44 protein-coding genes, 2 rRNA genes and 1 riboswitch (1 of these 47 running past the window's edge) are annotated in these 57,671 nt (G+C 66.9%); of the genes, 13 read left to right on the forward strand and 33 right to left on the reverse strand.

Translation table 11 applies throughout. From position 1 onward, the window contains the following. Nucleotides 1–277 precede the first annotated feature (277 nt). The 5 genes from AB4089_RS15660 to AB4089_RS15680 all read left to right on the forward strand — a co-directional run bounded on the left by AB4089_RS15660 (nucleotide 278) and on the right by AB4089_RS15680 (nucleotide 5,651). Nucleotides 278–3,412 (forward strand): 23S ribosomal RNA (locus tag AB4089_RS15660). Nucleotides 3,413–3,634: 222 nt separating this feature from the next. Further along, nucleotides 3,635–3,751 (forward strand): 5S ribosomal RNA (gene rrf / locus AB4089_RS15665). Between the two features lie 37 nt (nucleotides 3,752–3,788). Beyond that, the gene (locus AB4089_RS15670) at nucleotides 3,789–4,094 is read left to right on the forward strand and encodes a YciI family protein (protein WP_441410199.1); all 306 of its coding nucleotides are present in this window, start codon (nucleotides 3,789–3,791) and stop codon (nucleotides 4,092–4,094) included. A 265-nt stretch (nucleotides 4,095–4,359) separates the two neighbouring features. Next, complete coding sequence (locus AB4089_RS15675; RefSeq protein ID WP_441410200.1) at nucleotides 4,360–5,208, forward strand: SDR family NAD(P)-dependent oxidoreductase; 849 nt, start codon at nucleotides 4,360–4,362, stop codon at nucleotides 5,206–5,208. A gap of 128 nt (nucleotides 5,209–5,336) precedes the next feature. After that, entirely contained in the window at nucleotides 5,337–5,651 is a 315-nt protein-coding gene (locus tag AB4089_RS15680; RefSeq protein ID WP_441410201.1) for an excalibur calcium-binding domain-containing protein, read from the forward strand. A 150-nt stretch (nucleotides 5,652–5,801) separates the two neighbouring features. Here the strand turns inward: AB4089_RS15680 and AB4089_RS15685 are convergent, their stop codons facing one another. The 6 genes from AB4089_RS15685 to AB4089_RS15710 form a co-directional block, all read right to left on the reverse strand. Beyond that, the gene (locus AB4089_RS15685; protein ID WP_441410202.1) at nucleotides 5,802–7,700 is read right to left on the reverse strand and encodes a putative bifunctional diguanylate cyclase/phosphodiesterase; all 1,899 of its coding nucleotides are present in this window, start codon (nucleotides 7,698–7,700) and stop codon (nucleotides 5,802–5,804) included. Nucleotides 7,701–7,864: 164 nt separating this feature from the next. Then, nucleotides 7,865–9,967, reverse strand: coding sequence for a putative bifunctional diguanylate cyclase/phosphodiesterase (locus AB4089_RS15690; RefSeq protein ID WP_441410203.1), 2,103 nt, complete (start codon nucleotides 9,965–9,967; stop codon nucleotides 7,865–7,867). A gap of 149 nt (nucleotides 9,968–10,116) precedes the next feature. Beyond that, nucleotides 10,117–12,402: an EAL domain-containing protein gene (locus tag AB4089_RS15695; RefSeq protein ID WP_441410204.1), complete on the reverse strand. Its 2,286-nt coding sequence runs from the start codon at nucleotides 12,400–12,402 to the stop codon at nucleotides 10,117–10,119. A gap of 158 nt (nucleotides 12,403–12,560) precedes the next feature. Next, nucleotides 12,561–13,742, reverse strand: coding sequence for a glycosyltransferase family 4 protein (locus tag AB4089_RS15700; protein WP_441410205.1), 1,182 nt, complete (start codon nucleotides 13,740–13,742; stop codon nucleotides 12,561–12,563). Nucleotides 13,743–14,060: 318 nt separating this feature from the next. Then, nucleotides 14,061–14,300, reverse strand: a complete 240-nt coding sequence (locus AB4089_RS15705; RefSeq protein WP_441410206.1) for a hypothetical protein — start codon at nucleotides 14,298–14,300, stop codon at nucleotides 14,061–14,063. 34 nt (nucleotides 14,301–14,334) lie between these two features. Beyond that, a complete protein-coding gene (locus AB4089_RS15710) occupies nucleotides 14,335–15,780 on the reverse strand; it encodes a flotillin family protein (RefSeq protein WP_441410207.1) in 1,446 nt (481 codons plus the stop codon). A 304-nt stretch (nucleotides 15,781–16,084) separates the two neighbouring features. On the opposite strand from AB4089_RS15710, the gene AB4089_RS15715 reads away from it, so the two are divergent. Continuing rightward, entirely contained in the window at nucleotides 16,085–17,527 is a 1,443-nt protein-coding gene (locus tag AB4089_RS15715) for a phenylacetate--CoA ligase family protein (protein ID WP_441410208.1), read from the forward strand. Between the two features lie 60 nt (nucleotides 17,528–17,587). On the opposite strand, the gene AB4089_RS15720 is transcribed toward AB4089_RS15715, so the two are convergent. The 10 genes from AB4089_RS15720 to AB4089_RS15765 form a co-directional block, all read right to left on the reverse strand. Continuing rightward, complete coding sequence (locus AB4089_RS15720) at nucleotides 17,588–18,568, reverse strand: HNH endonuclease (protein WP_441410209.1); 981 nt, start codon at nucleotides 18,566–18,568, stop codon at nucleotides 17,588–17,590. Between the two features lie 111 nt (nucleotides 18,569–18,679). Further along, complete coding sequence (locus AB4089_RS15725) at nucleotides 18,680–19,900, reverse strand: serine hydrolase domain-containing protein (RefSeq protein WP_441410210.1); 1,221 nt, start codon at nucleotides 19,898–19,900, stop codon at nucleotides 18,680–18,682. Between the two features lie 150 nt (nucleotides 19,901–20,050). Beyond that, a complete protein-coding gene (gene fdxA / locus AB4089_RS15730; RefSeq protein ID WP_441410211.1) occupies nucleotides 20,051–20,380 on the reverse strand; it encodes a ferredoxin in 330 nt (109 codons plus the stop codon). Nucleotides 20,381–20,386: 6 nt separating this feature from the next. Continuing rightward, nucleotides 20,387–21,856, reverse strand: a complete 1,470-nt coding sequence (locus tag AB4089_RS15735) for an aldehyde dehydrogenase family protein (RefSeq protein ID WP_441410212.1) — start codon at nucleotides 21,854–21,856, stop codon at nucleotides 20,387–20,389. A 66-nt stretch (nucleotides 21,857–21,922) separates the two neighbouring features. After that, a complete protein-coding gene (locus AB4089_RS15740; protein WP_441410213.1) occupies nucleotides 21,923–22,711 on the reverse strand; it encodes an SDR family oxidoreductase in 789 nt (262 codons plus the stop codon). Continuing rightward, nucleotides 22,711–23,649, reverse strand: coding sequence for a dihydrodipicolinate synthase family protein (locus AB4089_RS15745; RefSeq protein WP_441410214.1), 939 nt, complete (start codon nucleotides 23,647–23,649; stop codon nucleotides 22,711–22,713). Before AB4089_RS15745 ends, AB4089_RS15740 begins: the two co-directional genes overlap by 1 nt. Nucleotides 23,650–23,730: 81 nt before the next feature. Next, nucleotides 23,731–24,555 (reverse strand): enoyl-CoA hydratase-related protein, encoded by an 825-nt coding sequence (locus tag AB4089_RS15750; RefSeq protein WP_441410215.1) that lies wholly within the window; start codon nucleotides 24,553–24,555, stop codon nucleotides 23,731–23,733. Then, entirely contained in the window at nucleotides 24,552–25,817 is a 1,266-nt protein-coding gene (locus AB4089_RS15755; RefSeq protein ID WP_441410216.1) for a CaiB/BaiF CoA transferase family protein, read from the reverse strand. Before AB4089_RS15755 ends, AB4089_RS15750 begins: the two co-directional genes overlap by 4 nt. Further along, the gene (locus AB4089_RS15760) at nucleotides 25,814–27,196 is read right to left on the reverse strand and encodes an FAD-dependent oxidoreductase (protein WP_441410217.1); all 1,383 of its coding nucleotides are present in this window, start codon (nucleotides 27,194–27,196) and stop codon (nucleotides 25,814–25,816) included. The genes AB4089_RS15755 and AB4089_RS15760 overlap by 4 nt, the downstream gene beginning before the upstream one ends. Before the next feature lie 265 nt (nucleotides 27,197–27,461). Continuing rightward, complete coding sequence (locus AB4089_RS15765) at nucleotides 27,462–28,070, reverse strand: helix-turn-helix domain-containing protein (RefSeq protein WP_441410218.1); 609 nt, start codon at nucleotides 28,068–28,070, stop codon at nucleotides 27,462–27,464. Nucleotides 28,071–28,755: 685 nt separating this feature from the next. Here AB4089_RS15765 and AB4089_RS15770 point away from each other — a divergent pair. Both AB4089_RS15770 and AB4089_RS15775 read left to right on the forward strand, forming a co-directional pair. After that, nucleotides 28,756–30,060 carry an MFS transporter gene (locus AB4089_RS15770; protein WP_441410219.1) on the forward strand — a complete coding sequence of 435 codons (1,305 nt, stop codon included), beginning with the start codon at nucleotides 28,756–28,758 and terminating at the stop codon, nucleotides 30,058–30,060. Nucleotides 30,061–30,167: 107 nt separating this feature from the next. Next, the gene (locus AB4089_RS15775) at nucleotides 30,168–30,623 is read left to right on the forward strand and encodes a hypothetical protein (protein ID WP_441410220.1); all 456 of its coding nucleotides are present in this window, start codon (nucleotides 30,168–30,170) and stop codon (nucleotides 30,621–30,623) included. A 308-nt stretch (nucleotides 30,624–30,931) separates the two neighbouring features. Here the strand turns inward: AB4089_RS15775 and AB4089_RS15780 are convergent, their stop codons facing one another. Then, nucleotides 30,932–31,351 carry a DUF4383 domain-containing protein gene (locus tag AB4089_RS15780; protein WP_441410221.1) on the reverse strand — a complete coding sequence of 140 codons (420 nt, stop codon included), beginning with the start codon at nucleotides 31,349–31,351 and terminating at the stop codon, nucleotides 30,932–30,934. A 241-nt stretch (nucleotides 31,352–31,592) separates the two neighbouring features. Here AB4089_RS15780 and AB4089_RS15785 point away from each other — a divergent pair, with 241 nt between their 5' ends. Together AB4089_RS15785 and purN are read left to right on the forward strand one after the other, a co-directional pair. Then, nucleotides 31,593–32,912 carry a cell division protein PerM gene (locus AB4089_RS15785; RefSeq protein ID WP_441410222.1) on the forward strand — a complete coding sequence of 440 codons (1,320 nt, stop codon included), beginning with the start codon at nucleotides 31,593–31,595 and terminating at the stop codon, nucleotides 32,910–32,912. 92 nt (nucleotides 32,913–33,004) lie between these two features. Further along, on the forward strand, nucleotides 33,005–33,589 hold the full coding sequence (purN, locus tag AB4089_RS15790; protein ID WP_441410223.1) for a phosphoribosylglycinamide formyltransferase: 585 nt from the start codon (nucleotides 33,005–33,007) through the stop codon (nucleotides 33,587–33,589). A gap of 156 nt (nucleotides 33,590–33,745) precedes the next feature. Here purN and AB4089_RS15795 read toward each other — a convergent pair whose 3' ends face one another. Then, nucleotides 33,746–35,098, reverse strand: coding sequence for an MFS transporter (locus AB4089_RS15795; RefSeq protein WP_441410224.1), 1,353 nt, complete (start codon nucleotides 35,096–35,098; stop codon nucleotides 33,746–33,748). Nucleotides 35,099–35,247: 149 nt separating this feature from the next. Between AB4089_RS15795 and purH the strand changes: the two genes are divergently transcribed. After that, the gene (gene purH / locus AB4089_RS15800) at nucleotides 35,248–36,933 is read left to right on the forward strand and encodes a bifunctional phosphoribosylaminoimidazolecarboxamide formyltransferase/IMP cyclohydrolase (RefSeq protein ID WP_441410225.1); all 1,686 of its coding nucleotides are present in this window, start codon (nucleotides 35,248–35,250) and stop codon (nucleotides 36,931–36,933) included. A 1,010-nt stretch (nucleotides 36,934–37,943) separates the two neighbouring features. On the opposite strand, the gene AB4089_RS15805 is transcribed toward purH, so the two are convergent. Further along, the gene (locus tag AB4089_RS15805) at nucleotides 37,944–38,963 is read right to left on the reverse strand and encodes a trypsin-like serine peptidase (protein WP_441410226.1); all 1,020 of its coding nucleotides are present in this window, start codon (nucleotides 38,961–38,963) and stop codon (nucleotides 37,944–37,946) included. 246 nt (nucleotides 38,964–39,209) lie between these two features. On the opposite strand from AB4089_RS15805, the gene AB4089_RS15810 reads away from it, so the two are divergent. Beyond that, nucleotides 39,210–41,432 carry an NADP-dependent isocitrate dehydrogenase gene (locus tag AB4089_RS15810; RefSeq protein WP_441410227.1) on the forward strand — a complete coding sequence of 741 codons (2,223 nt, stop codon included), beginning with the start codon at nucleotides 39,210–39,212 and terminating at the stop codon, nucleotides 41,430–41,432. A 154-nt stretch (nucleotides 41,433–41,586) separates the two neighbouring features. Here AB4089_RS15810 and AB4089_RS15815 read toward each other — a convergent pair whose 3' ends face one another. From AB4089_RS15815 to purU, 14 genes are all read right to left on the reverse strand, one after another. Then, complete coding sequence (locus AB4089_RS15815; RefSeq protein WP_441410228.1) at nucleotides 41,587–42,171, reverse strand: SRPBCC family protein; 585 nt, start codon at nucleotides 42,169–42,171, stop codon at nucleotides 41,587–41,589. A 131-nt stretch (nucleotides 42,172–42,302) separates the two neighbouring features. Further along, a complete protein-coding gene (locus tag AB4089_RS15820) occupies nucleotides 42,303–42,815 on the reverse strand; it encodes a mucin-associated surface protein (protein ID WP_441410229.1) in 513 nt (170 codons plus the stop codon). After that, the gene (locus AB4089_RS15825; RefSeq protein ID WP_441410335.1) at nucleotides 42,812–44,041 is read right to left on the reverse strand and encodes a serine/threonine-protein kinase; all 1,230 of its coding nucleotides are present in this window, start codon (nucleotides 44,039–44,041) and stop codon (nucleotides 42,812–42,814) included. The genes AB4089_RS15820 and AB4089_RS15825 overlap by 4 nt, the downstream gene beginning before the upstream one ends. A 552-nt stretch (nucleotides 44,042–44,593) precedes the next feature. Next, on the reverse strand, nucleotides 44,594–45,865 hold the full coding sequence (locus AB4089_RS15830) for a hypothetical protein (protein ID WP_441410230.1): 1,272 nt from the start codon (nucleotides 45,863–45,865) through the stop codon (nucleotides 44,594–44,596). Between the two features lie 140 nt (nucleotides 45,866–46,005). Beyond that, entirely contained in the window at nucleotides 46,006–47,076 is a 1,071-nt protein-coding gene (locus AB4089_RS15835; protein WP_441410231.1) for a Gfo/Idh/MocA family protein, read from the reverse strand. A 244-nt stretch (nucleotides 47,077–47,320) separates the two neighbouring features. Further along, nucleotides 47,321–48,028, reverse strand: coding sequence for an ABC transporter ATP-binding protein (locus AB4089_RS15840; RefSeq protein ID WP_441410232.1), 708 nt, complete (start codon nucleotides 48,026–48,028; stop codon nucleotides 47,321–47,323). Nucleotides 48,029–48,030: 2 nt separating this feature from the next. Continuing rightward, a complete protein-coding gene (locus AB4089_RS15845; RefSeq protein ID WP_441410233.1) occupies nucleotides 48,031–49,479 on the reverse strand; it encodes an ABC transporter permease in 1,449 nt (482 codons plus the stop codon). Between the two features lie 199 nt (nucleotides 49,480–49,678). Beyond that, on the reverse strand, nucleotides 49,679–50,782 hold the full coding sequence (locus AB4089_RS15850; RefSeq protein WP_441410234.1) for a substrate-binding domain-containing protein: 1,104 nt from the start codon (nucleotides 50,780–50,782) through the stop codon (nucleotides 49,679–49,681). A gap of 65 nt (nucleotides 50,783–50,847) precedes the next feature. Beyond that, complete coding sequence (mmsB, locus tag AB4089_RS15855; protein WP_441410235.1) at nucleotides 50,848–52,116, reverse strand: multiple monosaccharide ABC transporter permease; 1,269 nt, start codon at nucleotides 52,114–52,116, stop codon at nucleotides 50,848–50,850. A gap of 30 nt (nucleotides 52,117–52,146) precedes the next feature. After that, the gene (gene mmsA / locus AB4089_RS15860) at nucleotides 52,147–53,727 is read right to left on the reverse strand and encodes a multiple monosaccharide ABC transporter ATP-binding protein (protein WP_441410236.1); all 1,581 of its coding nucleotides are present in this window, start codon (nucleotides 53,725–53,727) and stop codon (nucleotides 52,147–52,149) included. Between the two features lie 130 nt (nucleotides 53,728–53,857). Next, on the reverse strand, nucleotides 53,858–55,048 hold the full coding sequence (locus AB4089_RS15865) for an ROK family transcriptional regulator (protein WP_441410237.1): 1,191 nt from the start codon (nucleotides 55,046–55,048) through the stop codon (nucleotides 53,858–53,860). A 79-nt stretch (nucleotides 55,049–55,127) separates the two neighbouring features. Next, the gene (locus tag AB4089_RS15870) at nucleotides 55,128–55,649 is read right to left on the reverse strand and encodes a gamma carbonic anhydrase family protein (RefSeq protein ID WP_441410238.1); all 522 of its coding nucleotides are present in this window, start codon (nucleotides 55,647–55,649) and stop codon (nucleotides 55,128–55,130) included. 118 nt (nucleotides 55,650–55,767) lie between these two features. Next, nucleotides 55,768–56,193: a class I SAM-dependent methyltransferase gene (locus AB4089_RS15875; protein ID WP_441410239.1), complete on the reverse strand. Its 426-nt coding sequence runs from the start codon at nucleotides 56,191–56,193 to the stop codon at nucleotides 55,768–55,770. 21 nt (nucleotides 56,194–56,214) lie between these two features. Then, on the reverse strand, nucleotides 56,215–57,075 hold the full coding sequence (gene purU, locus AB4089_RS15880) for a formyltetrahydrofolate deformylase (protein WP_441410240.1): 861 nt from the start codon (nucleotides 57,073–57,075) through the stop codon (nucleotides 56,215–56,217). A gap of 53 nt (nucleotides 57,076–57,128) precedes the next feature. Further along, nucleotides 57,129–57,215, forward strand: a riboswitch (ZMP/ZTP riboswitch). 186 nt (nucleotides 57,216–57,401) lie between these two features. Between purU and glyA the strand changes: the two genes are divergently transcribed. Further along, on the forward strand, nucleotides 57,402–57,671 hold the 5' end (the start) of the coding sequence (gene glyA, locus AB4089_RS15885) for a serine hydroxymethyltransferase (protein ID WP_441410241.1). 1,029 nt of this gene lie beyond the right edge of the window; only the first 270 of its 1,299 coding nucleotides appear in the window; the start codon lies at nucleotides 57,402–57,404; its stop codon lies off the right edge, out of view.

Genomic DNA, 57,671 nt, shown 5'->3' on the forward strand with positions numbered 1-57,671 from the left:
TAGTGTTTGGCACACTGTTGGGTCCTGAGGCAACAGGACCGGGGAGGGTGACTTTCCCGGGACTTGTGTTTCTGGTTTCCTGGCTGCACCGAGCRCGCACAGTTGATGTGTGTGGGGTGTGTGGTACGGGGTTGTTGTTTGAGAACTACATAGTGGACGCGAGCATCTTTTATAAGAAGCAATTTCCAAGAATATGAACCTGGATCTGTCGTTCCGTCCTTTGGGGCGGGATGGTGGTTTTCATGGTTCTCTCGAAAATTACTCCTTGATCTTTTGTGGTCAAGTTTTTAAGAGCACACGGTGGATGCCTTGGCATTAGGAGCCGAAGAAGGACGTAGGAATCTGCGATAAGCCTGGGGGAGTCGATAACCGGACTGTGATCCCAGGGTGTCCGAATGGGGAAACCCCGCCAGGGGCGCGAGCTGCCTGGTGACCCGCATCTGAACACATAGGGTGCGTGGAGGGAACGCGGGGAAGTGAAACATCTCAGTACCCGCAGGAAGAGAAAACAATAGTGATTCCGTCAGTAGTGGCGAGCGAACGCGGATCAGGCTAAACCGTTCCATGTGTGATAGCCGGCGGGCGTTGCATGGTCGGGGTTGTGGGACTTTCCGTTCTGTCTCTGCCGGGACAGTGGGGTGAGAGTGCTGGCATAGGTGAACGGTCTTGAAAGGCCGGCCGTAGAGGGTGTGAGCCCCGTAACCGAAATGTTGTGCACCGCCTGGGAAGTATCCCAAGTAGCACGGGGCCCGAGAAATCCCGTGCGAATCTGTCAGGACCACCTGATAAGCCTAAATACTCCCTAATGACCGATAGCGGACCAGTACCGTGAGGGAAAGGTGAAAAGTACCCCGGGAGGGGAGTGAAACAGTACCTGAAACCGTGTGCTTACAATCCGTCGGAGCAACCTTGTAGTTGTGACGGCGTGCCTTTTGAAGAATGAGCCTGCGAGTTAGTGTTACGTCGCGAGGTTAACCCGTGTGGGGAAGCCGTAGCGAAAGCGAGTCTGAATAGGGCGTTGCAGTGGCGTGATCTAGACCCGAAGCGAAGTGATCTACCCATGGCCAGGTTGAAGCGACGGTAAGACGTCGTGGAGGACCGAACCCACTTCAGTTGAAAATGGAGGGGATGAGCTGTGGGTAGGGGTGAAAGGCCAATCAAACTTCGTGATAGCTGGTTCTCCCCGAAATGCATTTAGGTGCAGCGTTGCGTGTTTCTTACCGGAGGTAGAGCTACTGGATGGCTAATGGGCCCTACAAGGTTACTGACGTCAGCCAAACTCCGAATGCCGGTAAGTGAGAGCGCAGCAGTGAGACTGTGGGGGATAAGCTTCATAGTCGAGAGGGAAACAGCCCAGACCACCAACTAAGGCCCCTAAGCGTGTGCTAAGTGGGAAAGGATGTGGAGTTGCGAAGACAACCAGGAGGTTGGCTTAGAAGCAGCCATCCTTAAAAGAGTGCGTAATAGCTCACTGGTCAAGTGATTCCGCGCCGACAATGTAGCGGGGCTCAAGTACACCGCCGAAGTTGTGGATTTCAGATATTAGCYAAGCCGCTCCCTTGTGGGGTTGGTTCAGGCGTCTGGAGTGGTAGGGGAGCGTCGTGTGGGCAGTGAAGTCGCGGTGGAAACCAGCGGTGGAGCCTACACGAGTGAGAATGCAGGCATGAGTAGCGAAAGACGGGTGAGAAACCCGTCCGCCGGATGATCAAGGGTTCCAGGGTCAAGCTAATCTGCCCTGGGTAAGTCGGGACCTAAGGCGAGGCCGACAGGCGTAGTCGATGGACAACGGGTTGATATTCCCGTACCGGCGAAAAACCGCCCATGCTGAACAGGGGATACTAACCGCCCGAAACCTGCCCGACCGCCCTTGTGGTGGRAGGGTTTTGGTGGAGCGCGGGACCTGATCCTGGGAGGCAAGCGTATTAACAGGTGTGACGCAGGAAGGTAGCCGAGCCGGGCGATGGTTGTCCCGGTCTAAGGATGTAGGGCGAACGGTAGGCAAATCCGCCGTTCATGATGCCTGAGATCTGACGGGACCCCCGTATGGGGGGATTCGGTGATCCTATGCTGCCGAGAAAAGCATCGACGCGAGGTTTTAGCCGCCCGTACCCCAAACCGACACAGGTGATCAGGTAGAGAATACTAAGGCGATCGAGAGAATTATGGTTAAGGAACTCGGCAAAATGCCCCCGTAACTTCGGGAGAAGGGGGGCCCCAACCTTGAACACCACTTGCTGGTGGGAGGGGATCGGGGCCGCAGAGACCAGGGGGAAGCGACTGTTTACTAAAAACACAGGTCCGTGCGAAGTCGCAAGACGATGTATACGGACTGACTCCTGCCCGGTGCTGGAAGGTTAAGAGGACCGGTTAGCCGCAAGGCGAAGCTGAGAATTTAAGCCCCAGTAAACGGCGGTGGTAACTATAACCATCCTAAGGTAGCGAAATTCCTTGTCGGGTAAGTTCCGACCTGCACGAATGGAGTAACGACTTCCCCGCTGTCTCAACCATAAACTCGGCGAAATTGCAGTACGAGTAAAGATGCTCGTTACGCGCAGCAGGACGGAAAGACCCCGAGACCTTTACTATAGTTTGGTATTGGTGTTCGGAGTGGCTTGTGTAGGATAGGTGGGAGACGTTGAAGCCCGGACGCCAGTTCGGGTGGAGTCATCGTTGAAATACCACTCTGGTCACTTTGGACATCTAACTTCGGCCCGTAATCCGGGTCAGGGACAGTGCCTGATGGGTAGTTTAACTGGGGCGGTTGCCTCCTAAAAAGTAACGGAGGCGCCCAAAGGTTCCCTCAGCCTGGTTGGCAATCAGGTGTCGAGTGTAAGTGCACAAGGGAGCTTGACTGTGAGAGAGACATCTCGAGCAGGGACGAAAGTCGGGACTAGTGATCCGGCGGTACATTGTGGAATGGCCGTCGCTCAACGGATAAAAGGTACCTCGGGGATAACAGGCTGATCTTGCCCAAGAGTCCATATCGACGGCATGGTTTGGCACCTCGATGTCGGCTCGTCGCATCCTGGGGCTGGAGTAGGTCCCAAGGGTTGGGCTGTTCGCCCATTAAAGCGGTACGCGAGCTGGGTTTAGAACGTCGTGAGACAGTTCGGTCCCTATCCGCTGCGCGCGCAGGAAATTTGAGAAGGGCTGTCCTTAGTACGAGAGGACCGGGACGGACGAACCTCTGGTGTGTCAGTTGTACTGCCAAGTGCACCGCTGATTAGCTACGTTCGGATGGGATAACCGCTGAAAGCATCTAAGCGGGAAGCTCGCTTCGAGATGAGATTTCCATACACCTTGTGTGTGAGAGGCCCCCAGCCAGACCACTGGGTTGATAGGCCGGATGTGGAAGCGAGGACTAACGACTCGTGAAGCTGACCGGTACTAATAGGCCGATAACTTACACCACACACCATCCCGCGAACCCGTTTCAAAAGGGGTTCGCACCACGGGRTGGTACAAAGAAACAAGACTGCTTGCGTCCACTATGTGGTTCCCAACCAACAAACCCGTTGCTTGAGAACCCACAACTGAATAACAACACCACACCTGCGGTGAAAACCGCAGAGCACATGTTGTAACCACCAGATTTCCCCACCCCMGGCAACAGCCACGGTGGCGGAGCAAGGGTTACGGCGGTCATAGCGTGGGGGAAACGCCCGGTCCCATCCCGAACCCGGAAGCTAAGACCCACAGCGCCGATGGTACTGCACCCGGGAGGGTGTGGGAGAGTAGGTCACCGCCGGAACACCATTAACGGTCGAGGACCCCCAACCGGTGAGGCCATGGTGTTCCCCGAGGAGGACTTTCAGGCAGTGGTCGACTCCTCGCATGCTGTCATCGAGGAGGCCAAGGCGGCGGGCGTGTACGTCTTTGGCGGCGGAATCGATGAGGACGTAGACCCGGTGCTCGTGGCCGGTGACGGCACGGTCACCGAGGGCACGTACCCAGGCCACACGGTGCCCAACGGCGGCTACACCGTTCTCGAGCTTCCCTCGCGGGAGGCGGCGATCGAGTGGGCCGCGAAGATCGCCGTCGCCTGCCGCTGCTCGCAAGAGGTCCGGCAGTTCGGGTACGATCCGGCCAGCTGACGAGGGCAACCCTAGCCAGAGCCTGTCGGTGCGGCGATATCCGCGCCCCGCACCGTGCGGAAGGATCGCGTGAGCAACTTATGGATGCAGCAGTGTGAGGCGGCGCTGAGCTGACGGCCGCCTGCGCATCAATCCCACCAGACTTCCAGCAAACTCAGGGGTAAGCACCGGCTCGTCCGGAACATTCTCCCGGCTGTGCTCGTTAGAATTCGACGGGGCTGGATTCCAAAAACCAGCCTATCGCTTTCGTTCTAAGGACACCTCAATGCCCGAACGCACTATCGTCATCACCGGAGCCAGCGACGGGATCGGCGCGTCCGCCGCGCGGACCTTTGCCCGCCAGGGGGAGCGCGTGGTCGTCGTCGGGCGTTCCGTCCAGAAGACCGAGGCAATCGCGAATGAAATCGGTGCCGACTTCTATGTCAGCGACTTCGCCGACCTCGCCCAGGTACGCGCCCTGGCCGCGCAGCTGAAGGAGAAGTACCCGCAGATTGACGTCCTGGCGAACAACGCCGGCGGCATCATGGGACCCCGCGAACTCACCGTGGACGACCACGAGACGACCTTCCAGGTCAACCACCTGGCCCCGTTCCTGCTCACCACCGAGCTGATCGACGTCCTCGCCGCCAGCCGGGCCACCGTCATCAACACCTCGAGCGTCGCGAATTCGCTCTTCGGCAAGCTGGACATCGACGACCTCGACGCGGCACGGAGCTACTCCACCAACCGTGCCTACGGCAACGCGAAGCTCGCCAACATTCTCTTCACCACCGAGCTGCACAACCGCTACAACACCGAGGGCATCTCGACGGCGGCCTTCCACCCCGGCGGCGTCGCCACCAACTTCGCGGCCGACTCCACGAGCCCCATGCGCCTGGCCTACAAGTCCTTTCTCAAGCGCTTCATGCTGACTCCCGACCAGGGCGCCGACACCCTCGTGTGGCTCGCCAACGCCACCCCGGGCCACGACTGGATCTCCGGCGCCTACTACGCCAAGCGGACGCTCTCCAAGGCCAACAAGCAGGCCTACGACGCAGGCCTCGCCAAGGCACTGTGGCGGCGCAGCGAGGCCATGGTGGCCCAGGACCTCGACAAGCTGGACCGCCAGCCGTAAATCACGGTGCGGAGCCGCCCCTGAGGCGCGCCTGTGCAGCCCGTTAGCCTCCCCACCTGCGGCGGAATCGTGGGTTAGCATTTTCCTGCCCCTCTCCGACACGCGGTGGAGGGCTTCTACTTGGGGGAGTGCTCAATACTGTGCGCCTGAAGAAACTGATTATTGCAACCCTGGCGGGTACCGCCGTCGTCCTGAGCGCCACAGCCGTGCCGGCCTCTGCCGCGACCGCGCCGAAAGCGTTCAAGAACTGCACGGAACTCAACAAGGTCTACCCGCACGGCGTCGGCCGCAGCGGCGCCCGGGACCACACCAGCGGAAAGCCCGTCACCACCTTCCGTGTCAGCAACACCCTGTACAGCTACAACGACGGCCTTGTCCCGCGGCACACAGGCGAACACGACCTCGACCGTGACAACGACGGTATCGCCTGCGAAAAGGGCTAGGTCCGGTCCCACGATTAGCCAACAACGGCCGCTAAGTCATGATGCTTAGCGGCCGTTTGCGTCCGATGGCGGGGTGCGGCGTCGATGGCGTACTGCAATCGATGGGGTGTGGCGGCACCGACGCAGGGTGAGGGCAGGGCGACGGCAGGGTCACCGCGCGGCGTCGACCCTGTCCAGGGCGTTCAGGGCGCTTTCCATGGTCCCGGCCAGGTGGCTGGCTGGCGCCGGCTTGGCGAACAGGTAGCCCTGCAGCGAGTCGCAGCCGCGCTCCATCAGGTACTTGGCCTGGGCCGGGGTCTCGATGCCTTCGGCCGTGACCTTCAGGCCGAGGGCCTGCGCGGCGTTGATCATGGTGGCGAAGAACGGGAGCTGCTCCTGGCCGGTCTTGATCATGGCCACGAACGAGCGGTCGATCTTGACGTTGTCCAGCGGCAGTTCCTGGAGCCGGCCGAGCGTGGAATACCCGGTGCCGAAGTCGTCCATGGCAATCCGGACCCCGGCAGCGCGCAGCTGCCGCAGCTGGCCGAGCACGTCCGAGGACGCATCGAAGAACACGCTCTCAGTGAGCTCCAGCGTGAGCTGGTGCGGGTCGACGCCGGTAGACGCGGCGATCGCGAGCACGTCCACGGCGAAGTCCCGATGCTGGAACTGCAGGCCCGAGACGTTGACGGCGACGCTGTACGCGGCGTCTCCGGCGAGCCAGGGGCGGATCTCGGCGCAGGCGCGGCGCAGGACCTCGTCGCCGATCTCGCGGATCAGGCCGCTCTGCTCGGCCACGGGCAGGAACTGGTTGGGCGGCACCAGCCGGCCGTGCCGCTCCCACCGGGCGAACGCTTCGAACTGCACCACCGAGCCGATGCCAGGGGACACCACGGGCTGGTAGTGCACCGAGATCTGGCCCAGCTCGACGGCGCGCCGGAGCCCGGTCTCGCCGTCGGCCTTGTGCGCCGGCGTGCTCAGCATCTCCGGCCGGAACCGCAGCCACGTGTTCTTCCCGGAGGCCTTGGCCGCGGTCATGGCGGCGTCGGCCTGGCGCAGCAGTTCCGCCCCGTCCAGCGTCTGCCGGGACTTGGACGCCAGGCCCATGCTCACGCCGGGCCGGACCATGGAGCCGCCCACGCGCAGGGGCGCGTAGAGGGCCTCGGCGATCCGCTTGGCCACCGCGTCGGCGTTGAGGCATTCGGTGAGCAGGACCGCGAACTCGTCGCCGCCCAGCCGGGCCACGGTGTCGTGCGGCCGCACGCAGTTGCGCAGCCTGCTCGCGACCTCCACCAGCAGCTCATCGGCCGCCGAGCGTCCCAGCACGTCATTGAGGTTCCTGAAGTCATCGAGGTTCAGCAACAGGATGTCCGCCGGATCCGGTCGGCGCAGTGCCGCGGCGAGCCGCTCGTTGAAGAGCGGGCCGTTGGGCAGGGCCGTCAGGGGGTCGCGGAGGGAGCCGGCCTTTAGCTCGTCGTCGTGCTCGGCGAACGCTTTGGGAACGGCGGCAGGAGTTACGGCGGCACCGGCAGCTCCTGCAGAAACAGAACCAGAAGCAGACTCACGACGGCGGACGTCGCCGCCGAGGGCAGGTCCGGCGCCGCCGGCGCTGCCGGCGTTCAGGGAAGGGGCGGCGCTGCCGGCACTCGGCTGGGCCACGCGCACGCTCGGCTGGGCCGCGGCGGCACCGCGGATCGAGAGCGCCACGGAGGTTCCGGCGTCGGCCGCTCCCGCAGGCGCCGGGACCAGCGCACACGTGATTTCGACCGGGAGTTCGGTGCCGTTGGCACGGCGGCCCGCGCCGGCGAAAGGAGTACCAGTGAATGGAGTACCGGTGATCGCGGCGCCTGGGTTTGCGGCCTTGCCGAGCCCGGCCAGGACGCCGTGGAAATCCTCCCGCGAGGCCTCAGCCAGGAGCAGGCTGTGGTCCGCCCCCAGGAGCTGCGCCCGAGAGTAACCGAAGAGCCGTTCCGCGGCCGCGTTGAGGAAGGAAATGGATCCGTCCGGACCGACCAGCAGCAGCGCGTCCGGGCTGTACTCCAGCAGTTGTTGTGCTAATCCAGCTTCCACGATTTTTGACAGCCCCCCAGGCAATGAATACGGATAGCGGGCGCCTTGCGGAGAACAAGGTGCGCTGCGCTGACTGAATCATAGTCGGTGCGGGCACCCCGACCGTGATGGGCATCATGCCGGGACTCTATGTGTCGGCACCAGCCGCCGCGTGGGACGCCCGGCTACCCGGGCACCGGGACGCCTTCGAGCTCGGCGATGGCGGCATCCGAATTCCGGACGGACTGCTCCCTGGCGGCCGCGGGTTCCGCACGGGAGAAGAGGAAGCCCTGCAGGGCATCGCAGCCGTGGTCCATGAGGTAGCGTGCCTGGGCGGGCGTCTCTATGCCCTCCGCCGTGACCTTCAGGCCCAGGCTGTGGGCCATGTGGATCATGGAGGTCAGGATGGGCAGCTTTTCGACGCCGGTCTGCAGCATGGACACGAAGGACTTGTCGATCTTCACCACGTCCACCGGCAGGTCCTGCAAGCGGCCCAACGAGGAATAGCCTGTCCCGAAGTCGTCCAGGGCCACCCGGATGCCGGCCTCGCGCAGGGTCTCCAGCTGGCCGATGACGTGCGAGTGGGCGTCGAAGAACACGCTCTCGGTCACCTCCAGGACCAGCTGGCGCGGGTCCACGCCGCTCCACGCCGCGATGTCCAGGACGCGCTCGGCGAAGTCACGGTGCTGCAGCTGCACACCGGAGACGTTGACGGCCAGGCTCCGGAACGGGTCCTCGGCCAGCCACGGGGCCAGCTCCGTGCAGCTGCGCCGCAGCACCTCGGCCCCGATCTCCCGGATCAGGCCGCTGCGTTCGGCGGTCTGGATGAAATCGTCCGGCGGGACCAGCGCGCCTTCCCATTCCCAGCGGGCCAGGGCCTCGAACTGCACCACCCCGAGCCGATCGCTGGAGATGACGGGCTGGTAGTGGACCTTGATCTGCCCCAGCTCCACCGCCCGCCGCAGCCCGGCCGTGAGCTGGGTGCGCTCCAGCAGCGCGGCCAGCATCTCGGGCTGAAAGTGCACATAGCAGTTCTTGCCGGCCTCCTTGGCCGCGTACATGGCCAGGTCCGCCTGCCGCAGCAGCTCCGAGGACGTCTCCGTACCGGCGTCGCGCGATGCCACGCCCAGGCTCAGGCCGGGCCGCATGAGCGTTCCCTCGATGGAGACCGGGGCGTTCAGGGTGCTGACCACGCGCTGGGCCACGGTGTCGGCGTCCCGGCAGCCGACCAGCAGGACCACGAACTCGTCCCCGCCCAGCCGGGCGACGGTGCCGTGCGGGCCCACGCAGTTCTGGAGCCGGCGGGAGATTTCCACCAGCATCTCGTCACCTGCGTGATGGCCCAGGACGTCGTTGACTTCCTTGAAGTCGTCAAGGTCCAGGAGCAGCACGTGCACCGGGTCCGGGGTGAGCAGCGCCGCGGCGGCCCGTTCGTTGAAGAGCATCCGGTTGGCCAGCCCCGTGAGCGGGTCCTGGAACGCCAGTTCCTTGAGCTTGCCGGCCTGCTCGGCCAGTTCCTCCATGGCGCGGCGGGCCTGATCCTGGGCGCGCCGGCGCGAGGTGATGTCGCGGAAGTTCCAGATCCGTCCCACGATGGTGTCCGCCACCTTCTGCGGGCGCGAGTACAGCTCAACGGTGCGGCCGTCGACGAACTCCAGGACGTCGTGGCTCTGCATCATGCTGTCCGCATAGAGAGCTGAGACCTTTTCCAGGAAGTAGTCGGGGTCCACCAGCTGGTCCGCGATGAACCGCACCAGCGCGTTGGGGTCCTCGGCCGCGACGAGCTCCGGCGGCATGCCCCACAGCTTCAGGTACTGGTCGTTGATCCCGGTGATCAGGCCCTCGCTGGAGACCACCACGATTCCGTCCGACGTCGATTCCAGCGTGGCGTCCAGGAGGGAGACGGCCAGCCGCCGGCCGGAGTCGGCGTCGTTGCGGTGCTCGGCGTCGCGGACGGCTACCGCCATGGCGGTGCCGCCGTCGACGCTCACCAGTGAGCAGGTGATCTCCACGGCGAGTTCGGTGCCGTCCCGGTGCAGTGCGACGGCGGCAAACGGCCGGCTTCCGGCCCGGCTCTTGCGGCCCAGGCGGCCAAAGACCCGGAGGAAGCCGCCGCGGGATTCCTCGGTGAGCAGGATGGTGTGCGGGACGCCGAGGAGATCCTGGCGGGGATAGCCGAAGAGCCGTTCCGCCGCCGAATTCACGAAGGCGATGGTCCCGTCCGCGGTCAGCAGCAGAAACGCATCCGGACCCTGTTCCAGCAGGTCTTCACCAAATCCAGTTCCCACGACGATACCGGCCCCCAAGCAACGGAAGTTCATAGAGCGATGATGGTCCCGGCTCAGACGCCCGGGTCAATGCGTTTCCTGAATCATAGGGTCCATCGGCCCAATGTCCAGTACAAACGTCCAGCACATCGGCAACGGAACTTTGCGGGTCACCGGTTGCCGGGCACCCGATCGCCCCGCAGCGCGGCGATGGCCCGGGCCGCCCGGTCCAGCGCCGGCGGGAGCGCGGTCTCCGGCTGGGGGCCGGAAAACAGGAAGCCCTGCAGGGAGTCGCAGTCCAGGTTCATCAGGTAGCCGGCCTGGGCGGCCGTTTCCACGCCCTCGGCCGTGACAGTCAGCCCCAGCCCGTGGGCCATGGCGATCATGGCGTTCAGGATGGGCAGGTGCTCCGTGCCGGTGTTGATCATGGCCACGAACGACTGATCGATCTTCAGCGTGTCCACGGGCAGCCCCTGCAGGCGCCCCAGGGAGGAGAAACCGGTGCCGAAGTCATCCAGCGCCACGCGGACGCCGGCCGTGCGCAGGCTCGTCAGCTGTTGGATCACGTGGCAGTCGTCGTCGAAGAAGACGCTCTCGGTGACTTCCAGGACCAGCTGGCGCGGGTCCACGCCGCAGGATTCCGTCACCGCCAGGACCAGCTCGGCGAAGTCCCCGTGCTGCAGCTGGACCCCGGAGACGTTCACGGCCAGGGACCGGTAGGCGTCCGCTTCCAGCCAGGGCTTGAGCTCGGTGCAGCCGCGCAGCAGCACCTCGGTGCCGATCTCGACAATGAGGCCGCTGCGTTCCGCCGCCGGAACGAAGTGCTGGGGCGGGACCAGGACGCCGTCGCGGACCCAGCGGGCCAGGGCCTCGACCTCGGTCACGGTCCCGCGGCCGGCGGAGACGATCGGCTGGTAGTGCACGGCGATCTGCCCGTTGTCCACGGCGAGCCGCAGGCCGGCCTCGAGGTCGTTGCGGTCCACGAGGGCCTTCATCATCTCGGGCCGGAAGCGCATGTACCGGTTCTTGCCGGCGGCCTTGGCGGCATACATCGCGACGTCGGCGCGGCGCAGGAGCTCGGAGGCGTCCACGTCTTCGCCGCTGATCGACGCGACGCCCAGGCTGAGGCTGGGCCGCAGCATGGTGCCGTCGATCCACACCGGGACGCGGAGCGAATCGACGATCCGGGCGGCAACCCTCTCGGGCTCCGGCGAGTTGACCAGGAGCACCACGAATTCGTCGCCGCCCAGCCGGGCCACGACGTCGTTCGGCCGGACACAGGCGCGCAGCCGCCGCCCGACCTCGATGAGCATCTGGTCCCCGGCGTGGTGGCCCAGGATGTCGTTGACTTCCTTGAAGTCGTCCAGGTCCAGGAGCAGTACATCCACGGTGGTGCCGCGCGCGCCTGCGAGGGCGCCGGCGAGGCGGTCGTTGAACAGCTGGCGGTTGGAGAGCCCGGTCAAGCCATCCCGGAACGCCAGCGACGTGAGCTGGGCGGACTGTTCGGCAAGATCTGCCATGGCCCGGGTGATCCGGTCCTGCGCAACCTTGGCAGCGGTCACGTCGCGGAAGCTCCACACCCGCCCGACCACCTGCTCCGCGACTTTCTGCGGGCGTGAATAGCGTTCAAAGGTCCGGCCGTCGCGGAATTCGAGGTTGTCGTGGCTCTCCGCGGCGGGATCGGCGTAGAGGGCCTCCACCTTCTCGACGAACTTCGCCGGATCCCGCAGCTGGTCCAGGACGAAGCCCATGACGGCTTCATCGTCCCCGGTGGCGAGCATTTCCCGGGGGATACCCCACATGGTGAGGAACTGGTTGTTCACGCCGGCGATCTCGCCCGCGCTGCTGACCACCAGGATGCCGTCGGCAGTGGATTCGAGAGTCGCGCTCAGCAATGACATGGCCTCGCGGAGGCTGTCATCGTTCTCGGGCCGGTGCGAGGTGTCCCGCACCGCGGCGATCATGCTCACAGTGCCATGACCGGTCCCGTCACTGGTGCCTGCACCGCTGCCCGCACCGCTGACGGCGCCGGTGACGGCGCCGGTGATGAAAATGGATCCGGCCACTTCGGCCTGGAACTCCGTGCCGTCCCGCCGCAGCCCGTAAGCCTCTACAGGGGCGGTGTCAGCTTCACCGGCGTCAGCGTCGGCGTCGGGCGCTTGGTGGACGTGCGCGTCGCGGCGGAGATTGAAGAACAGCCGCTGGAGCCCGTTCCGGTAGCCCTCGGCCAGGAGGATGCGGTGGTCCGAGCCCACGAGCTCCCCACGGGAGTACCCGAACATGCGCTCCGTGGCGGCGTTGACCATCCGGATGGTGCCGTCCTCGGCCACCACCAGCAGGGCGTCGGGGCTGGATTCCACCAGGTCCCCGAAGCCCGGGGCTGTTCCTGAGACCGTTCCTGAGACCGTGCCTGAGACCGTGCCGGAGGCTTCCTCGGGGTACGACGGCGCGCTCACCCGGCTACCGCCGTGCGAACTTGAGACCACCAACAGGACATTTAGGACCCTCCCATCCCGAAATCATAAGCGCCCTGAGGGTATCCGCGGTGCCAAACACGGGGGCGGTTCCGGGTCCGGGGCCGCGGGAAGGACTAAGAGCCCCGTTGCTCTGTCACCTAGGGTGCCCAAAACCCCTGTTTGGCAGCCGTAAGTGACAGGGCAACGAGGGGGGAGGGGCTGACGGTGGGCTCACTGATCACGGCCTGGTAGTGGGCAACGAGTTCGGTGCCGAGGGCGGACCACGTCCTGCCCTGGACCGAGGCGTGCGCGGCCGCGGCGAACGCGCGGCGCTTGGCGTCGTCGCCCATCAGGTCCATCACCCGGGCACGCAGCGCGGCGAGGTCGCCGGGCTCGTACAGCCAGCCGGTCCGGGAATTCTCCACGAGGTCCAGCGGGCCGCCCCGGCCCGTGGCAACCACCGGAACGCCGGATGCCATGGCTTCCTGGATGGTCTGGCAAAAGGTCTCGAACTCGCCGGGATGGACGAAGAGGTCGAAGGAGGCCACCACCCGCGCGAGGTCATCGCCGCCAAGGAACCCGGTAAAGACCGCCTGCGGCAGGGCGGCCTCCAGTGCGGCCCGCTGGGGCCCGTCGCCCACGATCACCAACCGCGTGCCGGGGACATCGGCCAGCACTGCCAGGTCCTCCACCTGCTTCTCGGCCGCCAGCCGGCCCACGTAGCCGATGAGGCGCTCGCCGCCGGGCGCCACGGAAGCGCGCCACCCGGCGTCGCGCTTTGCGGGGTTGAACCGCTGCGAGTCCACGCCGCGCCGCCACATGTCCACGCGCGGAATGCCGCGGCCGCGGAGCTGGTTGAGCGCGAAAGTGGAGGGGACCAGGGTGCGGGAGGCCAGCAGGTGGATCTGGTCCACCCGGTTCCAGGCCCAGTTCTCCAGGAAGGGGACGCCGTAGCGGCCCGCGTAGCCGGGGACCTCGGTCTGGTAGATGGCCACGGTGGGGATTCCGAGCTGGTGGGCGGCCTGTGCTGCCCGCCAGCCGAGCACGAACGGGGACGCGAGGTGGACGACGTCGGGCGCGTAATCGGCAAGGATTCGCTTGACCCGATACACACCGCCCATCGCCACACGCACGTTCGCATAGCCGGCCAGCGGGACGGAGGGGAGCCGGTAGACGTGGGCGCCGTAGACCTCGTCCGGGGCGTCAGTGTCCTGCGTGGACGGCGCGATCACCAGCACCTCGTCCCCGCGCTCCTGCAGATGCTCCAGCACGCGCAGGATGGAGTGGGTGACCCCGTTCATGAGCGGCAGGAATGATTCGGCGACGATTGCGATCCTCACACCTCCACGGTGCGGGCGGCTGCTTGCGGTGCGGGAGAGCAGGCGTGGCCGGCAGGGGAAGAGTGGGTTAACAGGTGGGCGCGGTCAGGCGGGAACTAATGTGAGGGCGTAGAAGACTAAGGCCATGGGTCCACAGTGCGCACCCGACGAAGCAGCGGTGCCGGACGGCATGACGAAAGGAGGACTTACAGCGGGTCGGGCCAGTTGCCGACCGGGAGGCGGGCCATGCCGCGCTCGCGCATATTGCCTTCCATCTGAAAATACCTCCAGAGGCTACGGAACTTCAGAATACGCCCGTCGCCTCCTAGCGTCCAGAGGTCAGCCGGGCTTGAGGACGTCCGGTAGTTCGTCGACATACACGGTCTGCGGCGGCTCAAAATAGATCACCAGGACCTGCTCGCCCACGGCAAAGACGCTGCTCTTGTCGAACGGGTGCGCATGGAAAGCGCTGGTTCCGCCGCGGACGGGCAGCATGACCTCGCCGATGGTGCCCGGGCCGATCCGTCCCGTCACGCGTCCAATCTTTCCGGTCAGGCTCCGGTCAACATCCTTGTGCATCAGATTCCCTGTACCCCCGCACGCATATCCGCCCTTAGGCCCCCGGAGTTTCCTGAGCTTTGGGATCGCGTTTGGCGGTGCTCCGGGTGTTCTTGAGTGCAGTGGAGAGCGCCGGAAGGTAGTCGCCCACCTGTGCCAAAACCCCGCCGATCATCCGGTTGACCCCGTCGCCGCCGTTGAGGACGGTCATCTGGCCGACGTGCGCAAACGGCTCGGCGGCCGCCGCCACGATCGCCGGCATGTTCTCGGCGAGCTGCTGGGCGATGACGGCGTCCTGGTTGGTTCCGAGGGCCTCGGCGCGGGCCCTGATGCCTTCTGCCTCGGCCAGCGCCTTGGCCTTGATGGCCGAGGCGGCGGCATCGCCGCGGGCCTTCGTGGCGGCTGCCTCGGCCTCGCCGGTGACCTTGGTGGCGCCGGCTGCTGCCGCTGCCGCCGTCGCGTTCGCCTGGGCCTGCACCTCAGTGCGCCGGGCGTTGGCCGTGGCCTCGAGCTCGGTGCGCCGGGCCAGCGCCTCGGCGGCGCTGATGTCCGCCGATTTCTGGCCCTCTGCGTCGGTGCGCTTGGCGTAGGCCCTCGCGTCGGCGGGCTTGCGGACGGTGGTCTGCAGCTTCTGCTCTTCACGGTCGGCCTCGAGCTTGGCCACCTCGGTTTCCTGGACCACCACCTGCTGGCGCGCCGTCGCGTCCGCCAAAGGACCGGCCTGGGCCGCGTTCGCCTTGGCGCGCTCGGCATTGGCCAGTGCCACGGACTGCCGGATGGCGGACACGCTCCGGGCGTCGGCAATCAGGGCCTCGGCCTCCGCTTCCTTTTCCGCGGCTTCGCGGTTCCGAGTGGCCTCGGCGATGCGGGCCTCCATCTTGACCATGGCAATGTGGGGCTTGGCGATGTTCTGGATGTAGCCCGTGGGGTCCTGGAGGTCCTTGATCTGCAACGAGTCGACCACCAGGCCCAGCTTCTCCATTTCGACGCCGCTGGCGCTGCGGACCTGGGAGGCCAGCTTGTCGCGCTCGCGGATGATTTCCTCGACCGTCATGCTGCCGATGATCGAGCGCAGGTGGCCTTCGAAGACGTTGTACACCTGGCTTTCCATCTTGGGCTGCTGGCCCAGGAAGCGCCGCGCCGCGTTGGCAATGAACGGCGGGGCATCCCCGATCTTGTAGATGACCACGCCGTCGACAATCACCTGGATGCCCTGGGAGGTCACGCAGGAGACCTTGAGCTCGGTCTCATTCAGCGTCAGGGACAGCGGCCGCACCGTCTGGAGTCCCGGCAGCACCAGGGCCCCCTTGCCCGTGACGATCTTGAAGTCCATCCCCTCCCGGGTTTCCAGGGTGCCGCGCGTCAACCCGGAGATGATGAGGGCCTCGTTCGGTTCCRCCACCTTCCACATCAGTTTTGTTGCCACCCAGATGACGCCGACGACGGCGACCGCCCCCAGAATGATCGAAATGAGCGGATACAAAAATGACAAGTCCGGCATAACCAGGTCCTTTCACGGCGGTGGAAAAAGGTATTAAGCAAAGCCCCAAACGATGCTGCTGGTAGTCCACGGCCGGCCCGGAGGCAGGAATTCCCACGCCGCCCAGCCAGCTGTTGTACACAGTCTGTGGTGCTGCATGCCGGGAAGTCCAGCAATTCGACGGTGTCCGTCGATGCGCCCATGTGCCGCCGGGTGCCTAAAGCCCCTGTTGGGGCGGCCGACGGCGTGCCAGCGTGGGGATCGGGTGCGTCTGGGGTACGCACCCGCGAAAGGGTGATGCGGGATGCGCGGCTCTCCTCTCGGGATGTCACGGACCACCGGAATCGCGTTGGATATCTGGCGGGCCGAGCGGGCCAGCCAGGACGCCATTGCCCGCCGGCAACGGGACCGGCTCGGCGCGCTGATTGACTACGCCCGGTCCGCCTCGCCGTTCTACCGCCGCCTGTACCGGGACGTGCCGGGGACGGTCACGGATCTGGCCACGGACTTAGGGGAGCTGCCGCCGGTGGGCAAGCGCGAGCTCATGGACAACTTCGACGACTGGGTGACCGACCCGCACATCACGCTCGCCGACCTGAAAGCGGACCTCCTTGGCGACGCCTCGCGCGTCGGCGGCTTCTACCGCGGGCAGTACCTCGTCATGACGACGTCCGGGTCCACCGGGGAACCCACGGTCCTGGTCCATGACCGGAATTCGTTGCAGGTGGCGAACTTCCTCGCCCGGATCCGCGAACGGCGGACCCTGCTGAGCGCTGCGGAGGCCCGTGCTTTCCTGCGCCGCGGGTTGCGCGCAGCGGCGATGATTGCGGACGGGGACCACTTTGCCGGCGTGGTCCTGACGGAAACCGCGCGGCGTCGCAGTCAGCGCATCGCCCGCAGGGTCCGGGTGTTCTCCGTGCTCCGGCCGCTTCCGGAACTCGTGGCCGAGCTCAATGACTTCCAGCCGACCATGCTCTACGGGTATCCCAGCGCCATGGTGCAGTTGGCGGCAGAGGAAAGGGCTGGACGGCTCAGAATCCATCCGATCCTGGCAATCGCGTCCGGCGAGGCTCTGCCGGCCGAAGCCGCGGCAGGAATCGAAGCGGCCCTTGGTTGCCGGGTCAGCCTGCGCTACCTAGCCTCTGAGGTGCCGGCCCTGACCAGCCGTTGCCGGCAGGGGCTGTTCCACGTCAACGCCGACTGGCACATCGTGGAGCCGGTGGACGCGGAGTACCAGCCCGTTCCCGATGGGGAACTCTCCCACACGGTGCTGGTCACCAACCTGGCCAACCGGGTCCAGCCGCTGATCCGGTACAACCTCGGCGACCGCGTACAGGTTGTTCAGGGCCAGTGCGCTTGCGGCAGCCCGTTTCCCGCGCTCCGGGTCGAAGGCCGCAGCGGCGACGTGCTGACCTTCGCGGCCGCCGGCGGGGCCGTTTTGGACGGGGCAGTTTTGGACGGGGCAGTTTTGGAAGGGGCCGCCACGGCCGGGGAAGTGGTGACGGTGCTGCCGCTGGCGCTGGGTACGGTGATCGAGGAGACCGCCGGCGTCCGCCGGTTCCAGGCGATCCGCACCGGGCCGAGGTCGCTCACCGTGCGGCTGGAGCTCTGGCCAGCTGCCGGGGCGGCCGACGTGCGGACGGCGGTGGGGGAGCGGCTGGGGGCTTTCTTCGCGGCTCAGGGCGCCGACGGCGTCGACGTCCAGTTTGCCGACGAGCCGCCACGGCCGGACCGCAGCGGCAAGTTCCGCGAGGTGTGGTCCGCCTGAGAGTGACCTGGTGCCGGCGCAGCCGTTGGTGCCGGCGCCGTGTTAGTGCTGGCCCTGCCGTTAATGCTGGTTGAGGATCCGCCGCGCATCCCCCTGGGCGTGGAGCTCCTTGGAGGTCAGCGTTTGACCGGTCAGGTACCCGGCGGCGGCCATGGCCCGGCGCAGCTCCGCGACCGTGCGCGGGGTGGTCACTCCGAAGTGCGCCATGGCGTGGCAGTTGGCGCAGAGCGGCACGAGGTCGGTGACGGGATCCAGTTCGTAGGCGCCGCCAAGTTGTGCGACCGGAACCAGATGATGGACCGGAATGAAGTCCTTGCCGATGTCCCCGTAGGCGATTTCAAAGGAGAACCCGCACGCGGCGCAGCTGGTCCCGTGATGGGCGATGCAGGCCCGGCGCGCGTCCGGGCTGTGCTCGTACCTGTTCACCTCGACGCGGCTGACCGTCGCCGCCGGGAGGGTGCCGGGCACGGGCTGGGTGGGATCGGTACCAGACTGCGGGCCGAATTCGCTCCAAAGGGACCGCAGCTGGGGCTCGGCGGAGGGGTCGACGGCGAGGGCGGGGCCGTGCAGTGCTTCCCAGTCGAGGCCGGGCACGAACTCCTCGAGGATCCCGGGCTGGATCTGGTCCCCGGCAGGCAGCAGGGCGTCAAAGGCCACACGGACGCAGAGCGGGGAACCGGCGGCGCTCGCGGTCTGCGGTGGTTGCGCGGTGTCCGGTTGTTGCAGACGGGGCGCCGGCCGCTCCGAGACGATCACGCCGTGGCCGATCAAGCCCTGCCCGTGGCGGCCCTGGAGCACGAGCCACGCCTCCGCGCCGCAGACGGCGGACTCGGCCCCGCCGCCCGCAGGGGCCCCGGCGGGCGCAATGCCCTCGCCACTCGCGTCGGCCACGCCGTCGCGCAAGTCAGTACCGATTCCGAACCCAGTGCCGACCTCCCAATCGGTCAGGAACCGGCCGGTCTCGGCGACCTCTTCCAGGACCGCCGGGTAGGTCCAATCGTTCCATTCGTCGGGGTTCCAGACGAGGATGATGGCTGTCATCTGCCCATTGTCGCAGTGACTTTTGCCAAAGTGGCACGCTGATTGTCACTGTGACTGTCGCCGAGACCGCCGCGGCGTCAGCCCGGACGTCCCGGTCAGCCCGGAGCGGCGTCAGCCCAAACTGCCCGGACTGCCTGCGGCATGGTTCAGCGGTCCTGTCGGCCCGGTCTGGCAGGTGGCGTTGAGGGTGTCCTCCGCGACGGACTCCATTTGGTGCAGGATGCGGGTGTCCCCGGGCTGGAGCGGATGGGGCGGGTAGGCCACGGCCATGGTGAGCTGCCGGGTTCCGTCCGCGCTGGTCATGGTGATGGTGCCGTAGCCGGGCACGTCACCGGGATGGCCGTAGTAGAAGTTGTTCGTGCACAGATCGTTCCACCGGACCACCCCGAGTCCGTACCGGGCGTACAGCGGGCTCTCCATCTCGGTGATGGTCTCCGGCTTGAGCAGCCGGTTCTGCATCAGGGCGCGGTAGAAAGTATTGACGTCCGCCACTGAGGACACCATGCCCCCGGCGGCGTTGTCTATCTGGGCGGCCGGGTAGGTGACGTCGAGTTGCTTGGAATCCAGTGCGATGTAGCCATGGACCATGGTCGCCGGCGCGGGCCCGTCCGCCGTCATTTTGGTTCCGGCCAACCCGAGCGGCTCAATGATGTCGGTGTTGATGACCTCGCCGATCCGCCGGCCGCTCAGGCGCTCGACGATCAGGGCCAGGGCAATGTAGTTCGAATTGGAGTACTCAAATCCCTGGGCCAGCTTGGCCTGCCAGGAAATCCGGCCTGCCATGGCCAGCAGGTCTGGCAGGCTCACCTTGGTGGTGAGGGCCTCCCGGACCGTGGCGGGATCGAACAAGGGCCCGTCCACGGACGGCATGCCGGAGYGGTGCTGCAGCAGCTGGCGGACGGTGACAGGTCCCGGCGGGTGCATCACCTTGTCGAACTCCGGCAGGTACGTGCTGACAGGTGCCTCGAGCTGCAGCCGGCCTTCTTCGACCAGTTTCAGCACGCAGACCGCCACCATGGATTTGGTGATGCCGCCAACGTGGACGGGATCCGTGATCTCGGCCAGGGGACGGTCCTCGAGGTTTCGCACGCCGTATGCCGCGGACCACTCGTCCGCGCCCACCCGGATCTGGACGAGCACGGCCGGGGCGCCGTCGTCGAGCAATCTCTTGCTGAAGTCTTCGAGCATGCTCCGGTAGCCGGAATCCGGCGAGACCTGCTGCACCGGAGGTTCGGGCCCAGGGCTGCAGCCGCTCAGCGCCATGATGAGCGCGACGACGGCGACCGCGGCCGTGAGCCGGCCGGATGAAGAGCGAATCCAAGCCACCGACATGGCAGTCCTTCTTGCAGGTCGGGTCTGTGATCGGGGGAGGAGGATGCCCCTGGCCGGGCACAATCCTGACCCTTGCGATGCTCCTCAGGCAGGCGGCCGGTGACTAGAGCCATAAGTCACAGGGGCAGTGGATGGGGTCAGCCGACAGGATCAGCCGGCGGCGCCCGCGGCTGCCGGCGCGCCCGCGACCACAGGGTGGTCGCGGTGCAGGTTCCCGAGGGCTGAGGCCCCTTGCGGCGACCCCAGCTCCTCGAAGAACTCCACATTGGCACGCACGTAATCGGCCCACTCATCCGGGACATCGTCCGAGTAATAGATCGCCTCGACCGGGCACACGGGATCGCAGGCGCCGCAGTCCACGCATTCGGACGGGTGGATGTAGAGCGAGCGCTCGCCCTCATAGATGCAGTCCACCGGGCACTCGTCGATGCAGGCCTTGTCCTTCACATCCACACAGGGCTGCGCGATCACGTACGTCATGGCTGGCTACACGCCCGTGTAGACGGTCTTGCCCCACGTGAAGAAGTCCAGCGCGGACTTCCCCTGTTCGCGGAACGTGTTGGTGGAGGAGTCCTTGACGCCGCCGAACGGCACGTTCAGGTCCAGGCCCGCCGTCGGACGGTTGACCTTGATGACCCCGGCCTGGGCGCGGGCCGCGAAGTCCGTGGCAAAGGCCAGCGAGTCGGTGCAGATGCCGGCGGTGAGGCCGTAGCGGGAATCGTTGATCGCGGCGAGCCCGGCCTCATAGTCGGGGACCTCGAGGACGGCCACCACGGGGCCGAAGATCTCTTCGGTCACGGCGGCGTCGTCGAAAGGCAGGTCGGTGAGGATGGCGGCCGGGAAGCGGAACCCGGTGTCCGTGCCGCCGTCGTACTCACCGTGGAGCAGCGTGGCGCCGCGTTCGACGGCGGTGCGCACCGCGGCCTGGTTCTGTTCGAACTGCTGGCTACTCACGACGGCGCCCATCTTTGCACCCTCGAGCCCGTCACCGGCGGTGTACTGCGTGGCTTCCTCGGTGAGGGCGGCCAGGAATTCCTCGCGGACGCCGGGCGTGACGTAGACCCGGGAGGTTGCGGTGCAGGCCTGGCCGGTCAGGCCGAACGCGCCGGCTGCCACCACCTGTGCGGCCTTGAAGGGATCGGCGTCGTCCAGGACCAGGACGCCGTTCTTGCCACCCATTTCCAGCTGGACCCGGGCGCGGCGGGCGTTGAGGATCTCCTGCAGTCCGAGGCCCACCTTGGTGGAGCCGGTGAAGGACAGGCCGGCGATGCGCGGATCGCGGGCCAGGGCATCGCCCACCACGCGGCCCTTGCCGTGGACCACGTTGAACACGCCGGCGGGCAGGCCGGCGTCATGCAGGGCGCGGGCCAGGTGCGTAGCGGAGAGCGGAGTGAGCTCGGCCGGCTTGATAACCACGGCGTTGCCGCTGATCAGCGCCGGGGCGGACTTCCAGGCGGGGATGGCGATGGGGAAGTTCCAGGGCGTGATGAGTGCGACGACGCCGAGCGCCTCGCGGCGGGTGGTGATGGTGGTGTCCAGCAGGCCGCTGGGCAGCACCTCGCCGGTGGCGGCCCAGCCGAGCGAACCGAAGAAGCGCAGCACGTCCGAGGCGCGCTTGACCTCGCCCTTGGCCTCGGCCAGGGTCTTGCCTTCCTCGCGGACGAGGTCGCCGGCGATGGCGGCCTGGCGGTCCAGGAGGAGGTCGCCGGCGGCCATGAGGATGGCGCCGCGTGCCGGGGCGGGCATGGCGGCCCAGGCCGGCTGGGCGGCGGTGGCGGCGCTGATCGCGGCGTCGACGTCCTCGGCGGTGCCGCTGGGGGAGAGGGCGGCGAGCTCGCCGGGGCGTGCCGGGTTCATCCGCTCGGTGTCCCCTTCGCCGAGCCATTGGCCGTTGATGAGGTGCCGGGCGGTGATGAGGTCGCGGTCAGTGGTGGTCTCGGTGGCGGTGGAAGTCATGGGGTGTTCCTTCGGGGGAGTCGGAGCAGGGTGTGTGCGGTGGTGGCCGCGGTTCAGAGCAGGCGGTTAGAGCCCGCGGATCAGGCCGCCGTCGCAGCGCAGTGCCACGCCGGTGATGTAGGACGCCGGGGCGCTGCAGAGGAACGCGGCGGCGGCGCCGAATTCCTCGGGTTCGCCGTAGCGGCGGGCGGGGATGGTCTTGCGGGATTCGAGCTGGATTTCCTCGGGCGTGGTGCCGCGCCGCTTGGCCGCGGCCTGGTCCAGCTCCGCCACCCGGTCTGTCGCGATGCGTCCGGGCAGGAGCATGTTGACCGTGACGGCGTCCAGGGCCACCTCGGCGGCGAGGGTCTTGAGGTAGCCGGCCAGTGCAGCGCGGCCGGTGTTGGAGACGGCCAGGTTGGGCAGGGGTGCCACGACGCCGCTCGAGCCGACGGCCAGGATCCGTCCCCAGCGCCGTTCCCGCATGCCGGGCAGGATGTGCGAGACCAGGGCGTGGTGCGGCTTGACCAGTTGTTCGAACGCCGCGGCGATGTCATCGGCGCCAAGCGTGGCGGCCGCGCCGGGCTTCGGGCCGGGACCGTTGAGGACCAGGATGTCGATGGGTCCGAGTTCCGCGACTGTCTGTTCGACGGCGGCGGCGACGCCGTCGGCGGTGCTGAGGTCGGCCTCGATGGCGACCGAGCCCGTCCCGTAGGCGTCCGTCAGTTCGGCGACGATCTCCTTGGCGCGCACCTGTCGCCGGCCGGTGATGGCCACCCGGACGCCTTCGGCGGCGAGGGCCCGGGCGATGGCGAGGCCGAGTCCGCCGGTGGAGGCGGCCACGAAGGCGGTCTTACCGCTGATTCCGAGATCCATCAGTTGCTCCCAGCTGTCGTGAGTACCGGCGTCGTTGTCGCGCCGGATTCCAGGGCCTCGGCCGCCTCGGCGAGGTGGGCCCGCAGGGCCGGCCGGAGGACTTCCGGGAACGGCGAGGCCGGGGTCCGGACTCCGGGGTCGGCGATGAGTCCGCGCTGGTGCAGGCATTCCTTGCGGATTGCAAGTGCGATCCGTGCCTGCTGTTCGAAGTTGATCAGCGGCAGGTAGGGCAGCAAGGCATCGCGGGCGGCCTCGTAGCCGTCCTTCTGCCAGGCCCGCACGCAGGCGATGAGCGCTTCGGGGTAGGAGAAACCGGTCATTGCCCCTGCGGCGCCGGCCATGAGCTCGTCCAACAGCCCTTGGCCGCCGAGGCCGCCGAACACGGAGACGTCGAGGGCGGCGGTCAGTTGTCCGATCGACACGGACGTGGGCGGTGCCTCGGCCTTGACCGCGATGACGAAGCTGCAGGCCTGGACCACGGTGATGAGGGACTGGGCGGTGATGCTGACGCCGCTGGCGAGCGGGTAGTCCTGCAGGACGACGTTGGCGCCGGTGGCCCGATGGATGGCGTCCAGATGCCGGATCACCGTGTCCGCCCGCGGCGAGTTGGCCTGGACCATCACGGCGGCCAGGCGCTCGCCGGCGATGGCCTGGGCGGCGAGGATTTCCTCGATGGCCGGCCGGGTGGCCAGTGCCGTCACGCCCACTACCAGCGGCAGTCCGGTGCATTCGACGGCGGTTTCCAGGACCTGCGCGCGTTCCCCGGAGGTGAGCGCGGCGGCTTCGCCGAAGACGCCCAGGACCGTCAGGCCGGTGGCGCCGATGGCCTCGTAGCGTTCCACGAGTCCGGCCAGGCTGTCCAGGTCCACGTCCAGGCTGCTGCCTTGGAATGGTGTGGCGACGACGCCCCACACTCCGGGTGTCAGTGACTCCCGCATTGGTTTCTCCTTCTAAGCTCTTGTTTGCTCTGCGAGCGGCTGAATCTGAGTATCAGGCGGGAACGGCTAGCGTCCCTTTCTCTAATGTCCGGGCCAGACCGGCGGACGCTTCTCCTGGAAGGCGCGGACGCCCTCTGCGGAGTCCGCGCTGTCCAGCGCCGCCATGAGGGCCGGGAGCCGGAGCCCGCGGGCCTCGGTGGCGGTCAGGTGCGCGGTCTGCGTGACCATCTGCTTGACCGCCCGGACGGAGGTGGGCGCGCAGGCGAGGATCTGGTCCACCCAGCGCTGCACCGCGGCGTCGAGCTCCTCCGCGGGGACCACTTCGTTGACCAGGCCCATGGACTGCATCTCGGCGGCCTCGGCCTTCCGCCCGGTGAGGAGCATGCCCATCGCCTGGGTGTACGGGATCCGGCGCACCAGCTGGTGGATGCCGCCGTCGAGCGCCAGGCGCCCCACCCGCGGTTCCGTCAGCCCGAACCGGGCCGTGTCCGCGGCGACCACGATGTCCGCGCCGAGCACGATCTCCATGCCGCCGCCCAGGGCGTAGCCGTTGACCCGGGCGATCACCGGGATGTCCAGGCTGGTGCGCAGGCTGAGTCCGCCGAAACCGTTCGGGTCCAGGCCGGCCCAGTATTCGAGTCCGGTCTTGTCCACGGCGGAGGCCGACATGTCAGCGCCCACGCAGAACGCGCGGGTGCCGGCGCCGGTGATGACGACGGCGCGGACGTCCGGATCGGCCTCGAGCTGGTCCCAGATCTCGTTGAGCCGGGCCTGGGCGCCGCCGTCGACGGCGTTGAGCACGTGCTGGCGGTCGATGACCACGGTGGCGACGTGGTTCTCGATGGTCAGGGTGACCTGGTCCACCGCCGAGGGAGCTGCCTGGGCCGCCTCTGACACGGCGGTCACCGGAGCACCCCCAGCTGCTGCAGGCGCTCGATGGTCTCGGCGTCGAACCCGTTCTCCAGCAGCACCTCGACGTTGTGCTCGCCCAGCCGCGGGGCCACCCGGCGGATGGTGGGCGGGGTGGCGGAGAGCCGGATGGGTGCGTTCAGCATTTTCACAGTGCCGACGCCGGGGTGTTCGGCCTCGACGATCATGCCGTTGGCGTGGGTCTGCGCGTCGGCGAGAGTCTGCTCCAGGGTGTGCACGGGGGCGTTGAGCAGTCCCTTGTCCTCCAGCTGGCCGGTCCAGTACTCGGTGGTGTTGGTGGCGATGCGCTCGCGGAAGATCTCCTGCAGTGCCGGTTTGTTCTCGAACTGCTGCTCCAGGTTGGCGAACTCCGGGCGCTGCGTGAGGTCCTCGTCCAGGCCCAGGGCCTCGGAAATGCGCAGCAGCGGGTCCGGGGTGAAGCCGCCCACCATGCAGACGGCGCCGTCGGTGGTTTCAAAGACGCCGCTGAGCGGCATGGCGCCCCAGTTGACCTCGTAGCCGCGGTTGAGCTGCATGCAGGCCTCCTGCATCTGCAGGTGCAGCATGGAGTCGTACATGGTCACCTCCACCTTCTGCCCGACGCCGGCGGACTCCCGGGTGCGCAGCGCCAGCAGGATTCCCTGCATGAGGTGCATGCCCGTGATGTAGTCGCACAGCGTGGTGGGGTAGATCGAGGGCTTCACGTCGTCCGACTCGCGCCGCCACATGACACCGGAGTAGGCCTGCGCGATCGCGTCCTGACCGCCCTTGTGCGAGTAGGGGCCCTCGGGGCCGAAGCCCGTGCCGGAGGCCCAGATGATGCCTGGGTTCTGCTCCTTGAGGTCCTCGTAGCCGAAGCCCATCCGCTCCATCACGCCGGAGCGGAAGTTGCTGACCACCACGTCGGCGTCGGCGAGCAGGCGGCGGAGCACGTCCTTGCCGTCCTCGGTGCGGGTGTCAACGGAGATGCTGCGCTTGTTCCGGTTGATGGACAGGAAGATCGGGTTGTCCTGGCCGTCCTTGTCCGGGAAGGAGTTGCGGGAAATGTCCCCGGCGCCTGGGCGTTCCACCTTGATGATGTCCGCGCCGTAGTCGCCGAGCAGCTGGGTGCAGGACGGGCCCATGAACACCTGGGTGAAGTCCACGATCTTGATGCCATCGAGGGGGAGCGGGGTGCCGGCACATTCACCGGCGGCGGCGGTGGCCGCCGTCGTGGCAGTTGTTGTGCCTGACAGCAGGTCGTCGATGACGGTGCTCATGCCCCTACCACCGCATCTACGTCGAGGGTGGCGTTCGACGACGGGACGTCGCCCGGGTCAGCGCCGTGCCGGCGCATGCCCTGCTGGATGTCCAGCGCGGAGACGTCGCGGACGAGGGTGCCAGTCTGGATCGCCAGCGCGGCGGCGACGCCGACAGCCTGGCCCATGGCCATGCAGGGCGGGATCTCGCGGGACATCTTTTGCGCCTCCGGGGTGGCGGAGTAGTGCCGGCCGGCAACCAGGAGCTGGTCGACTTCCTTGGGCAGCAGCGAGCGGAAGGGGTAGTAGTAGTCGCGGCCACGGGCCACGGTGTCCGCGAAATGGCGGCGGGAGGTGACGTCGTCCTTGGTCATGACGTACTCGCCCTCGAGCAGGCGGGTCTGGCGGACGCCCATCTGGGATGCGACGTCGAGCATGTAGCAGTTCTCGAAGCCGGGCAGGTTGGCGCGGACGTAGTCCACGGCCTCGGTGATGCGGTCACGGGCGGCGAATTCGGCGGCGGTCATGTCCGCAGGGTCGACGCCGTCGAAGCCGGTCATGTGGGGTGCGTTGCACCAGACGACGCCCTCGATCGGGGTCTTGAGCCACCACAGTTCCCAGGCACCACCGAGGAGGCGCTTGATCTTGCGGTTGATGGCGCGGGCTTCCTTCGGGTTGGCCTGTTCGAAGGCCTCCGCGGCGTTGGTGTCGACGTTGCCCAGGCGGAAGACGAGCGTGGTGAGGTAGCTGTCCTTGACGTAGCTGGCGCCGGCCCGGGAGGCGACGTCGATGTCGCCGGTGGTGTCGATGACGATGTCCGCCATGAAGGCCTGCGGGCCGGACTTGGTCTCGCAGATGACGCCCTTCATCACGCCGTTGTCCACGATGGGGCGGGAGAACCAGGAGTGCAGGCGGAGGTTGACGCCGGCCTCGCGGACGAGGTCGTTGGAGACGCGCTTCCAGCCGTCCGGGTCGAACGCGGCGGCGTAGCAGACCGGCTTGGGGGTGGTGTGGGAGTGGAAGTCGAAGGTGCCGTAGCGGCCCCACTTGTTCCAGAGTTCCTCGGAGGTCTTGCGGTCATCGGCCGGCGGTACGATCGCCAGGCCGAGCTTCTGCAGGCGCTCGACATATTCGGAGACGATGCCCGTGACGGTGATTTCCTGGCCGTTGATCATGTCATCGAGCACCAGGACCATGCCGCCGGAGGCGAGGCCGCCCAGGGAGGAGTAGCGCTCCAGCAGCGTGACGGAAGCGCCCGAGCGGGCTGCCGTGACGGCGGCGGCCACACCGGCGGGGCCACCGCCGACCACCAGGACGTCGGAACGGGAGATGACGGGGGCGGTGAGGTCCGCCGTGGTGGTGCTGAGTTCCAGCGACGACATGGCTGAAGACGGGTTCATGGGGGATCCTTACTTGTTTCGGCCGAAGTGCCGGTAGAGGCGTGCCGTTGGGGGCATGCCGTCTGGCGGAATGCCTTGCTCGGCGGCCGGTGAGGTAGACGGTGTGCAGGAGGAGTGCGCGGCGGCGCTGACCGCGAAATCCACCCGGCAGAGGGTATGACGCAGCGCGGCCCGTTGCGGACCTGGCTGCAGGGTATGGAAAGGGTTCAGGCGGACACTGATTTGCCCGGGCCGGAGAATGGCGACGGCGGCTAGGGCCGGCCCATCACCACGCGTGAGGTGCGTTAACCCAGATCGCTACGCAGACCTCTTCGTAGCTGTTCTTGTACCAATGCGGTGTATCCGAGGAGAAGGTGATCGAATCTCCTTCTTCCAGGGTGTAGCACTCGCCGTCCAGGAAGATGTCTTTCCGGCCGGAGAGAATAATGCCGAACTCCTCGCCGCTGTGCCGGAAAGGTGTGGCGCTGGTGTCGTGGCCTGGCGGACTCACGATCCATTGAGCCTCCAGCGCGCCGTTGAGGTCCGGAGTGAGCAGTTCATAGACCGCCTCGCCCACAGACTTCTTGGTCACGCCTTTGAGGTTTCGCCGCTCGGCCCTGCGGACCACGGGCGACCTGGTTTCTTCCTGTCCGAGGAAGAACTTCCCTACGGGGATGTCCAGGCCGTGCGCCAGCTGCGCCAGGGTGGTGAAAGACGGATTGGCCAGGCCACGTTCGATCTGGCTTACGATCGCCGGGCTGAGGCCGGTGACTTCGGAGAGCTTCGCCAGGGTCATCCCTTTGTCTTTGCGCATGTTGCGGACCTTGTTGCCTACGGTGGCAAGAAGGACGCTCGTGCCGGCTGAGGAGGATCCCGCGACGCTTTCGTTAGCCATGGTCCGTCTTTCGTTTGGTGAGCTGACACACATAACTATAGTGAAAACTTTTAGCGAATCAATGGTTTTCGTAAATTTCTTACAGATCATGCATAACTCCGCGGTTGGCCGGCGTGGGCTTCGGGGCCGGCCTTGGGGCCCACTGTAAGGCCTGCTGGGGGCCTGCATTGGGGCCGATCCGGGCCCGCCCCCGCTTGGGCTGCACGCCGCCTGGCGGCATCGTCCGAGGTGGGGCCATTCTTTCCAGAAAACCATTGACTCTGTGAAGATCTTCAATATAGTTGTGTGAGCCGCAACACTATGGGATCAACGCTGAACGAACAGGGAATGGACGCAACAGCCTTCTGGCGGAAGGTGCGCCCGGCCCGCGTTCGTGATCGCTCCCTATGTACTGATGCAGTGGCATCTTCCAGGCCATCCGCAGCACCTGATGCTGGCCGGTAAACTAGGTACGCGTTCCTGAGCGATCCGTCCCTGGTTTCCGGGCTGGATGGCCCGTTTGCATTCAATCGCTACGAAGAGGCACGCGTAGCTATCTGGGCTAACTCACCTCCCATGTGGTGGGCCCGGTCCCTCCCTGCGGACCAAGCCAAACGATAGTTTCGATTACCCCGACCCCAACAGGGCGTCCGCCGGTAATCCGTACCCTCCCGCGCCCCGAAGGGCCGGGGGAAGGAAAAGTATCATGACTGACACTGTCGTCAAGATTGACGTAGAGGGCGGCCGGAAGTCCCGGCTGTCGCCGGAAGTACGCCGCGGGCTTCTGGGCCTGGGGCTCGGAAACACCCTGGAATGGTACGACTGGATGGTCTTTGGCCTCCTGTCGGCCTTCATCGGGCCAAAGTTCTTCCCGTCCCAGGACCCCGTTGCCGCAACCCTGAGCGCCCTGGCCGTTTTCGCCGTCGGCTTCGCGTTCCGTCCACTGGGCGGCGTCCTGCTCGGCACCTTCGCCGACAGGATCGGACGGCGCCGGGTAATGCTCTGGTCCATCATGATGATGGCGGTCACCACGCTGATCATTGCCGTGTCGCCCACCTATGACCAGATTGGCCCCGCAGCCGGCGTCATCCTGCTGGTCTGCCGCATCGTCCAGGGCATCTCCACTGGCGTCGAAGCTCCGCTGTCCACCGCCCACGCCGTCGAACTGGTCCCCGAGGGACGCGAGGGCTTTGTTGCCGGCATCATCTCCTTCTACGTCAACGCAGGGATCCTGCTCGCCTCGCTGGTCAGCTGGTTGTCATCCCTGATGCTCGGCGGAGCCGTCATGGCCGACTGGGGCTGGCGTGTGCCCTTCATCGTCGGCGCGGCCTTCGGCTTCGTCGTGGTCTACCTTCGCCGGACCCTTCCGGAAACCATGAAGCCCGAGGAGCTCGCGGAAAACTCAGCCAAGACGGTCTGGGGCGGCGTGCGCAAGCACTGGCTCAGCGTCCTGGCCATCACGTTCGTCGTCGGTGCGGCGCAGGCCTACAACTACGCCTGGAACACGGGCCTCCCGACGGCGGCCCGCAGCGGCTTCAAGGAAGACGCCACGGCTGTCTTCGCACTCACCACCGTCCTCGGCGTCGTGCTGGTGGTCGGAAGCCTCATCATCAGCAAGGTCGCCGACGGCAAGTCGATGTCCAAGTGGTTCCTGATCACCCGCGCGCTTGCCATTCCGTCGGTCTTCCTGATGCTGATGTACGTCAAGCCCGGCATCGCCGGCTTCGCTGCGGTGCTTCTTGGCGGTTCTGTTGTGCTGGTCCTGAACATGACCCTGTACAACGTGATCACCAGCTCGCTCATGCCGAAGGGATGCCGAGGCGCCGGAACCGCCCTCGGCTACGGCCTCGGCGTCGCGCTCTTCGGCGGCACGGCCTCCTACCTCCTGGTCTGGCTCCAGTCCATGAACGCCTCCTGGATCTTCCCGGTCTACGTCGCTGTCCTGTCGGCGCTCAGCATTGTGTTCTACCTGCTGGCCCGGAAGAAGAACGGCATCTTCGTCGGCCGGTAGGAACCCAGGGCCGAAAACCCGGCACGGTGGAACACAGGAAGCAGGAATGGAAAGTGGGAACGCTCATGGACGCCAGTCGCCCGGACCAAAGCAGCAAGGAGGCAAGCGTGATCTCCTTTGAACTCGACGCGTCGGACGTGGAGCTCTATGAGGCAGCCCGCAGGATGTTGCTGACCGCCCATCACAGTGAGAACCACCGGGTGGCAGCGGCCATGCGCGGTGAGTCGGGGGCCATCTACCTCGGACTGCACATTGGCGCCAAGCGACTGAATGTGTGCGCCGAATCCAGCGCCCTGGCCAATGCACGCATGGCACAGGAGAGCTCGATCCACTCCGTGGTGGCGGTCAGCATGGACGGGCACGGGGAGCCCCAGGTCACCAACCCCTGCGGCCTCTGCCGGGAACTGCTGCGATCCTACGGAACCGAGACATCCGTCCTGGTCGATGCCGAGGGCGAGGTGGGCAAGATCCGGATCAAGGACCTGCTGCCTTTCCCGTGGATGCGGGCCGCCGAAACGGAGTGGGACACCCTCCCGCCCCGTGTGGAGGCCGGCACCGCCTAGCGCTGGGCCCAACTGACTCGCAGCAGGGGCCGTTTTGAGCCCTCAGAACGGCCCCTGCTGCCAGTTGGATGGGAGCATGGGCCACCGCCGCAACCTGCCTGGCCCACGGAAGGCCGGGACCCACAAGGTCCCGGCCTTCTTGCGTGCCCGGCGGGCAGCAGCCGTCGTACATGCCGCGCCGCCGCCGTCGTCGGAAAATTCCCGGACATAAGGAAGCTGGTGCAGCCGCCGCGTTTCCGCTAAGCCACTGCACCAGCAGGTAGTACGAATTTTCTGAATACTATGAAACGTTACTCATTCGCGGCTCCCTAGGTCCCGGGGGTTGATGACCGGGTCTTTACGTCTTCTTCAAGGTGCCTCGTCATCAGCCAGCCTGCGCCGGCCATTGCCACGCCCATTACCATGAAGGCCCAATTGTCCATGGTGTTCAGCGACAGGAAGTTGGCCGCCGAATTCACRCCGACGATGAAACCGTAAATGCTAAGGACGATGTACAGCAGACCGGAGCCCATGAGGAAATTCCGGGCGCCCAGGGCAGTCCGGGACATGCTCACGCCGGTGGCGCCGATCGCGAGCTGAACGATGTTCAGCAACATCGACACCTGGAACAGGTTCAGGAACAGGGCCTTGGAATCGGGCCCGAAGAACCTCAGTTCGCTGTAATTCGTAGTGATGCCGGGGATGAACCCCAAGATGCCCACGACGATCAGGACGATACCCACACCCATGCCAACGTTCTGTACATCTGTCCGACCAAAATGAACGCCGTGCGCATGAGGAGATGCGGTAGTCATTATTGCCTCCAACCACTGATTGCGGACATTTACAATTTTACGACCGGGGTCTGGAAAAAGCGCCGGACGGGTGGGTGCGGCAACCGAGAGGCCGCGTTCGGCAAATAGCACGGATTCGGGCGTTGTGCCTGTCGGAAACCGGGTGGATGCCGGGCCCGTGGCACCATGGATCTCGATGAAACTGCGCGCTGATCAGACCGGACAACGTGGCCTCCCCATGCCCCTGGGGCTGCAGGGTGCCCTCGAGTCCGCCCAGGCCGCCGTCATATCCGCCCTCGTGGTGGTGGTGCCGATCGTCATGGTCTGGGCCACGGCCGGATTCCAGCACGGCGGGTTCGACGTCCTGGCACGTCTCGCCGGCCAGGCCTGGCTGCTGATCCACGGCGTCCCGCTGCTGCTGGACACCCCCGGCGCCGGGGCTGCGGCGCACCCGGAATCCGGCACGCTCTCGCTCATCCCGCTGGGCCTGACCCTCATCCCGTTCCTTCTCGCCTGGCGCGCCGGGCGCCGGCTCGCCCGGGCCTCCTACACCGACCAGCTCTGGCAGGCGTTGCTCGGCTCCTGGCTGATGTACGCCGGGTTCGGCCTCGCCACCGGCTTCGTCTGCCGGACGGCCGACGTCGGCATCAGCCTCTGGGCCGCCGCACTCATTCCGCTCATCCCGTTCGGCCTCGGCATGGTGGTCGGCGCCCGCCGGGAGGCAGGTTCGTGGAGCCGGCTGATCGGCGTCGACGCCGTGGCCTGGCTCTCCCGCACCAGCCAGCACTCCCGCTGGGCAGGCTCCTACCTGGGCTCGGCCATCAAGGCAGGATCGGTGGCGCTGATGGCGAGCCTGGCGATGGCGGCGGCGCTGCTCGCCGTCGACCTCTTCATCCACTGGAACCTCGTGGTGGCCGTCTATGAAGGGCTCGACGCCGGCGCCATGGGCGGCTCCGTCCTCACCATCGTGCAGCTGGGCTTCCTGCCCAACCTCGTGGTGTTCGCGCTGGCGTGGATCTGCGGCTCGGGGTTCGCCCTGGGCGTCGGCTCCCTGGCCGGCCCGCTGGGGACCGCCGTGGGGCCGCTGCCGTCCGTTCCCGTGTTCGCCGCGCTGCCGGCAGGCTCGCTCGACTTCGGTTTCGTGGCCCTGGTGGTGCCGGCGCTGGCCGGGACGCTGGCGGGCTGGTGGTTCCTGCGCGAAGGAGAGAACCACTTCGACGAGTGGCTCTCCATCAAGATCCGGGCCCGCTGGTTTACCGCCGCGGCCTCCACCCTGGTCCTGGGCGCCGTGATCGGCTCCGTCGCAGGGCTGCTCGCGGCGGGCCTGGCCTGGCTGGCCCGCGGCTCGGCCGGCATCGGGAGGCTGACGGAGATCGGGCCCGACCCGCTCCGCACGGCACTGTTCGTGGCCGCGGAGGTGGGGATCGGCGTCGTGATCGGCTACGCGGCCGGACCCTGGCTGGAACGCCAGCAGAAGCTGCGCGAGGCAGACCTGGAAACGGTCAACGGCCGCTGACGCGGGCTTTGGCTTCACCGCTTGCTCAACTGCTGGGGGAGTTGTTGGCGCAACTTTTCCGGCCTACGCGAGCGGCCCCATAAGCTAGGACCATGCGCATAGTTGTCCTCGTTTCCGGCACCGGCTCCAACCTCCAGGCAGTTATCGACGCCGTGAAGTCCGGCGCGCTCGACGTCGAGATCGCCGCCGTGGGCGCCGACCGACCGGGGACGTTCGGGGTGGAGCGCTCCGCCGCGGCGGGAATTCCCACGTTCGTGGTGGACTTCAAGGCCTACCCGGACCGTGGTGCCTGGAACGCGGCCCTGACCGACGCCGTCGCCGGCTTCGCCCCGGACGTGGTGGTGTCCTCGGGCTTCATGCGGATTGTCAGCGCGGACTTCATCGATGCCTTTGGCGGCAAATACCTCAACACGCACCCGGCGCTGCTGCCGGCCTTCCCCGGCGCCCACGGTGTCCGCGACGCCCTGGCCTACGGCGTGAAGGTCACCGGCTGCACGGTGCACTGGGCCGATGCCGGCGTGGACACGGGACCCATCATCGCGCAGGAAGCCGTGGCGATTGGGGACGGCGAATCCGAGGAATCCCTGCACGAGCGCATCAAAGTCGTCGAGCGCCGGCTCCTGGTCTCAACCCTGGCATCCCTGGCCAAAGCCCACACCCCGGCCCGGCCCGCCTGATCCGCCTGATTCCTGGGCCTGATCCGCCTGATTCCTCGACCCGACCTGCCTGTTTCCCTGGACTAGCCCGCCTGATTCCCCCGATGCGCTATCACTTGCGGTTGCCTCCAGGGCCTCGTGACCGCTTGACGTGATAGCGCATCGGGTGGGGGCGCGTCATTCGAGCCGGCGCTGCTTGGTTTCGGGGGCGAAGAACGCCATCCACAGCACGGAGAGCAGCACCAGTCCGCCGGCCAGCGCGAACGACGTCGCGAGCCCCAGTTCCGGCCACAGGATGGCCGCGAAGATCAGCGGACCGAAGCCGGCACCCAGCCGGGAGAACGTCGAGGCCCAGCCAAAGCCCGAGCCGCGCAGTTCCGTGGGGTACAGCTCGGAGACGTAGGCGTAGAGCACCGGGATGGCCACCTGGACCACAAAGCCGAACACCAGCAGCCAGAACACGGCCGCCGTCGGGATGTCCACCACGATCGCCACAATCACCAGCGTCAGCGCGGAGAGCGGGCCCGTGATGGCCAGGATCCACTTCCGGCCCACCCGCTCCACCAGCAGGGCGGCCACCACCACGCCAAGGAGCCCGACGGCGGCCATCGACGCCGTCGTCAGGAAGGCCTTGTACTCCTCGAACCCGGCGCCGATCAGGATCCGCGGCATCCACGTCAGCGACAGGTAGTAGACCAGCAGGATGCTGAAGAACAGGGCCCATGCCGCCGTCGTGATCTTCCAGTTGAACTGCCAGAGCGCGCGCAATTGCGTCCAGGCGCTGCCCGCCGAGAGGCGCGGCGCGTCCTGCGGGGCGGGCAGGCTGTAAACCCGGGGCTCGGCGCCGGTGGCCTCGACCAGGCCGTCGATCACCTTCGCGGCCTCATCGCGGCGGCCCTTGCGGATGAGGAACAATGGGGATTCCGGCACGCTGCGGCGGACCCAGAACACCAGCAGTGCCGGCAGCACCATGACCAGCATGGTCAGCCGCCAGTCCGCGAACGCCGCGACCAGCCCCGCGGAGACGAACCCGCAGAGGGCGGCGCCGATCGGCCACCAGCCATCCATCGCAGTGAGGACCCGGCCGCGATTCTTGCGGGGTGTGAACTCGCCCACCAGCGCATAGTCCACCGGGATGCAGCCGCCCAGGCCGAACCCGGCCAGGAAACGGAACAGGACAAACCACATGAAGTCCGGGGAGAACGCGCCGAGCACCGTGAAGATGGAGAAGATCAGCAGGGTCGCGGTGAAGGCCTTTTTGCGCCCGATGGTGTCCGCGATGGTGCCCCAGACGAAGGCGCCCAAGGCCATGCCAATCAGGTTTGCCGTCCCGATCCACGCGGCATCGCCCGGGCTCAGGGACCAGTGCTTGGACAGCAACGGAATGAGGATGCCGTTGAGGGTGACGTCCCAGGCATCGAACATGAAGCCCAGTCCGCCGATCAGGAAGATCCGGCCTTGGACCTTCCACCGCCACGGCAGTTCCTGGACCACCTGTTCGCCGCTGGGCACAGTGGTGTACGTGTTCATTTTGGCCTCCTGCTTTAACCCTACGTGGCCCGGCCGCGGCCCGGGTGTGCTTCACACTCCGGCGCGCGGGATGGCCACGCGCCGGGACGCGATAAACTGGCCGCATCCCCACCACCCGCGGCCCGCCGCGATATAAGACGGAGACTTTTGTGAGCTTCACGCAGCTTGACCGTGTATCCATCGACCGAGTGCCCATCCACCGGGCACTGATTTCGGTCTACGACAAGACCGGTCTGGAGGAGCTCGCTCGGGGCCTGCACGCAGCCGGCGTCAAGATCGTCTCCACCGGCTCCACGGCCAAGAAGATCGCCGCCGCGGGCATCCCCGTGCAGGAGGTCGAGGAAGTCACCGGCTCACCGGAAATGCTGGATGGCCGCGTCAAGACCCTGCACCCGCGCGTGCACGGCGGCATCCTCGCGGACCGCCGCGTCCCGGCCCACATGCAGACGCTCGCGGACATGGAGATCGAGCCGTTCGATCTCGTCGTGGTCAACCTCTACCCGTTCGTGGAGACCGTGAAGTCCGGTGCCGCGCCGGACGACGTCGTCGAGCAGATCGACATCGGCGGTCCCGCGATGGTGCGCTCCGCCGCGAAAAACCACGCCGCCGTCGCCATCGTGGTGGACCCGGCCTCCTACGGCGCCGTGGTGGAGGCGGCCGCCTCGGGCGGCTTTGACCTGAAGACCCGACGCCGGCTCGCCGCCAAGGCGTTCGCGCACACCGCGGCCTACGACACCGCGGTGGCCACCTGGACCGCCAGCCAGTTCCGCGACGAGGACGGCGACGGCGTGATCGACTGGCCCGCCTACGCCGGCCTGGCCCTGGAACGCTCCGAGGTGCTGCGCTACGGCGAAAACCCGCACCAGCAGGCCGCACTGTATGTGGACACGGCCGCCCCGGCCGGCATCGCGCAGGCGGACCAGCTGCACGGCAAGGCCATGAGCTACAACAACTTCGTCGACGCCGACGCCGCCCTGCGCGCCGCCTTCGACTTCGCCGAGCCCGCCGTCGCGATCATCAAGCACGCCAACCCCTGCGGCGTGGCCGTGGGTTCCGCGTCCGCGGCGGACCCCATCGCCGACGCCCACGCCAAGGCCCACGCCTGCGATCCGGTGTCCGCGTTCGGCGGCGTCATCGCCGCGAACCGCACGGTCACCGCCGAAATGGCGCGCACCGTCGCCGGGATCTTCACGGAGGTCGTCATCGCGCCGGACTTCGAGGACGAGGCTGTCGAGATCCTGTCCAAGAAGAAAAACATCCGCCTCCTGGCCCTCCCCGACGGCTACGGCCGCTACCCGACCGAGTTCCGCCAGGTCTCCGGCGGCATGCTGGTGCAGGCCACGGACAAGGTCGACGCCGACGGCGACAACCCCGCCAACTGGACCCTCGCCGCGGGCGGCGCCGCCGATGCCGCCACCCTGGCCGACCTCGCGTTCGCCTGGACCGCCTGCCGCGCAGCCAAGTCCAACGCCATCCTGCTCGCGGACAACGGTGCCGCCGTCGGCATCGGCATGGGCCAGGTCAACCGGCTCGATTCGTGCAAGCTCGCGGTCGAGCGCGCCAACACCCTGGGCGTCACGGTGGCGTCCGACGTCGAGGGTGCTGGCGGCGCTTCGAATGCCGACGCAGCCGGTTCGCCGGAGCGGGCCCGCGGCGCCGTCGCGGCGTCCGATGCGTTCTTCCCGTTCGCCGACGGGCTGCAGATCCTGATCGACGCCGGTGTGCGCGCCGTGGTCCAGCCCGGCGGATCGGTCCGCGACGAGGAAGTCATCGCCGCGGCCAACGCCGCCGGCATCACGATGTACTTCACGGGAGCCCGCCACTTCTTCCACTAGGCCTAGATCCTGCAGGGTCCGGTCCGGCCGGGCCTGATTCCGCCGGGTCTGGTCCCGCCGGGCCTGGTCCCGCCGGCCTGGTCCCGCCGGGCCTGGTCCCGCCGGCCTGGTCCCGCCGGGTCTGGTCCCGCCGGGCCGCACAAAGAATGGACATGCCCTCCCTCATCCTGAGGACATGTCCATTTTTTGTGCCCAAGAGTGGGTTGGTGGCCTGCCCGCGGAACATGCCCATTCTTTCCGCGGGACATGCTCATTTTTCGTGGCAAGGGGTGGGCATATGGGGATTATGTCCAGGCCTCGGCGTGAGGCGAGGGCATGTCCTGCTAAATCTGGCGTGGGCAGGGCCAACCCGGGATCATGCTCATTCTTAGGGCAGGACATGCTCATTGTTCCTGAAGCACAGGAGCCCAGCTGGGAGGACGTGCTCAATTTTCGCGGAACCAGGGAGCCCGGGAGCCCAGCCCGGAGGGACACGTCCATTTTTTATGTCCAAGAGTGGGTTGGTGGCCTGCCCGCGGAACGTGCCCATTCTTTCCACGGGACATGCTCATTTTTCGCGGCAAGGAGAGGACATAAGGGGATATGTCCAGGCCTCGGCGTGAGGGGAGGGCATGTCCTGCTAAATCTGGCGTGGGCAGGGCCAACCCGGGAACATGCTCATTCTTAGGGCAGGACATGCTCATTGTTCGTGGCAACGGGTGGGCATATGGGGGATATGTCCAGGCCTCGGCGGGTGGGGAGGGCATGTCCCGTGGAGACGCGCCGTCGTGAACCAAAAAAACCAGCGCGGGGCCACTGCGGTCTCCTCACTGCTGAAGATGGGCCGCAAGTAACCCCGCGCTGGGGCATCAAGCTGGGGTATCAGGCTGGGGTAACAAGGTGGGCTAATCAGGCTTGGGCAACAAAGCTTGGATGCCCGGACCTGGAGTAACACTAGGGGTACCAAGGCCGGGCATCGACATCCACGGAATGCACGGGCCCGGCGCGAACCGGGCCCGTGCACCCGGAGGCTAGGAAGCGGCGGCCGTGGTGTAGGCCTGCTGGATCACGCTGCCCCAGTACGGGCCGTACATGGTGGTGGAGTTGGTGCCGTAGCCGTAGCTGTTGATGGAGTTCTGGTAGCCCGAAGCGCTGGTGCCGATGAACCACGGTCCGCCCGAGGATCCGCCGGTCATGTTGCAGGGGATGCCTTGGGTGTTGAACTGTGGGTTGTAGGGATCGTTGGTGGCCGTGCCGGAGCAGCTCTTGAGGGATTCACCGTTGAACGGGGCCGCGGCGGGGTAGCCGAACGACTTGTAGCTCAGGCCGCGGGCGGCGTTGAACTGCAGCCCGGAGGCGCCGACGACGTCGCTCAGGTACTGGCCGTTCAGCGTGGACATGACGGCGAAGCCGGTGTCGTAGGTCATGTCGCCGGAGGAGCTCCACTGGGTGGGGGCGTAGAGGGCCTTGGCCGTCCACTTGCCGTAGGGCGAGGCGCCGTTGAGGTACGCCGGGACGAACGTGAACTTGGTGGCGAAGGCGCCCGGGCCCTCATTCACGCAGTGCCCGGCCGTGGAGACGGTGCTCTTGTTGCCGGAGGACACCGCGTTGCCGGAGCAGACATAGTTGGTCCCACCGAGGGTGAAGAAGACCTTGCCGATGTGCGGGACGGGGGATTCGCTCGCATTGGCCTTGGTCTGCGGCGTCTGCGTCAGCGCCGGCTGGGACTGCTGCTTCGGTGCGGTCGCCTCGACGGTACTCGGGGCGGCACCCTCCAGCAGTGCCGCCGCGGGCTTGGCCGCGGCCTTGCCGTTCCGTTTCATGGCCTTGTCCGCCAGGACGTCGCCGGGGACGGCGTTGCGCATGCGGTCCGCGGTCCAGTAGTCGGCCGCGCCGGTCTCTGTGACGGTGTGGCTGGTGACATCGGATGTGGAAACCGGTGCCTTGGCCGGGGCTGGGGAGGCGGTGGCCGCCCCCGCGGCACTCAGGGCCAGCAGCGCCGCGGCCGAAAGAGTCAGCAGGCTGGTGGCCAGAGTCTTGGGTGTTCTCATGGGTGTCCTAACCGGTGGAAATACGGGGCGGCCGCTGGTGGCGGCCGCTGGATGGAACGAAACTACGGCAATTTGACTAATCTGTAAAGTCAGTTGTCAATTCTTGTTAATCCGCATGAAGGGTGTCACGCATCCGTCCCCGCACGACGCCGGTAGGCGTCAACGGGGGCACCTCGGGTAAGTTAGGGGTGTTGAGATAACACAAGATTCCGGAAATACCCAGACCTTCAGGGAGACGCCCGAGCAATGGCAAAGATTATCTATACCCACACCGACGAAGCGCCGATGCTGGCCACCTATTCGTTMTTGCCGATCATTGAGGCGTTCGCCTCGACGGCCGGTGTGGAAGTGGAGACCCGCGACATCTCGCTGGCCGGCCGCATCATCGCCGCATTCGGCGACTACCTCACCGAAGAGCAGCGCGTCAGCGACGCCCTGGCCGAGCTTGGTGCCCTTGCCAAGACGCCCGAAGCCAACATCATCAAGCTGCCCAACATCAGCGCCTCCGTGCCGCAGCTGAAGGCGGCAATCGCCGAACTCCAGGGCCACGGCTACGCGCTGCCGGACTACCCGGACAACCCCTCCTCGGACGAGGAAACGGACATCCGGTCCCGCTACGACAAGATCAAGGGCTCCGCCGTGAACCCGGTCCTGCGCGAAGGCAACTCGGACCGCCGTGCCCCGCTCTCGGTCAAGAACTACGCCCGCCAGAACCCGCACAGCATGGGTGCCTGGACCCCGGAATCGAAGACCAACGTGGCCCACATGGAGGCCGACGACTTCCGCGCCAACGAGAAGTCCGTGGTCATCGACGCGGACACCAACATCAAGATCCAGCTCGTCAAGGATGACGGCACCGTCAAGGTCCTCAAGCGTGCCTTCCCGGTCCTGGCCGGCGAGGTCATCGACGGCACGGTGATGCGCGCCGCCGCCCTGGACACGTTCCTGGCCACGCAGGTTGCCCGGGCCAAGAAAGAGGGCGTGCTCTTCTCCGCCCACCTGAAGGCCACCATGATGAAGGTCTCGGACCCCATCATCTTCGGCCACGTCGTCAAGGCCTACTTCGCGGACCTCTTCGCCACCTACGGCGAGCAGATCGCCGCCGCCGGACTGAGCCCGAACAACGGCCTCGCCTCCATCCTCAACGGCCTCGAGGACCTGCCCGAGGAAATCCGCGGCGACGTCCAGGCAGCGATCGAAAAGGGCCTCAACGACGGCCCCGAACTCGCCATGGTCGATTCCGACAAGGGCATCACCAACCTGCACGTTCCCTCCGACGTGATCGTCGACGCCTCGATGCCGGCTATGATCCGCAGCTCCGGCCACATGTGGGGCCGCGACGGACAGGAAGCCGACACCCTGGCTGTCCTCCCGGACAGCAGCTACGCCGGCATCTACCAGGTCGTGGTCGACGACTGCCGCGTCCACGGTGCCTTCGACCCCACGACCATGGGCACCGTCCCGAACGTTGGCCTCATGGCCCAGGCCGCCGAGGAATACGGCAGCCACGACAAGACCTTCGAGATCCAGTCCGCCGGCACCGTGCAGATCGTCGACGACGCCGGCACCGTGCTGATCGAGCACCAGGTCGCCCCCGGCGATATTTGGCGCGCCTGCCAGACTAAGGACGTGCCGATCCGTGACTGGGTCAAGCTGGCCGTCACCCGTGCCCGCGCCTCCGCTACGCCGGCCATCTTCTGGCTGGACAAGGGCCGCGCACACGACGCCCGGATGATCGCCAAGGTGGAGGAATACCTCAAGGACCACGACACCGAGGGCCTGGAGATCGCCATCATGTCCCCGGAGAAGGCCACCGCCTTCACCATCGAACGCATCCGCAAGGGCGAGGACACCATCTCGGTGACCGGCAACGTGCTCCGCGACTACCTCACGGACCTCTTCCCGATCCTGGAACTGGGCACCAGCGCCAAGATGCTCTCCGTTGTGCCGCTCATCAACGGCGGCGGCCTGTTCGAGACCGGCGCCGGCGGATCCGCCCCGAAGCACGTCCAGCAGCTGCTGAAGGAAAACCACCTGCGCTGGGACAGCCTGGGCGAATTCCTCGCGCTGGCCGTCAGCTTCGAGCACCTCGCCACGAGCACGGGCAACGCCCGCGCCCAGGTCCTGGCCGACACCCTGGACCGCGCCACCGGCACATTCCTGCTCGAGGACAAGTCCCCCAAGCGCAAGGCCGGCGAGCTGGACAACCGCGGCAGCCACTTCTTCCTGGCCAAGTTCTGGGCCCAGGAACTGGCCCGCCAGGACGACGACGCCGAGCTCGCCGCGGCCTTCGCCGCCGTTTCCGGCGCACTGGACTCCAATGAGGACACCATCACCGGTGAACTCCTGGCAGTGCAGGGCTCCCCGGTGGACATCGGCGGATACTACCGTCCGGACGCGGCCAAGGCCTCCGCGGTCATGCGCCCCTCGGCCACGTTCAGCGAAGTGCTTGCCACGCTGACAAAATAGCGGCGCCACTGCCCAGGCAAAGGAGCGCTCAGCCAGAGCCCGGCAGTCCCCGGCTCACCGCCACGCAGAACGCCCCGTCTCCCACAAGGGAGGCGGGGCGTTCTGCTGCCCGTCCGGACGCACAGACGGCGCGCCAGGTCAATGCGAACTCTGGTCAGCGTTGCTGGTCCTGGCCGAAGGGCGGCTCGGGAGCAATGTCGGGGTCGGCGTCCACGCGTTCGAAGGCAGGCTCCGCGCTGTAGCCCACTTCTTCTTGGAGCGGCACGGCGGTGGTGGCGCCCGGAGCGACGCCGTCCACGCGTCCGCGCCATCCGCCCGTCTCGGCGCCGCGCCCTTCAATAAAGAGCTTGAACTTCTTCAGGTCGGCAGCAACCTGGCGGGAATCGAGGCCGATCGCCGCGCCGATCTTTTCCGCTGCCGAGTCCGGCTCCCACCTCAGCTCTACGTTAACCTTCGTTTCGGCGTCGCCGAGGTCCTCGAACCAGACGGTGCCGGCGTTCCGTGGTTCATCAAGGCTTTCCCACGACACGCGCTGGTCGGGTTCCTGTGTGGTGATCCGCGCGTCATATTCGCGCCGGACTCCACCGATGCTGGTCTTGAAGTGGACGGTGGTGTCGTCGAGTTGCTGAACGGATTCCACACCGCTCATGAAGAGCGGAAATTCCTCGAATTGCGTCCACTGGTTATAGGCCTGGCTCAGCGGAACATTGACTTCAATGGATTCCTGAACAGTTGCCATGCAGGGGTCACTCCTTCGATTGGCGGGCGGCAGCCCGCGATTCTTGGTCGTTGACCGGCATAAAGCCGCGTTCCCTCACGCTAGCGGCCTTTGGCCAAAATAGTAAGCAGGCTGACGACAGTGACGACGAATCAGCCGTTGCCCTTCCCTTTTTCCTTCCCCTTGGCCTTGCCGCTGTTCGCCGGGGCGGGGGCAGGAACGACGGCGGCCGGTGCCGGCGCCGCGGCAGCTGCAGCTGCCGCAGCAGCCGCGGCGGCCTGGGCTGCGGCTTCTTTCTCGGCCGCCAGGCGGGCTGCCTCGGCCGCGGCCTGTTGCGCGGCAAGGTCCGCCCGGACGGCGTCGATCGATGACTTGATGCTCTGGTGGCGCTTGAAAGACACCTCGCCGCTCGCGGCTGCGGCATCCAGCCCGGCCAGCAGCTCATCAAGCCTTTTCAGGGAGCCCGCGGGGTCGTTGGAGGCTGCAGCCTCGCTGACCGCCAGGACCTGGGACTGCAGCTGCCTCGCCGCGTCGCGGCCCAGCTCGGGGGCCGGGGAGCCGCAGCCTGCCAGTGCCCCCGCCAGCAACAGTCCGGCGAGCAGGCCTGCGGGCCATCTGTACGGCGACCCGTGGCGGTTCCGCCCGGCGATGCGCGATTGGCTCATGGTTCCACGCTCTTCTGGAGATCCTTCAGATGATCGCCGAGCGGCCCCGTGACGGTGGGGTAGGGAACGACGTCGGGGGCAGCAGGGGTAGAGAAGGAGATCGCAATCGCTGCCCCAACGGCAAGCACGGCCAGCGCGGCGAGCACAACAGCCAGCCGGGCGCGGCGCCCGGCACCAAGAAACCATGCGGCCCCACGGGAAAACGGACGGCGGAAGCGATGGCGTGGCCGGGCCGGCAGCGCTGCAGGGTCCAGCACGTTCAGGGGGCGCGTTCGCGCAGCAGCCCAGGCTCCGGGCCGGGGCGGGCGGGGCGGCCTCGCCGGCGGGGCGGGGAGGACCCTGGTGGGTTCCGTCTTGACGGGCCCCGGCACGGACCCGGGGGAAACGAGGGCGAAGCGGAAGGCTGATTCGAGATCGGCAGCAGAGGGGCGGGCCATCGGGTCGAGGTCGGTCATGGCCCGGATAATCCGGGCCCACTCGGCGGGCACGGCGTCCGGAATGGCGGGTGCGCGGTGCAGACGGGCCACCGCGGACTCGACGGCACTGCCCGGGTACTCCACTTCGCCCTTGAGGCATTCGAGCAGGACCAGGCCCAGGGAGTAGATGTCACTGGCCGGTCCGAGGTCGGCGCCGCGGGCCTGTTCCGGACTGAGATAGGCAGCGGTTCCCACCATGGTTCCCGTGGCCGTCAGCCGGGTCCCGTCGATGATCCGGGCGATGCCGAAGTCTGTGAGCTTGGGCCGAAGCGGCTCGCCCGGCCGGACCGGCACCAGGAGGATGTTGGCGGGCTTGATGTCCCGGTGGATGATGCCGAGGCCGTGAACATACGCGAGGGCGTCCGCCGTCCCTGCGCCGATCACGGCCAACTCCTCCAGCGGCAGGGGACTGTGTCGGACACGGGTCCGCAGGTCCTGGCCGTCCACGAGCTCCATGGTCAGGAAGGGCCGGGGCTCATCGGGAATCCGGGTGTCCGTCCCGGCGTCGAACAGCGTCACCAGACTTGGATGGTTCAGGGTCGCCAGGAGTTTGATCTCTGCTTCCTGGCGGCGCAGCTCGTCTGGATCGGCCGACTGTGGTGCGAAGAGTTTCAGGGCCACGTCGCGGCCAAGGTTGAGGTCCTTGGCCGTGTAGACCGAGGCCATGCCACCCCGGCCAATCACCTCGCCCAGCTGATAGCGCCCGCCCAATGGCTCCGCCGCGATGCTGTTGGGCGAACTGTCCACGATGTCCCCATACCTTCCGTGTGCGCACCGGCGGCGCACTTAGAGAATGATACGGGGACGGATTCCGCTTCCGCTGCGACCGGGAGACCGACCGGCCGCGCCAGTCCCGGCATGGAAGCGCAGTTCTAGACGTATTGCATGGCCTAATTCTGCCGATCCGCTCATCCGCAGGGCCTTACCGCCGGAGCCAGTGCTTGCCGTTGGGTCCCCCAGCGGACCCAACGACCTCGCTCCGGCGGTTACAAGACCTCAACGGGAGCGGGGCATGCGTTACGGCGGCCGCGGTCTGCACCCGGGACGCGGACGCGGACCGGAGCGTTCCTGGTGCGCGGGGGAGTGCAGTCCATCCCGGAACGGCCCGGATGCGGGCAGGGACGCGGGGAACGGTGAAGGCGCTGACGGTGAAGGCGCTGACGGGATCAGGCCGGAAGCATTTGGGGTGCCGGAAACCCGGCGGCGGACGGTGGAGTCCATGGGGAGTTCTCCTGGGTGACTGTTAGCGGGCGGCCAAGGCAGCCCGACGGGCCGTGCTCTGTGGAGGCAGAGACGGCCCGATTAGTCGGGAGAAGAACCCGGATCAGCGCAAACGGCTGAGTACTCGTGCTGGAGCGGACCGCTGATGGGGTCGGCACCTGTCGTGGGCAGGCTGAAGAACAGGCTGGGCATCCACGCCGCCGTTCCTGTTGGCCCGTTGGCCGTGTGCCCGCTGCCGGACCCGGAGCCCGGAGCAGGCGGGAGTGCGTCAGGCACAGGCAGGCCCGTACCGCCATGCCACGGGCTCGGACCCGGGTTGCCGGCGGGAGCCGGTGGCTCGCCCGTTCCGGCGGGAGGCTCCGCCGGAGGGGCGGCGCCTGCCGCAACCGGTGCCGCCGCGGGGCGTCGTTCAGGGACCAGCCAGGCAGAATACGCCACCGGGGCACGGTAGGCCGCAGGTAGAGCGGCCGTCCCGGAGCCACCAGACGCCGAAGGTGCCGGCGATGTTGCCTCGGCCGGACCCGTCTTTCCGGCGGCCGCCTTTGCCGTGCCTGCATTTACTGCGTCCGGGGTTGCGGTGCCCGCGTTGGGTGTACCCGCGTTTGCTGTGCCCGCGTTTGAGGACCCGGCGGTGGGGTTGCCCGCCGACGGCGATGCGCCGTCGACAGCTGCAGGAGTCCCCGCCGGGGTCCCTGCCGGTGTCGCCGCCGGGTCGCCGGGCAGAGGGACCGGATCGGGAATCGGGACCGCGGGGTCCACCACCGGCGGATCGACGACGGGAGACGGGGCCGAGGGGTCAACGACCGGCGGGACAATTCCGGGGTCCGGGACGGCAGGAACCGCACCCGGGACACCGGGGTCCACCACCGGCACGGTTGCCGGCGGGGTGACTATTGGTCCGGGGAGCGCGGGTGCTGGCGCCGTTGGGTCTGTGTTGGCCGGGTCCGTGCCGGCCGGATCCACGTCGCCCGGCTGGGTCGCGGGCGGCGGCGCGTCTGTGACTGCGGCGTCGGCAGCGGCGGGCTCGGCCGCGGCGGCAACCTGCAGGCAGGGAACGGCGCCCGCCGACCACGTGTGCGCCGGGGCCGGGGCGATGTCCAGGGAGACCAGGCCGTCGAAGGCCGGAACGGGGAGGTCGTCCGCGTCCGCGCAGCCGGCGGCGGGCGCTGTAGACCCGGCGTACTCCGCCGGCCCGGGGAACGTGCAGGCGTCATCCGCCTGCGCGGCGGCGGCGGAGAGCGTCAGCCATGCGGCGCCGGCGACGGCCGCCAGGAGCACGCGGCGCACGGGGCGCAAGTGGCCCGAGGGGCGCAGGATGCGGCCCGCGCGGAAGGACGCAGCTGCAGGTTCCATGCGCGCACCCCCGCTCCCGGAAGACTGGACGATTGCCTACAGGGTAAGTCGGCCCCCAAGGAGAGTCCAGAGTAGAGCCGAAACTGTGCGCAGACTGAGACACTTGGCATGCAGCCGGTTCCGACGCCCGCGGGCCCGGGTCAGTGGGCGTCGTTCGGGTAGCTCACTCCAAGTTGCGCGCGGACACCGTCGAAAAGCCGCATCGTGTTCAGGGAGTCCTCCAGCGGCATGACCGGGCTCTCAGTGAGTCCCTGCTGGATGCACCGGGTGACCTCGCGGAGCTCGTAGGTGTAGCCCCGCCCGACCACCGAGAACTGCTCGGTGCGGGGATCGTCGAAGCCGATCCTGATGAGCAATTCCTTGGGGTTGTTGATGGAGCCGGAGGCCTGCAGATAGCCCTGGCTGCCGGCGACCGTGGCCGTGCGGGGTCCATGCGCCAGCAGCGAGGACGTCAGTTGGGCCTGGGCGCCATGGTGGTAGCCAAGGGTCAGGGCGTTCTGGGCGTCCACGCCGTCGTCGTTGAGCCAGCCGGTGGCGCTGACGGTTTGCGGGAACCCCAAGGTGCCCAGAGCCCAGAGCAGCGGGTACACCGTCAGGTCCAGCAGGGCGCCGCCGCCGTCCTTGGGCGACCAGAGCCGGGAAGCGGGGGAGTAGGGCGCCGGGAAACCGAGGTCGGCGCCGACCCATTTGACCTCGCCGATCTCGCCCGAGGCAGCGATCTCGAACGCCCGCTGCATGCTGGGCAGGAACCGGCTCCACACCGCCTCCATCAGGAACAGGCCCTTTGCCCGGGCCACAGCGATCAGCTCGGCGGCCTCCCGGGCGTTGACGGTGAGGGCCTTCTCGCACAGCACATGCTTGCCGGCGTTGAGGGCTGCAAGGGCGATCCGGTGGTGGTGGGCGTGCGGCGTGGCGACGTAGACGACGTCGACGCCGTCGTCCGCCAGCAGGCGGTCATAGCCGCTCACCCCGTCCCCGTCACCGTAGGCGCGGACAAAGCCGTAGTCGGCTGCAAAGGCATCGGCCGCCTCCTGGGTGCGGGAGCTGACGGCGTAGAGTTCCGCATCGGACAGCAATTCAAGGTCGCGGGTGACGGCGGCGGCGATCCCGCCGGTTGCGATGATGCCCCAGCGCAGCCTGGCGCCGGTGGCTGTGCGGGGATCCTGGTCCGGCTGGCTGAACAGCCACGGCTTGGCGATGAGGGCAGACATGGTGCCATCTTCTCACCCGGGGGCGGAAGGTCCGCGCTGTCGCCGGCCCTGGCACGCCGGAGGATAAACGCCGGAGGTTCGACGCCGGGCGTTCAGTTCAGGGGTTCAGGTAAGGGGTTCAGTTCAGGAGGTGTAGTTCGGGCCGTTCGACGCCGGAGCCGCGGGCGGACCCCCAAGGCCCGCCCGCCGCTCCGACGCCGGRACGGCGCCGCAGCCCCGGCGCCGGAGAGGCGCCGGGCGGACCTCAGCCGGTGACGGCCACCGTCGCCCGGGGCCGGACCGATTCCTCCGTGAGCCGGCCCTGCTGGAGCCGGAAGCGCCGGTCCGTCTTGTTGGCCAGGGCGCGGTCGTGGGTGACCACGAGGATGGTGGTGTTGTGGTCCCGGCTGAGCGTGCTGAGCAGCTCGATGATGTGCTCACCGGTCTGCTCGTCCAGGTTGCCCGTGGGCTCATCGGCCAGGATCAGCTTGGGTTCGTTGGCCAGCGCCCGGGCGATCGCCACCCGCTGCTGCTCGCCGCCTGAGAGCCGGTTGATGCGCCGCACGTGCTTGTCCGGGTCGAGCTGGACCTGTTCGAGCAGCGCCCGGGCGCGTTCGGCCCGGACGGACTTGCGCACCCCGGCAAACTCCATCGGCAGCATCACGTTGTCCACGGCCGAGAGGTTCGGAATCAGGTTGAACTGCTGGAACACGAATCCGATGTCACGGCGGCGGTAGTTGGTCAGCTTCCCGTCCGGCATGCTGGCCAGGCTCACGCCGTTGACCACTACATCGCCGCTGGTGGGCTTGTCCAGGGCTCCGAGCAGGGAGAGTAGGGTGCTCTTGCCGCTGCCGCTCTTGCCCACGATCGAGGCCAGCGTGCCCTGTTCGAGCTCGAAGCTGACGTCGTTCACCGGCTTGATGGTCCGGTCGCCGGACTTGAACGTGCGGACCAGGTTCTTGACTTCGATCATGGCTATTCTCCTCGGAGGACTTCGATGGGACGGATGCGTGCGGTGAGCAGGGCCGGGACGAGGGCCCCGATGATGGCGACGCCGAACACCGCGGCGATGCCGGCGGCGATGACGCCGGGGGAGGCGCTCGCCGTCACGGAGGTCAGCAGCTGGCTCGCCCCGCCGAGGGGTCCGCCCTGGCCGCCGGGGAACCCGCCGGCGAAACCGCCCGGGCCGCCGCGCTGGCCGGTCGCCGCGCTCGTGCTGGAGCTGCTTGAGCTGATGAGGGCGCTGGCGATGCCGCCGCTGGCAAAGGAGGCGACGGCCGCGCCCACCACGCTGCCCAGGGCCACCAGGACCAGGGCCTCGAGCACAAACTGCAGGCCGATGGTGCGGTTGGGGGCGCCGATGGCCTTCAGGACGCCGATCTCGCGGCGGCGTTCGCGGACCAGCATGACCATGATCAGCAGGATGATCAGGCCGGCGGTGCCAAGGGCGGCGACGAAGGCGATGAAGGAAATGTTCTTGACGCTGTCCAGCGAGCTGACGGCGGTCTCAAGGTTCCGCTGTCCCTGGGTGACGTCGGCCTTGTCCGAGCCCAGGGCCGCCTGGAGGGCGGTCTTGGCGGCGTCGACGTTTTCCATGCTGTTGACGGTGACGATCATGGTGGAGAGTTCGTCCGGCAGTGCGGCGAGGGTCTGGGCGGTCGGAAGCGTCACGTAGAGGGCGTTGTTGCCGAAGGCGGTCCCGGCGTCGAACAGTCCCTTGACGGTGAACGTCTGATCGGCGATGGTGAAGGTCGAGCCGACGCCAAGGCCGTTCTTGGTGGCCAGCGTGGTGCCCAGCAGGGCGCCGGTGGACGCGGCGGTGTAGTCGCCCAGGCCAGTACCCTGGGTCAGCTGCAGGGCCTTGCCGGTGGAGTCCACCTCGGCGCCGATGCCCGTGGCCGTGACGGGCAGCGAGAACGTGGGCGCCGCGGCCGTGCCGCTGCCGGTTGTGCCAGTTGTTCCGGAGGTGCCCGAGGTGCCGGTACTGGCTTGGTTACGGTTGCCGAGCGTACCGGCGTCGACGGCGGCCGTGAGGCTCGTGGTGACTGATGTGGCCGACTGTCCACCGGGGCCGCCCTGGCCTGTGCGCCCGGACGCGGCCTCGGCCGCAATTTCGGCGGCGTTGCGCAGGCGCAGCGCCTTGGTGCCGACCACGCTGCTGACGTTCGGGACCGCGGCGGCGGTGGCCGCCTGCGCCGAGGTCAGCGGTTCGCCGCCGCCCTCGAAGCCCTGGCCGCCGGCCGGATTCACGGTCAGAACCGTGCCCACCGAGGCGTTCAGCTCGGCGACCTTGCCGGTGACGGCCTGGTTGGCCACGAGCATGGCAAGGGCAAGGCCGATGGCTACGGCCAGCACGGCCACCACGGCGGCGGTCCTGACCTTGTTTCGAAAGGCGTTGCCTACACTCCGGGCAAGAACGCTCACGGTACTCCTATGTGTCTGTTGCCGGACCCAATGCCCGGCGCTGGTCCCACAGTGGTACGGGCCGCTGTGCGAACCTCCCGGCGAAGCTATGGATCCGCTGTGAAGCGCAGTCAACGCAAGAGCCCCGGCCCTCCCTTGCGGGAGAGCCGGGGCTCTTGTGCCTGTCCGGCGCCCGTGGAAGGGGCGCCTGGCTAAGGAACTACTGCTTGGTGATCGGTCCGAGTACCGGATCGTTGGCGTAGGCCGTGTGCACGTTGGCCTGTGTCACGATGACCGGCTCAAGCAGGTAGGCCGGAACAACCTTGACCGTGTTGTTGTAGGACTTGTCGTCGTTGATCTCCGGCTTCTTGCCTGCCTGGATGTCGTTGACCATGACGATCGAGTGCTCAACGAGCGCGCGGGTGTCCTTGTTGATGGTGGAGTACTGCTCGCCCGCCATGATGGACTTGACGGACTCAACCTCGGAGTCCTGGCCCGTGACAACCGGGATCGGCTTGCCGGCGGCCTTGACCGAGGTGATGATCGCGCGGGCCAGGGTGTCGTTCGGGGACAGTACGCCGTCCAGCGATGCAGTGCCGTAGGTTCCGGCGAGCAGGGTGTCCATGCGCTTCTGGGCGTTCTCTGCCTTCCAGCCCTGGGTAACTGCCTGCTCGAAGGTCGACTGGCCGGAGAGGACCTTCAGCGTGCCGTCGTCGATCTTGGGCTTCAGGACGCTCATGGCGCCGTCGAAGAAGACCTTCGCGTTGGCGTCATCAGGGGAACCTGCGAACAGCTCGATGTTGTACGGGCCGTCCGGCTTCTTGGCCTTCATTCCGTCCAGCAGGGCCTGGCCCTGGAGTACACCGACCTTGAAGTTGTCGTAGGCCACGTAGTAGTCCACGTTCGGGGTGTTCAGGAGCAGACGGTCATACGCGATGATCGTGGCGCCGGCGTCCTTGGCCTGCTGGAGCTGGGTGCCCAGCTGCGCACCGTCGATGGCGCCGACGATGATGACCTTGTCGCCCTTGGTGATCATGGCGCTGATCTGGTTCTGCTGCTCCGAAACGCCGCCGTTGGCGAACTGAACATCCGGCTTGTAACCGGCCTTGGTGAGGCCGTCGTTGAACAGCTGCTCCGCCAGGACCCAGTTTTCCGAGGTCTTCTGGGGAAGTGCGACGCCGATCGCGGAGCCCTTGGGGAACGCCTCGCCTCCGGTGGTTGAACCGCCGGTAGTCCCGGTGTCCGAACGGCCGCAGGCTGTCAGCGCCAGTGCCGCAATAGCAGCGATTGCTGCTGCCTTTCCTGCTTTACCAATCATTCGCATTGCTTGGTTCACTTTCTTTTGGTGGTGTGCGGAGAACTATGGGAATTCGGGGCCGGGGGAGTGAATCAGATCCCCCGGGAGATGACCTCTTTGGTCTGGGTGGTTTCGTCGGCCTTGATCTCGCTGCTGCGGCCGAAGTTCTTCATCAGCATGCCGATGACCGACTTCTTGCTCTGGGTCTTGTTGTAGACGTCGAACGCGACGGCGATCAGCAGGACCAGGCCCTTGATCATCTGGGTGAGGTCGGCGCCGACGCCCAGGAGCTGCAGGCCGTTGTTCAGCACGGCCATGACCAGGCCACCGATGATCGAGCCGATCACGGTGCCCACGCCGCCGGTAACCGCGGCGCCGCCGATAAACACAGCAGCGATGGCGTCCAATTCCCAGCCGACGCCGTCGAACGGCCCCGATGCGGTGGAGCGGCCGACGAAGATCATGCCTGCGAGGCCGGCGAGGATGGACATGTTCATCATGACCAGGAAGTTGACCTTCTTGGACTGGACGCCGGAGAGCTCGGCGGCGTGCCGGTTGCCGCCGACGGCGTAGATGTGGCGGCCGATGACCGTCTTGGAGGAGATGAAGCCGTAGATGAGGATCAGGACGGCGAGGATCAGGCCCGGGATCGGGAACGAGGTGCCGGGCCGGCCGGTGGCGAAGAGGTACGTGGCGTAGAGGATGGCGCCGCAGACCAGGACCAGCTTGAGGATGCTGATCCAGGCTTCGGGAACATCGGCGCCGAGTTCCTTGGCGGCGCGGCGGGAGCGGATCTCGCTGAAGATCACGTACGCGACGGCCAGCAGGCCAATCAGCAGGGTGAGGTTGTTGTATCCGGTCTTCGGGCCGATCTCAGGCAGGTAGCCGGAGCCGATGTACTGGAAGTCGCCGGGGACCGGGATGGTGTTCGACTTGCCGACGAACTGGTTGGCGCCGCGGAAGATCAGCATGCCGGAGAGCGTGACGATGAACGCGGGAATGCCGACGTAGGCGACCCAGAATCCGTGCCAGGCCCCGATCAGGACGCCCAGCCCCAGCCCCATCAGGATGCCGATGTACCAGGGCATTCCCCAGTCGCGGATGAAGAGGGCAACGCAGACGCCCACGAAGGCCGCGACGGAGCCGACGGAGAGGTCGATGTGGCCGGCGATGATGACCAGCACCATGCCGATGGCGAGGATCAGGATGTAGGAGTTGCCGTTGAAGAGGTTGATGACGTTGCCCGACGTGAGCGTGCGGCCCTCCGTGAAAATCTCGAAGAACACGATCAGCGCAACCAGGGCGAAGATCATGCCGAATTGACGGGTGTTGCCGCCAAAGAGCTTCTTGAGCGCGTTCATTGTTTCAGTCCTTGTTTCCGGGTAGTTCGGCTAGTTCTGGATGGTCCCAGTGGGCGATGCAGTCTTGCGGGCGGACGTCATGAGCTTCATGAGGTTTTCCTGGCTGGCTTCGTCCTTGGTCAGCACGCCGGTGATGGCGCCTTCGAAAATCGTGTAGATCCGGTCTGAGAGGCCCAGCAGCTCGGGCAGTTCCGAGGAAATGACGATCACGGCTTTGCCCTCGTTGGCCAGCCTCTGGATGATGCCGTAGATCTCGTACTTGGCACCGACGTCGATCCCTCGGGTGGGCTCGTCCAGGATCAGCACGTCCGGGTCGGTGAACATCCACTTCGCCAGCACCACCTTCTGCTGGTTGCCGCCGGAGAGCTTTGCGACGCCTTCCTCCACCGAAGGGGTCTTGGTCCGCAGCGACTTCCGGTATTCCTCCGCGACGGCGTATTCCTTGTTCTTGTCCACCACGAAATGCTTGCTGATCTTTCGCAGGTTCGCCGAGACGGTGGTCGCTTTGATGTCATCCAGCAGGTTCAGGCCCAGGGATTTGCGGTCCTCCGTGACGTATCCCAGCCCGGCGTCGATTGCCTGGCGGACGTTCTTGAGCTGCAGTTCCTTGCCGTCTTTGAAGACCTGGCCGGAGATGAAGCGGCCGTAGGAGCGGCCGAACACGGACCGGGCCAGCTCGGTGCGGCCGGCCCCCATCAGGCCGGCGAAGCCGACGATCTCGCCCCGGCGGACGAAGAAGCTGGAGTTCTTGCAGACCAGGCGGTCCTGGACCTGCGGATGCCCGACGTTCCAGTCCTTCACTTCGAAGAGCACCTCGCCGATCTTCGGCTCGTGGTCCGGGAACCGGGATTCCAGCGTCCGGCCCACCATGCCCTTGATGATCCGGTCCTCGTCGACGCCGTCGGCCTTGACGTTCAGCGTCTCGATCGACTTGCCGTCGCGGATGATCGTGATCTCATCGGCGATCTGTTCGATCTCGTTGAGTTTGTGGGAAATGATGATCGAGGTGATGCCCCGGCCCTTCAGGCCCAGCATCAGGTCCAGCAGGTGCTGGGAATCGGATTCGTTCAGTGCGGCGGTGGGCTCGTCCAGGATCAGGAGCTTCACGGACTTGTTCAGCGCCTTCGCGATTTCCACGAGCTGCTGCTTGCCGACGCCGATCTCCTTGATCGGGGTGTCCGGGTCCTCCCGCAGCCCCACCCGGGCCAGCAGTTCGGTGGACCGCAGCCGGGCCTCGGCCCAGTCGATCACCCCGCGCTTGGTCGGCTCGTTGCCGAGGAAGATGTTCTCCATGATGGACAGTTCGGGGATGAGCGCGAGTTCCTGGTGGATGATCACGATCCCGGCGTGCTCGCTGGCGCGGATGTCCTTGAACTCCTGGACCTCGTTCTGGTAAACGATGTCGCCGGTGTACGTGCCGAAGGGGTAGACCCCCGACAGGACCTTCATGAGGGTCGATTTKCCGGCGCCGTTCTCRCCGCAGATGGCGTGGATYTCGCCTGCCTTCACCCGCAGGCTCACATCGGCCAAAGCTTTAACGCCGGGGAACTCCTTGGTGATGGAGCGCATCTCGAGGATTAGCGGCTCACTGTGCGTGTTGAGGGACGTCATCTGCCCTTACGCCTCCAATGCATGACTTCGTTGTCCGCCCCTGCAAACCGCAGGGCCGTCTGATGGAAAAGTAAACTGGATCACGCCCTTGTCGTCAAGTCTTTAACGCAACGGGCGGATAACAAAATGATTAGTTGCGCCGGATTCCCGCGTGTTGGAAGACCAGAGCCGTGGCTCCGAGGGCCTCCGCGCGGTCGCCCAGGGACGACATCGTGAGGGTGGTGGTCTCGCCGATCACCGGCACGGCGTGGCGAATCAGGCCGCGCCGGATGGGGTCCAGGAGCAGCTCGCCAAGCCCCGCCAGCGGGCCGCCGACCACAATGACTTCGGGGTTGATCAGGTTCGCCACGTTGCCCAGGGCGCGTCCGACGGCGAGGCCGGCGTCGTCCACCACGCGGAGTGTCGCGGAGTCCCGTTCCAGGGCCTTGCGGACGATGTCCCCGGGCGTCAGGGGCCGGTCCTCGCCGCGGCTCAGGAGCTCGATCATGGTGGTGGTGGAGGCGATGGTTTCCAGGCAGCCGCGGTTCCCGCAGCGGCAGATCAGCCCGTGTTCATGGATGGTGGCATGGCCGATTTCGCCGGTGATGCCGACGTTGCCGTAGTAGGGGGCGCCGTTGAGGATCAGGCCCGCGCCAATACCCGAGCCGATCTTGAGGAACATCAGGTTGCTGATGCCGCTGTGCGGCCCCCACGTGACCTCGGAGAGGGCGCCCAGGTTGGAGTCATTGTCCACGAATACGGACAGTTGCAACGCTTCTTCTAGGCGTTTGAGGATGTTGATGCCCACCCATTCGGGCAGGATCGCCCCCTGTGCCACAGTGCCGGTGCGGCGGTCGATGGGGCCGGGGATTCCGACGCCGGCACCCACCAGGGCGCTGCGCTCTACGCCGCTGTCCGCGAGCAGCCGGTCCAGCACTCCGACGGCGGCTTGGATGCCTTCCTCGGCGTGGTGGCCCAGGGGCAGCAGGACCGACTCCTCGGCGATCACGTGATAGCTGAGCGAGGCCAACACCACGCGCAGGTGGCGCCGGCCAAAGTCGATCCCGACGGCGACCGCTCCGTTGCTGTTGAGCCGGACGTTCAGGGCCCGGCGCCCGGAGCTGGTGATGGGCTCGGTCGAGGCGAGACCGGCGTCCTGCATGATCTTGACGATGTTCGAGACCGTGGCGGTGGAGAGGCCTGTCTGCCGGGCCAGTTCTGCCTGCGTGGACGGTCCCGCGAGGAGGCATTCGATGATCCGCTGCTGGTTCAGGTGCCGGAGGGCGGACTGCGATCCCGGGTTCTTGGTTCGGCTCCTCGTTGAGCGCGTTGGTGAGGGCATGCTATGAAGCGTGCCGTATCCGCGGCTTGTAGTCAAGAAGTTAACGCAACGGTAACGGCCGCCTCAGCCGCCGCGGACCTCAGGCGCCGTGGAGTTCGCGGTGTGCCCGTGCCAGTTCCTGGTAGTGCTCCGCGTTGTGCTGGACGCCGGCGAACTCTTCGTCGCTGAGTTCGCGCCGGACTTTGGCCGGAACTCCTGCCACCAGCGAGCGGGGCGGGATGACAGTGCCCTCCAGCACCACGGCGCCGGCGGCGATGAGGGACCCCGCGCCAATCACGGCCCCGTTGAGGATGGTGGCGCTCATGCCGATCAGGCAGTCGTCCTCGACGGTGCAGCCGTGGACAACGGCGCTGTGGCCGACGCTGACGCGTGCCCCGACCGTGCAGGGGAAGCCGGGATCGGCGTGCAGGACCACGTTGTCCTGCAGGTTGCTGCCCGCGCCCACGGTGATCGCGGCGGTGTCGGCCCGGACCGAGACACCGTAGAAGGCGCTGGAGTTCTCGGCCAAGGTGGCGTTGCCGATCACGGAGGCCGTGGGTGCGATGAAGGCGGAGTCATGGACGGCCGGGGCGGTGCCGGCGAATGCGTAGAGGGGAGCCATGCCATCAGCCTAGGACACCTCCCGGCTGCCACCCCCCCCAATGCCGTTGAGCTGTCAGTTGTGGTCCCTTTAAGGGCCTCTGGACCGCCACAAGTGATAGCGCAACGGGAAGGATGGGTCAGGCGGGGGCGCGGAGGACCGTGAAGCCCGCGCCGCGGTTGTGGCCCTCGCTGCGCGGGTCGTGGACGGGGAGGACGACGGCGATCGGCGCGCCGGGTTCCGCCACGCGCCCCAGTTCGCGGACGACGTCGTCCCACTCCCCGGGGGCCAGGCCCGCCAGGGCGTCCACCGCCCACACCGAGGAAAACGCGGCGTCGGCGAACGGCAGCGATTCCGGGCTGGCCACCGAGGCCTCCAGCCCGTGCGCCCGGGCGACGTGGATGTTCTCCTCGGAGGAGTCCACGCCGGTGAAATGGATGCCGGACTGTACAAAATGCAGCCCGTCGGCGCCCCGGCCGCAGTCCAGCCCCAGCACGCCGTGCCGCCCCTCGGACTTCAACAGCGCCACAAACGATTCGAGCCGGTCCCGCCGGGTGGATCCCATAGTCCTAGTGAAGGACCGGTTTCAGTTAAAGACAACCGTCCGGTTGCCGTCGAGCAGGACGCGGTGCTCGGCGTGCCACTGCACGGCCTGGGCGAGCGTGCGGCCCTCCACGTCGCGGCCCATCTGGACGAACTGCTCAGCGGTGCGCCGGTGGTCCACGCGGATGACTTCCTGCTCGATGATGGGGCCCTCATCCAGGGCGGCCGTGACGTAGTGCGCCGTGGCGCCGATGAGCTTCACGCCGCGGGCGTGCGCCTGGTGGTAGGGCTTGGCCCCCTTGAAGGAGGGCAGGAACGAGTGGTGGATGTTGATGGCCTTACCCGTGAGGTCGGCGCACAGCTCGTCGGAGATGATCTGCATGTACCGGGCCAGCACGGTGAGCTCGATGTCGTGCTCTTTCATCAGGACCCGGAGGGCGTCTTCTGCCTGGACCTTGGTGTCCGGGGTGACGGGGATGTGGTGGAACGGGATGCCGTAGAAGTCCGCCAGACCCTCAAGGTCGCGGTGGTTGGAGACGATGGCCGGAATCTCAATCGGCAGGGTGCCGGAGCGCTGCAGGAACAGCAGATCGTTCAGGCAGTGCGCGGACGTGCTGGCCATCAGCAGGGTGCGGACCTTCCGGCCGGCCGGGTTGAGGCTCCACTGCATTCCGAAGGCCTGCGCCACGGGTTCGAGCGCCGCCTGCAGCTCCGCCAGGGACGCCGCCGTGGTCGCCTCCACCCGCATGAAGAAGGTGCCTGTGCCCTGGCTGCCGTACTGCTGGGAGTCTGTAATATTGCAGCCCGCCACCAGGAGGGCCCCGGCGACGGCGTGCACGATTCCGGGCCGGTCGGGGCAGGAGAGGGTGAGGATATAGGAGGCAGTGAGGTTCTGGTCAGTCACGAAGAACAGCCTACCTGCGCTTCAGGGGCAGTTTTGAAAGGGTTTTGGTAGTGTTAACCCGTCGCAACTGGCGTTGGATGGGCTAACCATCAGGGAGCGGCACTCACGAAGACCACGGATCGTACGCCTGGGCCGAGGGTCATGTTTTACCGGTCGGCAGCACCAGCGCTGCCACGGCCGTTGCAGGCTCCCACGCGGGTGCCATCCGCCGCTGTCGCGGCCCGCTGTCAGTCTTGCTGTCCACGGGCCCGTAATCAAAGAGCGGTGCAACAGGCCAGCCGGTAGCCTGACCAATAGCCGTACCCGTTGCCTACCAGGAGTTCCTCGTGACTACTACTACCGCCACCTCAGCCGCCGTGAGCAACCAGCCGCTGGCCGAACTCGACCCTGAAATCGCCGCCGTACTGGCCCAGGAGCTTGGCCGCCAGCGCGGCACCCTGGAAATGATCGCCTCCGAGAACTTTGCCCCGCGCGCCGTCATGGAAGCCCAGGGTTCCGTCCTGACCAACAAGTACGCCGAAGGCTACCCGGGACGCCGCTACTACGGCGGCTGCGAGTACGTCGACGTCGCCGAGCAGCTCGCGATCGACCGCGTC

The organism is Arthrobacter sp. 2MCAF15 (genome assembly GCF_052115605.1).
GTDB lineage: Bacteria > Actinomycetota > Actinomycetes > Actinomycetales > Micrococcaceae > Arthrobacter.

Excerpts from the sequence above, each read along its gene's own strand:
- AB4089_RS15755 (WP_441410216.1), bottom strand. The coding sequence starts at position 25,817 with ATGAGCACCGTCATCGACGACCTGCTGTCAGGCACAACAACTGCCACG.
- AB4089_RS15795 (WP_441410224.1), bottom strand. The coding sequence starts at position 35,098 with ATGAACACGTACACCACTGTGCCCAGCGGCGAACAGGTGGTCCAGGAA.
- AB4089_RS15705 (WP_441410206.1), bottom strand. The coding sequence starts at position 14,300 with ATGCACAAGGATGTTGACCGGAGCCTGACCGGAAAGATTGGACGCGTG.
- AB4089_RS15675 (WP_441410200.1), top strand. The coding sequence starts at position 4,360 with ATGCCCGAACGCACTATCGTCATCACCGGAGCCAGCGACGGGATCGGC.
- AB4089_RS15865 (WP_441410237.1), bottom strand. The coding sequence starts at position 55,048 with ATGCCCTCACCAACGCGCTCAACGAGGAGCCGAACCAAGAACCCGGGA.
- AB4089_RS15735 (WP_441410212.1), bottom strand. The coding sequence starts at position 21,856 with ATGACTTCCACCGCCACCGAGACCACCACTGACCGCGACCTCATCACC.
- AB4089_RS15740 (WP_441410213.1), bottom strand. The coding sequence starts at position 22,711 with ATGGATCTCGGAATCAGCGGTAAGACCGCCTTCGTGGCCGCCTCCACC.
- AB4089_RS15840 (WP_441410232.1), bottom strand. The coding sequence starts at position 48,028 with ATGATCGAAGTCAAGAACCTGGTCCGCACGTTCAAGTCCGGCGACCGG.
- AB4089_RS15670 (WP_441410199.1), top strand. The coding sequence starts at position 3,789 with ATGGTGTTCCCCGAGGAGGACTTTCAGGCAGTGGTCGACTCCTCGCAT.
- AB4089_RS15770 (WP_441410219.1), top strand. The coding sequence starts at position 28,756 with ATGACTGACACTGTCGTCAAGATTGACGTAGAGGGCGGCCGGAAGTCC.
- AB4089_RS15830 (WP_441410230.1), bottom strand. The coding sequence starts at position 45,865 with ATGGAACCTGCAGCTGCGTCCTTCCGCGCGGGCCGCATCCTGCGCCCC.
- AB4089_RS15850 (WP_441410234.1), bottom strand. The coding sequence starts at position 50,782 with ATGCGAATGATTGGTAAAGCAGGAAAGGCAGCAGCAATCGCTGCTATT.
- AB4089_RS15820 (WP_441410229.1), bottom strand. The coding sequence starts at position 42,815 with ATGAGCCAATCGCGCATCGCCGGGCGGAACCGCCACGGGTCGCCGTAC.
- AB4089_RS15785 (WP_441410222.1), top strand. The coding sequence starts at position 31,593 with ATGAAACTGCGCGCTGATCAGACCGGACAACGTGGCCTCCCCATGCCC.
- AB4089_RS15715 (WP_441410208.1), top strand. The coding sequence starts at position 16,085 with ATGTCACGGACCACCGGAATCGCGTTGGATATCTGGCGGGCCGAGCGG.
- AB4089_RS15720 (WP_441410209.1), bottom strand. The coding sequence starts at position 18,568 with ATGACAGCCATCATCCTCGTCTGGAACCCCGACGAATGGAACGATTGG.
- AB4089_RS15835 (WP_441410231.1), bottom strand. The coding sequence starts at position 47,076 with ATGTCTGCCCTCATCGCCAAGCCGTGGCTGTTCAGCCAGCCGGACCAG.
- AB4089_RS15760 (WP_441410217.1), bottom strand. The coding sequence starts at position 27,196 with ATGAACCCGTCTTCAGCCATGTCGTCGCTGGAACTCAGCACCACCACG.
- AB4089_RS15875 (WP_441410239.1), bottom strand. The coding sequence starts at position 56,193 with ATGGGATCCACCCGGCGGGACCGGCTCGAATCGTTTGTGGCGCTGTTG.
- purN (WP_441410223.1), top strand. The coding sequence starts at position 33,005 with ATGCGCATAGTTGTCCTCGTTTCCGGCACCGGCTCCAACCTCCAGGCA.
- mmsB (WP_441410235.1), bottom strand. The coding sequence starts at position 52,116 with ATGAACGCGCTCAAGAAGCTCTTTGGCGGCAACACCCGTCAATTCGGC.
- AB4089_RS15870 (WP_441410238.1), bottom strand. The coding sequence starts at position 55,649 with ATGGCTCCCCTCTACGCATTCGCCGGCACCGCCCCGGCCGTCCATGAC.
- AB4089_RS15765 (WP_441410218.1), bottom strand. The coding sequence starts at position 28,070 with ATGGCTAACGAAAGCGTCGCGGGATCCTCCTCAGCCGGCACGAGCGTC.
- AB4089_RS15805 (WP_441410226.1), bottom strand. The coding sequence starts at position 38,963 with ATGAGAACACCCAAGACTCTGGCCACCAGCCTGCTGACTCTTTCGGCC.
- AB4089_RS15745 (WP_441410214.1), bottom strand. The coding sequence starts at position 23,649 with ATGCGGGAGTCACTGACACCCGGAGTGTGGGGCGTCGTCGCCACACCA.
- fdxA (WP_441410211.1), bottom strand. The coding sequence starts at position 20,380 with ATGACGTACGTGATCGCGCAGCCCTGTGTGGATGTGAAGGACAAGGCC.
- AB4089_RS15815 (WP_441410228.1), bottom strand. The coding sequence starts at position 42,171 with ATGGCAACTGTTCAGGAATCCATTGAAGTCAATGTTCCGCTGAGCCAG.